Here is a 54,429-nt window from a genome sequence, read left to right on the forward strand (position 1 = left end):
TGTCATCAAGCAAACGTCTAACCACTTGATTTCATTATCGTCCGGCTTGCTGTGCCGCCGTTCGATGCGTTGCATTCTACTGATATGACGTTATGAGTCAACGTTATTTTTTGCATCCCCGGATCGTTTGCTGAAAATTACGGCGAAACGATCACTGATCAAGCAAATCCCCGCGAGCAGCGTTCAAATATTGCAGCATGGACCACAGCGTCAGCACTGCCGCCACCCACAGCAGACCAATTCCCGCCCACTCAACCCAGGCGTTCGGACGCCAGAGCATCCAGACCAGCGCCGCCATCTGCGCCGTCGTTTTGACTTTACCAATCCAGGAGACCGCCACGCTGCTGCGTTTGCCCAGTTCCGCCATCCACTCGCGCAGCGCAGAGATAATGATCTCGCGGCCGATCATGGTGGCCGCGGGCAGCGTCACCCACCAGGTGTGATAGTGCTCGGCCACGAGCACCATGGCGATAGCGACCATCACTTTGTCTGCCACCGGATCGAGGAAGGCACCGAAACGGGTGCTTTGATTCCAGCGACGGGCCAGATAGCCATCAAACCAGTCGGTGACTGCCGCGATCAGAAAGAGCAATGCGCAGGCGAAAGGTGCCCAGACGACCGGCAGATAAAACGCCAGTACAAAGAACGGAATGAGTACAACACGAAAGAGAGTGAGCAACGTAGGGATATTAAATTGCATAATGACGGTAACTGTTTGTTGTCAGTAAAATTTAGCTCTATGTTGCTACAGAGCCCTCAATGTTTCAACGAGTAGTAGATCTTTTCTGCCAGCCCTTGCGAAATACCCGGCACTTTTGCAATTTCCTCCATGCTGGCGTTGAGTAATCCTTGCAATCCGCCCATATATTTCAGCAGCATCTGCCGACGTTTTGGCCCCACGCCTTCGATCGTTTCCAGGCTACTGGTGTTTTTTACCTTCGCCCGTTTTTTGCGGTGACCGCTGATGGCATGGTCGTGTGATTCATCGCGAATATGCTGGATGACGTGCAGCGCCGGGGAGTCCGGCGGCAGGCTGAAGCCCTCACCTTCCGGCTCGAAGAACAGTGTCTCCAGACCAGCCTTACGATCGGCCCCTTTTGCAACACCCAGCAGCAGCGGATGGTTTTTATCCCAGCTGACATCAAGCGACTCAAATACCGCTTTTGCCTGGCCGAGCTGCCCTTTCCCGCCGTCAATCAGGATCACATCCGGGATTTTGCTCTCTTCTATGGCTTTACCATAGCGACGACGCAGCACCTGATTCATGGCCGCATAGTCATCGCCCGGCGTGATCCCGGTGATGTTATAGCGGCGATACTCGGCGCGCAGTGGGCCATTCGCATCAAACACCACGCATGACGCCACCGTCTGTTCCCCCATCGTGTGACTGATGTCGAAACACTCCATCCGCTTCACTTCCGGGAGCTTTAGCAACGTCGCCAGGGCAGATAAGCGCTGGTGCACCGTCGACTGCTGCGACAGCTTAGTGGTGAGCGCCGTTGCCGCGTTGGTCCGCGCCAGCTTCAGATAGCGCGCGCGATCGCCGCGCGGTTTGGTTTGTACATTGACCCGACGGCCCGCCAGTTCAGAGAGCGAATCGGCCAGCAGGGTTTTATCGTCAAGATTAAAATCGAGCAGGATTTCAGAAGGCAGCGTGCGCATCTGGCTGCCCTGCAGATAGAACTGGCCGACAAAGGTTTCCACCACTTCACCCAGTTCAGTACCGCCGGGTACTTTCGGGAAATAGCTGCGGCTGCCGAGCACTTTGCCCTGGCGAATAAACAGCACGTGCACGCAGGCCATTCCGGCGTCAAAGGCCACGCCGATGACATCAAGATCGTCACCGGTATTTGAGACAAACTGTTTCTCAGTCACTCTGCGCACCGCCTGGATTTGGTCGCGGATACGCGCGGCCTCTTCGAACTCGAGTGCGGCGCTGGCTTTTTCCATCCGCGCGATCAGCTGCGTTAACACCTGATCGTCCTTGCCTGCTAAGAACAGGCGCACATACTCCACCTGCTGGGCATACTCTTCTTCACTCACCAGCCCGGCCACGCACGGTCCCAGGCAGCGTCCAATCTGGTACTGCAGGCATGGCCGCGAACGGTTACGGTAAACGCTGTTTTCACACTGGCGGATCGGGAAGATTTTTTGCAGCAGCGCCAGCGTTTCTCGCACGGCATAGCCGTTGGGGAACGGCCCGAAATATTCACCCTTCGCATGTTTTGCACCACGGTGCATGGCGAGGCGCGGATGGGTGTCGCCGCTCAGAAAGATAAACGGGTAGGATTTATCATCCCGCAACAGGACGTTATAGCGCGGCTGGTAGAGCTTAATATAGTTGTGCTCAAGCAGCAGCGCTTCTGTCTCGGTGTGCGTGACGGTGACATCAATATTCTGAATGAGTGAGACCAGCGCTTCGGTCTTACGGGAGGCCAGGTTACTGCGAAAATAGCTGGAGAGGCGTTTTTTAAGATCTTTTGCCTTCCCCACGTAGATAACCGTACCGCCAGCGTCATACATGCGATAGACGCCAGGCTGGCTGGTTACGGTTTTCAGAAATGCTTTTGAATCGAACACATCACTCACTGACTTAACAACGTCTCCGCATTACACAAACCGTGCCGGATGGCCAGGTGCGTCAGTTCGACGTCACCATGAATGTTCAGTTTACTGAACATCCGGTAACGATAGCTGTTCACCGTTTTCGGGCTGAGATTCAGCTGTTCCGAGATCTCATTCACCTTCTGACCTTTGGTGATCATCAGCATAATCTGCAATTCACGCTCGGACAAACTGGCAAACGGTGATTCGGTTTTCTCGGGCTCGATCTGACTCAGCGCCATCTGCTGAGCAATGTCGGATGCAATGTAGCGCTGTCCGGCAAACACGGAACGGATTGCATTGACGACTTCCTGCGGCGCAGCACCTTTACTCAGGTAGCCCGCTGCGCCCGCCTGCATCACTTTCGCGGGCAGTGGGTTTTCGGTATGCACGGTCAGCATGATGACTTTGGTATCAACAAAGGTACGCGCGATTTTGCGTGTTGCTTCAAGACCACCGATACCGGGCATATTCATATCCATTAGTACCACATCGGCCGAGTTTGTGCGGCACCATTTTACCGCATCTTCGCCGCAGCACGCCTCACCGGCAACTTTAATACCTTTAATATCTTCAAGAATGCGTCGTATCCCTGCGCGCACCAGTTCGTGGTCATCAACAAGAAGGACGTTGATCAAAGGAAATGTCTCCAGAATAGGGATAACGCTACTGAGTGATAATTTGGTTTATATTAACGGTTTTCCTCGCAAGATTAAAACGTTAAAAAACCGGCTATTCGATTTTGCTCTCGTTTTTGGAAATTAGGCTGTACAGTCCGTGGAAAGAGAGGCCATGCATTCAGGGCTTTTGCAGCTTTTTTTAAGCATCTGTATTCAAAAAGTTACAAAAAACTTGCAGGCTTTTCCTGCAAAAAAACAGATCTCAAATTTTTGTAACAATAATTAACGGTAAGCGAGCCGGGCATAAACAATTAATAGCCTTTAACGGCGGTTAAGTTTACCGGTACGTTCTGTTTACGCAATTAAACACCCACGTAAAAGTACAAAAAACAAGCACTGCATTTTTTGCTCCAGCTTGTGGTATACTCCGCCGCCTTGACTTTCGTCGTCGCGCTTTAGCGCCGTTTAATAATGAGGAAAATAAATGAGCACACCTGAATTTGCCACTGCGGAGAATAACCAGGAACTGGCACAGGAAGTAAACTGCCTGAAAGCACTGCTGACGCTGATGCTGCAGGCGATGGGCCAGGCTGATGCCGGTCGTGTGATCATTAAAATGGAAAAACAAATCGCGGAGATGGAAGACCAGGCTGAATCTGCGGTATTTGCTAACACCGTTAAGCAAATCAAACAAGCCTACCGCCAGTAACAAAAAACGGCTGGATGCAGTGCATTCAGCCGTTTGTTCGTCTGTCACGCAGAACGTAGTATCCTGTCAGATCAGTCCCGTTGCCGCCGCGTAGCACGCAATCTGGGTTTTGTTGGGCGCGTTGAATTTCTTCTGCATATTTTTCTGATGGAAATTAACGGTATTCTCAGAGATAGAGAGAATGATCGCTATTTCCGCTGACGTCTTCCCTTCCGCAGTCCATTTCAGAATTTCGCGCTCGCGTTTGCTGAATTTCATTTCGGGTGGCATTACCATCCCATCTTCGAAACGCATCAGAGAAGTTAAGGCCATTTGCACCAGCATTTGCAGCCGCAGTTCTATTTCCTCACGGGCAAAAGGCCCTTCCTGTACACTAGTACGAGAAACAGACAGGAAGCCAAGCGCATGATTAGGCAGCATCAGGCACTGCGTTATTCCCGCGCGTAAACCGTGGTCCTGGGCGCTATGCCATAATTCCTGAGCCTCGGCAAATAATGCGTCTGTCCATGGCAAATGACCCTGGATGAAATTTTCCGCTTTTAAAACAGGATCGATAGCGAAATAGTTCGCGGATTGATATTGCGCCATCCACGGCTTTGGATAAGTGGTCTGCAAAGAGATTTTAGGGCGCGTAAAGGGCACGGGATGCCGCACGCAGAGCGCGTAATAATCGAATTCCAGCGCCTGAGTTTGCCGCTCTAACTCCCGATATACCTCATCGGTATTCGTCAATTCCTGAAACCGGAGGGAGCAATCCCGTCGCCAGGTGAAAAAGTCTGAATCCTTCATACTTACTAAATGAAGCCTCTAAAAGATAATCATTATTATGGTGAATATAACCTAACACATAAAACTTTTTTCTAACTACAAAATATCGGCATTAGCACAATTAACTTTACTATTGATAAGGTTTATCCGGGCCGGATGGAATAAAAAAACAAACGACTGCCCCCGAAGGGAGAATAATTTGCTCCAGCCTAACTTTCTGGAGCAAATTAGTGCAAAAATTCTACTGCATAAGGAATTTTTCAAGGAACTGACGGGTTCGGGGCTGTTGAGGGTTAGCGAACAGGCTTTTCGCTGGCCCCTGCTCCACAATCCGCCCCTGATCCATGAAGATGGCTCTGTCAGCAACATCGCGTGCAAAGCTCATTTCATGCGTCACGATCACCATCGTCCGTTTTTCCTGCGCCAGCTGGCGAATGGTGTTCAGCACCTCACCCACCAGTTCCGGATCGAGCGCAGAGGTCGGTTCATCAAACAGAATCACGTCAGGACGCATCGCCAGCGCGCGCGCTATCGCCACGCGCTGCTGTTGGCCGCCCGACAGACGGCGCGGATAGCTGGTCTCTTTCCCCGCCAGCCCGACTTTGGCGAGCAGTTCGCGCGCGCGCGCCGTCGCTTCCTCTTTTGGCTCACCTTTAACGATAACCGGCCCTTCGATAATGTTCTCCAGCACGGTACGGTGCGGGAAGAGATTAAAGTTCTGGAAAACGAAGCCGACATGCTGGCGCAGGCGGCGAATTAACCCTTTCTGCTGGCTAATGGATTTCCCGGTATCAATCGTTATCTCCCCAACCCGAATCGTGCCGCCTTCCGGCTGTTCAAGCAGGTTAATACTACGCAGCAGCGTCGTCTTTCCCGAACCGCTCGGTCCGATAATCGCCACCACTTCACCCTGCTCTACTTCAAGATCGATCCCGTGGAGCACCGTTTGACCGTGGAATTTTTTCACCAGGTTTTTGACGTCGATAGCACTCATTTTGGATCACGCTCCTGGCGGTTAAGCTGGTTTTCGAAGTAGTTTTGCAGGGCAGACAGCACCGTCGCCATCACCCAGTAAATCAGCGAGGCGGCCAGATACATGGTAAAGACTTCAAGCGTGCGCGAAGTAATGAGCTGCGCCTGACGGAACAGTTCCGGAACCTGAATCGTTGCCGCCAGGGAGGTATCTTTCACCAGGCTAATGAAGCTGTTGCTCAGCGGTGGAAGCGCCACGCGTGCCGCCTGCGGCAGAATGGCCCGACGCAGCGTCTGCCATGGCGTCATCCCGATACTGGCTGCTGCCTCCCACTGCCCTTTGTCAATGGAGGAGATCGCCGCTCGCAGGGTTTCTGACGTGTACGCCGCGGTATTGAGCGACAGACCAATCATCGCTGCGGGGATCGGATCCAGCTCGATACCAAACTGCGGCAAGCCGTAGTAGATCATAAAGAGCTGGGCGATAAGCGGCGTGCCGCGAAATACGGAGATATAAAAGCGCGCCAGCCAGCGTACCGGCAGGATGGATGACATGCGCATTAATGCCAGCACAAATCCCAGCACCAGCCCGAAGAACATCCCGCCGATACTGAGCTGTAACGTAAATACCGCACCTTTCAGCAGATACGGCAGAGAATCAATAACCAGTTGAATACTTTCTTGCATTATTATTTTTCGACCTGATTTTTAGACGTGAGGATGGTAGGCAAACAGCGCAGGCGCCCCGCCGGTATGGACAAATAAAATCGGCCCTTCATCCTTAAAGCGTTTCTGCGCAATGCCGTCAATCAGCCCGGCCATCGCTTTGCCGGTATAAACCGGATCGAGCAGTATCCCCTCGAGGCGCGCCAGCAGCTTCACCGCTTCCATGCCCTCTTCGTTAGGCGTACCGTAACCCGGCGCAAAATAGTCGTCCCAGAGCAGAATGTCGGCCCTGGCCTTCAGCTCCAGCTGCGCGGCTACCGCCTGTTGTAAAGTGACCACTTTCGGCTTCTGATCCGCGACGCTGCGGGACACCGTCACGCCAACCAGCTCGACGTCAGGCAGCAGTTGTTCGAGCCCCACCGCCAGCCCGGCATGCGTGCCCGCACTGCCGGACGCGACAACCACTGAGGAGAGGCTCACCGCGCCCTCGCACTGCTGCGCGATTTCCAGCGCACTTTCCACATACCCCAGCGCGCCCAGCGCGTTCGAACCGCCGACGGGGATAACGTAGGGGCGGAACCCCTGCGCTTCCAGACGCGTCGCCAGCTCGTCGAGCTGGGCGGCCGGATCGGTCAACGCATCCACCATTTCGACCTGCACGTTAAACAGGTCCAGCAGCAGACGGTTGCCGTTGGTGAGATAGTTTTCTGCCCGCGTACCAATCGGGTTTTCCAGCAATGCCACGCAGTGGAGCCCGAGCTTTGCCGCCACTGCCGCCGTCTGACGAACGTGGTTGGACTGGATAGCCCCGGCGGTAATGAGCGTATCCGCGCCTTCGCGCAGTGCATCAGCCGCCAGAAACTCCAGCTTGCGCAGCTTATTGCCCCCCATCGCCATCGGCGTCACGTCGTCACGCTTGATAAAAATATCGCGCCCTAAATAATCAGAAAATCGCGGCAGATACTCCAGCGGCGTCGGCGCGCCGATGAACTCCAGGCGGGGAAAGCGCGTTAAATTCTGTAGTGACATGGGTTCTCCGGTAACTCTGACAAAATGTGATATTTTTCATTATGCACGCAGACGCGAAAGAAATAAAAAAGGCGCTTTTAAAAGCGCCTTTTTTTGCGGCAGAAGCTTATTTCGTGACGTCTGCACCGAACCACTTCTCGGAGAGCGCCTTCAGGCTGCCGTCTTTTTGCATGTCGGCAATCGCGGAATCAATCGCTTTGACCAGGTCTTCGTTACCTTTACGAACGGCAACGCCTGATTCCTGACGAGAGAACGCATCACCCGCTACCGCCAGGGTATTGTTGGTTTTCTTCACCAGATCCAGCGCGGCCAGGCGGTCAACCAGAATGGCGTCGATACGGCCCACGCGCAGATCCTGGTATTTCGTAGGGTCATCATCATAAGTGCGGATATCCACGCCCTGCACGTTCTGGCGCAGCCACTCTTCGTAGTTGGTACCCAGACCGACACCGACTTTCTTCCCTTTCAGGTCCGCGGCAGTTTTAATTCCGCCTTCGTTGCCTTTCTTCACCAGCGCCTGAATACCGGACACGGTGTACGGCGTAGAGAAGTCATATTTCTTCTTACGCTCGTCAGAAATGGTCACCTGATTAATCACCACATCAATACGTTTGGAATCCAGCGACGCCAGCATACCGTCCCATTTGGTCGGTTTCAGTGACGCTTTAACGCCAAGGTGCTTCGCCAGCTCTTCAGCAAACTCCACTTCAAAACCGGTCAGCTTACCGTCATCGCCCTGGAAGCTGAACGGAGGATAGGTTCCTTCCAGCCCGACCAGCAGCGTACCGCGCTCTTTTACTTTATTCAGCAGGTTTTCTGCGGCGAACGTTTTCACGCTCATGCCCGCAACCAGCGCAACGGCCATAACACCCATCAGCGCCTGACGACCCAGAAGTGCAAATTTCATAAATACCCCGATATAGTGGAATTTTTACGTAGTGTAGAGAAATCGCCTGCAACGTCAAAGGCGACTGCGCTACATCTTATTCTTTTTTAATATATATCAGAAGTTGTTCCGGCGTGGGCTTTCTGCTTTATGGCACCCGGCATTTGTACCTTATATTGTGCGTACTTGCGCAGCGCAATCCGGTAGTTGTTGGTGCTGGTCGCAGGCAACCACGGCTCCAGGTTCTCGTCGAGATAACCGGTTTTGAGCAGATCGCGGGAAATGTTGTTCACGGTCAGATGCTGCCCGAGGCGGCGCAGGCGAACCACGTATTCGCGAACGGTGCCGTGGCTCATCTCCGTTTGTTCAAACAGGAACTGCTTGAAGCCGATAATGTCGAAGAAGTCGCTTTGCTCTTTGCAATGGAGATCGCCACAGAAACGGCAAAGCGCCACCCACTCTTTTTGCTCTTCGAGCCATGCTGCTTCGTCCATCAACGTGTCGAGGCGCGAAATCGCGATCTTATTGACGATTTCGCCGCGGCGAACCAGCGTGATACGATCGAGTAACTTGTTACAGTGGGCGCAATGCGTCTGGCTGTGTTTAAAGTCTTTCAGGTAGCGGCTTAAAGGCCGTCTTTTAGATTGCTGCACCGTCATGATAACTCCTGGTTGTCAATACGTTGTGCGGCATTTTTAAGGTGAATCAATCACCTATAACTTACCCAGCTTGGTTCGTAAGCGTTTAATGGCCTGGCTGTGCAGCTGGCTCACCCGCGACTCTCCCACCTCCAGAACAGCGCCAATCTCTTTGAGATTAAGCTCTTCCTGGTAATAAAGGGTCAATACCAGCTGTTCGCGTTCAGGCAGAGCTTCAATAGCTTCCATGACGCGCTGGCGTAAATTCCCTTCCATTAAATGGTGTAACGGGTTTTCTTGCTGGTGCTCATCCGTCACCAGCTCGATGCTATCGCCATGCTCTTCTCGCCACTCGTCATAAGAGAAGAGTTGGCTATTATTGGTATCGAGCAACATCTGACGATACTCTTCAACAGCAATGCCAAGACGATCCGCCACTTCGGTTTCCGTTGCGTTGCGTCCCAGTTCCTGTTCCAGCTGCCCCATCGCATGCGCCACTTCGCGTGCGTTGCGGCGAACACTGCGCGGTACCCAGTCACGGCTGCGCAGCTCGTCCAGCATCGCACCACGAATACGCTGAACTGCGTAAGTCGTAAATGCCGTTCCTTGCAGAGCGTCGTATCGGTCAACTGCATTCAATAACCCGATACCGCCCGCCTGTAGCAGATCGTCGAGTTCCACGCTCGCCGGCAAGCGCACCTGGAGGCGCAATGCTTCGTGACGCACCAGCGGGACATAACGCTGCCACAGCGAGTGTTTATCCATTACACCTTCAGCGGTATAGAGTGAATTCACGATAAACAGCCCTGCGTTAGTTGAGTTATCGGCATGATTATCCGATTCTGCAGGGGTTTTAATCGAGTGAATAGTGGGTGAAATCGGGGGTTATTTGGAGGGTTACCTAAACCTAGGTGGATGAAACAGGAATCATCCACCTAGGGATTGTTTAACTTTTTTTAAATGTTCGGGAGTTCACCTATTGAGAAGCTTTCAGGTTGCTTGCCATCACAATATATTTTCCAGCATGTCCGAAACATCTCTTCGACCATGTTACCGATTTGCTGCTTAGTATCACTTTGAATATTCATCCGTGAGCGCAACGACTGCCTTATCTTATTCAATTCTTGTTTATTATCAGCCCATTGGACCGCGATGTTCACATATTCATCTACGTTCTCAGCAACAAATTGTGGAAGACCAAGAGAATACATAATGGCAGCCCCTTGCCGTGATACCAACGTCTCGCCGGCAAAGGACACTGTTGGCACCCCCATCCAGGCAGCATGACTTGTGACGGTACCACCGGTGAAGGGAAAAGTATCCAGCAGGAGATCGACGTCATGGTGGTATTTGAGATAGGTATTCATATCGGCTAATTCACGCAACTCGAAACGACTGGAGTCAATCCCACGCTGGTTAAATTGCGAGGCCACATCTTTCCAGACTACTTTTGGCATATTACACACAATCATTCTGGAATCAGGTACCCGTTTAAGTACTGCCGTCCAGGCATCAAAAACTCGATTATTCAATTTATTTGTACGATTGAAACTACCAAAAGTAAAGTACCTATTGCTAAATGCCGGGAGCGTATTCACATCCACATTTTCACCGGTCTGGTCAAAGTTTTTAGGCAAATACATATAGATCAGCTTTTCGGTGAATTGCGACTCCAAATCGGCTGACTTTTTCACTGGAAAAATAGTTGCATAGTAATCCATAGCCTCAAGTCCAGTTGTGGCATGATAGCCTACCCATGAAATCTGAATGGGTGCAGGTTTGAGTGCAAAGACTGGTAAGCGATGATCACTGGTATAACCAGATAAATCGACCAAAATATCAATTTCATCCAATTTAATCATTTCAGCCATTTCGAGATCACTAATATGTCGTACATTGCGCCAGTGATCGGCGGTGGCCTTAAAGCGTAACGTACCTTCATTCTCATGAGATGCCGGTATATTGCTATATGCGAAAAGCTCACATTTTCCACGATCTAATGAGTGCCAAATGGGAGAGAAAAAGAAGCCTACCGGATGACGGTCTCGGAAATCCCCGGAAACAAACCCAATACGTAATTTTCTTTCTGGATCTTTATCCCTCTCGATATATCCTGAGAAATCTTGGGCATGCGCCCATTTCATGACCTGCTTGCCATAATCGTAATGGATTTCAAGAATATCTTCTAAGCTAGCCTCCGCACTATGCGACAAAATAAATGCAAGACCTGTCATAAGACTATAATCGGTCTCTTTTTTCTTTATTCCTTTGCGAAGGAACGCTATTCCTTCATCTAGTTTGGTTTGTTCACATAGCGCTCCACCAAGTAATGTTGTGATAAGTTTACTTTCAGGCGCTAGGCCAAAAGCCTTACGTGCACAATATTCACTTTGCTCAAACCGTTTAAAATCATAATGAATCGACGCTAACAAATACCATTCTGGGGAGCTCTTTTTATTACAGCGAAGAATTGAACTGGCCAAACGCCAAGCTTGCCAGTGATATTTACATGATACAAATGCAAATGCCAGTTCAGAATAAAGGAACAAACTAGTTGAATGGTATGATAACGCTCTCGAGAGCCTCACCAGTGCGGTATCATAGTCACCTATTCTCTTAGCCAGGCCACACAAGAAATACTCTTTCGCCCCAGTATTAGTACTTCCCTCAAGTAAGGAACACGCCACATCATATGCTTTGCTGTACTGTCCGCGCAGTGTATAGTTGCGAATAACCTGTAGCTGCTCATTTGTCAGTTCAACATCATCTTCAACAAATTCGGCGACGTTCTTTACTTTATCCGCTTTTCTCTGCTCATTCGTCATAAAACCGAAGGCACTCTCATCACTGGAATACAGAAATAAGGCGCTTGCCATTTTTGATATAGCTGTTGGAGGACAACAGCGAATCATCTCTTGCAGAAAATGTTTCCAGCCAACTCCACCAGCATTCAAAAGGCCTTTAAAACAGAGAGAATCGAGTACGGCCCAGCTCTCACTTTCCACCACAATAGGGGTTAACAGTTGACGACGTTCTGCTTCAGTGAGTCTTACGCGCTCACCCCAGCCATTGATTAACCACACAGCCTGAGGATTGGCGGCTAACTGTGCTGTGACCGATGACAGGACATGCACATGTAGGTCTTCGTCTGTGCTGTAAACATCCAGTCCTTTACAGATATGTAGTGTGGGAAGCCGCTTTAGAAATAGAGTCCACAATATATTCTCAATCGCCGACCTGTTATCCTCCGCGTCTTGCGTACCGACAATCTCACAGTGAAAGACGATTTGTTCAAAAGTTACACTTCGAGGCCATGCATCACCAAGTAAATCAAGTACTGCTAGCGTAACTTCATCTGTCGTTGCGACTTTAAGCCCATCGTGTCCAGCAAGAGAAGAGTAGACGTTTCGATCGTCACTCGCGGTACGTCTGAACGATCCCGCAAAACGCATTTTTTGGAACTCACTTCTTAGAGGAAGGAGAGAAACTTTTTCCGCATTTTTTTCACTCGTCAAAATACTGAAACGTCCCGGACGGTAAGTCAGCAGATCCAGGTTTTGCTGAAGCAGCACCTTCTGCTGCTTTTCTCCAAGCGCCGCATGGAGTTCTCCAATTTTCAGCTCATAGCTCTCAGGCAGTTCGCTTGCTGTATCAATGTCACCCACGTAACAGAGCCCAAGATTATTAATTCTTGAGTGAAACTCAACCAGATATTCGCTGTCACGAGAGCTTTCCAAGTAGTGGTGAGCAAAAAGTGTATCCGAAAGTCGTTCGCTTTTATTCAGTTCTTCTCGCATCGCCAATGAATTGCTGGCAAGAGATAAACTCGCAAGCATTAGTTTGGCTCGGGCTAGCTGCATCTCAAGTGAAGTTACCTGACTACTGTATATCTGCAATGCATCTCGCAACGTATCCAAGTGTGCCGCTCCCGGCAGGCTCGCCCATTGGAAGAGAATGACACCATTATTCGCCAACAATCCGCCTAGATGCTGCAAAAGTGCGGAGGATACCTGTCGGTTTAAATAAGAGAAAGTATTATGAATGACCACATAATCCCAACCCTTATCCTCAAGGCCTAAAATTTGCTCTACGGATAAAGCATAGAGTTTTAAGTTGGCTGGAGCATGAACCATCAGCTTTTGCTGCTGTATCTCATTCCCCTCAGTGATGAGATCAATCCCGACTATACTCGCAAACGGATATGCCATTGCGATGCTCAGAAGCTCATCTCCCCCTCCGCATCCCAATACCAGCAAGCGAGAATATTTAACTGTTGGGGAATTAATATTATATAGGCTGCATGCAGCATGAACCTGAGCGGGGGTCCAACTTAATTCAGGTGTGATAGAGAGCTTTGTCGTTAGGGTAAGGTTTTCTGCATCATTCATATTGGAGTGAACTCATGAGGTGCGTTATTGATTGTTTATTGTATCGAACGCAGTTACCAACAATATCGAAAATTAATGAAGAAAGATAAGGTTAATCTGCGCTTAGAACAGGCAAAAAAAAACCAGCCCTTAGGCTGGTTTCATTATGTGTTAAGAGATTAACGCAGCAGAGACAGAACGGTCTGCGGAACCTGGTTAGCCTGAGACAGAACTGAAGTACCAGCCTGCTGCAGAATCTGCGCGCGAGACATGTTTGATACTTCGGTGGCATAATCAGCATCCTGAATACGAGACTGTGCAGCAGACAAGTTAGTGACAGTGTTGTTCAGGTTAGAGATGGTGGACTCGAACCGGTTCTGAATCGCACCTAAGTCAGAACGTTGATTATCAACAGCTTTTAATGCTTTATCAATGGTAGAAAGAACATTCGTTGCCAGAACGTCAACACCAGATTGACTGACTGTACGGTCAGAAGCAGCAACAGCCCCGCCTGCCGCGCCAGCAGCACCCGCAGCCAGAAGGCTCCAGTTAGTTTTGTCGCCGATAGTAATGTCGATTTTTTCTCCGTCGTTAGCACCAACCTGGATGCTAATGGTGCCAGCAGAGTTCAGTACTTTGAGACCGTTGAACTGGGTTTGGCTTGCAACACGATCAATTTCAGACAAGCGCTGGTTTACTTCAGACTGAATGGAGTCAATGTCAGAAGCGGAGTTAGTGCCGTTCTGTGCCTGAACCGCCAGCTCACGAATACGCTGCAGGTTGTTGTTGATTTCGTTGAGTGAACCTTCAGCCGTCTGCGCGATGGAGATCCCGTCATTCGCATTGCGGGAAGCCTGAGTCAGGCCCTTAATATTAGAAGAGAAGCGGTTAGAAATTGCCTGACCAGCCGCATCGTCTTTCGCGCTGTTAATACGCAGACCAGAGGACAGACGCTCGATCGCAGTGCCCAGGGAAGACTGAGATTTGTTCAGGTTGTTCTGAGTAGTCAGGGACAACAGGTTAGTATTGATAACTGCCATATTTTTTTCCTTCAAAAATTGAATTTAGGTTCGGTGCCTAACACTCACGGCGTCTCTCACCGTCAAAAAGGGTATCGACCCAACTTCAAAGGACTTTAGAATTATTCGAATAAAAATTTTATTTTATTGATTTTAAACAAATTAAATTCATACAACTCTTCTCGGTAGCCGTCATGACCACCTTTTAGCCCGACAATTGACTTATTTACCGCCTGTTGCTTGCCCTAATCTGTCGATAATTTTTTCACTGTCTGTGTAAACTTTTCTTCGTTGATGCCGATACAGAGTCAAGTTAAACCAAAGACGCAAGGAATTCTGACATGGCTACTGTTGATTTGAGTAATTTGGGTGTTGGTTCTGGTTTGCCACTCGCTACCCTATATAACAACCTTGAAACTGCTGAAAATACTAAGCTTAGTGCGATTACCAAACAGAAAACGACTTATACAGCTCAGCTCAGCGCCTACGGTAAGTTGCAAAGCGCCCTGACGAATCTGCAAACGGCAACAACTGCGCTGGGTAAAGCCTCAGTATGGAATGCAACCTCCGTCGCTAGTACGAACACAGCGTTTTCAGCCACAACCTCAACGGATGCCACGACAGGGTCTTATACAGTTAATGTAAGTCAGGTTGCTAAAGCTCAGGTGTTGATGTCAGGAAGTATCGACAGCAATACAAAACAGTTGGGCGGCACGACCTCCGGCGGCACTCGAACTTTGACGATTACGCAACCCGGTACTAAAGATCCGCTAAAAATTACACTGTCAGACGCGCAAACATCACTGACCAACATCGCAAGTGAAATCAATAAAGCTGGGGGTAACGTTTCTGCTACCGTCATGAAAGCGGATGATGGGGAATATCGCCTTTTCCTGACCTCAAAATCGACAGGAACCGATGGAGATATGACGGTCACCGTTGATGGTGACGACACGCTACAGCAGTTGATTGGCCACGATATGTCGTCAAGCGCAATGAGCGTACAAACACCATCTCAAAATGCCCGCGTATCAATTAACGGCATTGTGATCGAGCGTTCTAGCAATAAAATTGACGATGCATTAACTGGCGTCACACTCACTTTGAAAGCCAAAAGTTCAGCAGATGAAACTTTGGACGTAACGCGTTCTACAGATGCAACGGCTAAAGCAGTTAACGACTGGGTGACGGCATACAATGCACTTCAGTCGACAATCGCGAGCGTAACCAAATATAGTCCCGTAGAAGCAGGTGCAGACAATCAGTCAACCTCTAACGGCGCACTGATAGGTGACGGCACGGTTCGAAGTGTACAAGCACAATTGCGTAGTCAACTGACGCAGGTGCAGTCAGGTTCGTATGCCATCATGGCACAGTTTGGCATTACCCAAGATCCTAAAGTGGGATCAGATGGTTCTACCGGCAACCTGAAAGTTGACACCGACAAACTAAATGCCGCCTTGACAAAAAACCCTGAAGCAGTTCAGGCCTACTTTATGGGCGATGGTAAAACGACAGGTCTGGCAACAACGATGGGTACCATGCTAACCAAGATGTTGGATACCTCAGCCGGTAGCGAAGGCGTTATTCAAAGTGCTCAGGACGGTATTAATGCCACGATTAAAACTCTAGATAAACGCTATACCGCAACGGAAGCCAGCATAGAAGCCACAATGGCTCGCTATAAAGCGCAATTTACCGCGCTGGATAGCATTGTAACCAAAATGAACAGTACCTCATCGTACCTCACAACTCAGTTTAGTAAGTCCAGTAGTTAAGGATTTAAAATGTATAGCCAAAATGGTGCACTTTCATATCAAAAGGTGGGCATTGAAAGCGCTGTGATGAGCGCTAGCCCCCATCAATTAATTGTCTTGCTTTTTGATGGGGCCATGAGCGCCCTCGTTCGGGCGAGACTTTTTCTGGATCAGGGAGATTTGATATCTAAAGGAGAAGCGCTCTCAAAAGCAATCAGTATCATTGATAACGGTCTCAAGGCTGGACTTGATATGGATGCTGAAGGTGAACTGTCCAACAATTTGGCATCGCTTTACGACTATATGGTACGCCGATTGTTACTTGCTAATATGCACAATGATGTGGAGACCATCATGGAAGTTGAGGGATTACTGAACAACATCGCCGACGCGTGGAAACAAATCGGTGAAGCGCCTTCTAGCCACCAGGATATGCGTTAATGAAAAATACCATCCCATCACTGACTGACTGGCATGCTTTGCATGCGCTCAGCATTTCCATGCTAAATCTCGCCCATTCAGGCAAATGGGATGAATTAATTGAACAAGAAGTCAAATATGTGCAAATTGTTGAAAGTATTGCACAGAATCCTATAAGCTCCAACAATATGCTGCAGATCGAGAGAGCGAAAGAGTTGCTCAAACTGGTGCTGGAAAATGAGGCCGAGCTTAAAGTTTTACTGAACTTGCGTATGAAAGAGTTGCGTGAGCTCATTGATACCACCGGCAAACAGCAATCCATCACGTCTACCTATGGAAAGCTGTCAGGGAATATTCTTTACCCAGAAAGTTTTACCCGCGACACACAACTATGATTTCTTCATCCATACTCCAGAAGTCTGCCAATGGCTTCTGGAGCAAGGACGATGAAAAACCCCACCCTGTTACAATGTTTTCACTGGTACTACCCTGCTGGCGGTGAATTGTGGCGAGAGGTCACGGCGTTAGCCCCCAATCTTAACGAAATCGGCATTAACATGATCTGGCTCCCGCCCGCCTATAAAGGCGCGTCAGGCGGGTATTCTGTCGGCTATGACTCCTATGACCTGTTCGATCTGGGCGAGTTTGACCAGAAAGGCAGTATCGCCACGAAATACGGTGACAAAGCGCAGCTGCTGGAAGCCATCGACGCCCTCAAGCGCAACGACATTGCCGTACTGCTGGACGTGGTGGTGAACCACAAAATGGGTGCCGATGAAAAAGAGCCCGTCCGCGTTCAGCGCGTGAACGAGCAGGATCGCACGCAGATCGACGATGAGGTCATCGAGTGTGAAGCCTGGACCCGCTATACCTTCCCTGCCCGCGCCGGGCAGTATTCCCAGTTCATCTGGGACTACAAATGCTTCAGCGGCGTCGACCATATTGAAAACCCCGATGAAGACGGCATTTTTAAAATCGTCAACGACTACACCGGCGAAGGCTGGAACGATCAGGTTGATGATGAGATGGGTAACTTCGATTATCTGATGGGCGAAAATATCGACTTTCGCAATCACGCCGTCACCGAGGAGATCAAATACTGGGCCCGCTGGGTCATGGAACAGACGCGCTGCGACGGTTTTCGTCTGGACGCCGTCAAGCATATTCCCGCCTGGTTTTACAAAGAGTGGATTGAGCACGTCCAGGAGGTCGCCGACCAGCCGCTGTTTATCGTGGCGGAATACTGGTCCCATGAGGTGGATAAACTTCAGGCCTATATCGACCAGGTCGAAGGCAAAACTATGCTGTTTGATGCCCCCCTGCAGATGAAATTCCACGAGGCGTCACGTCAGGGCCGGGATTACGACATGAGCCAAATCTTCACCGGCACCCTGGTAGAAGCCGATCCGTTTCATGCGGTCACCCTCGTCGCGAACCACGACACCCAGCCTTTGCAGGCGCTTGAAGCGCCGGTCGAAGCCTGGTTTAAGCCGCTGGCCTACGCGCTGATCCTGCTGCGGGAAAATGGCGTGCCGAGCGTCTTTTATCCGGATCTCTTCGGCGCCAGCTATGACGACGCGGGAGGAGACGGTGAAACGTACCATATTGATATGCCGGTGATTGAGCAGCTTCACGAGCTGATCCTCGCGCGCCAGCGATTTGCCCACGGCGTGCAGACGCTCTTTTTCGACCATCCAAACTGCATCGCCTTCAGCCGCAGCGGTACGGAAGACGATCCCGGCTGCGTGGTGGTGATGTCGAACGGGGATGATGGTGAAAAAGTGATTTGTCTTGGGGAAAACTACGGCAACAAAACGTGGCGGGATTTTCTCGGCAATCGCGAAGAAACCATCACCACGGCGGCGGATGGCGAAGGGACGTTTACCTGTAAGGGGGGAAGCGTCAGCGTTTGGGTGATAGAGGATGCGCTGTAGTAATGGCAAAGTGCGGCCTGATGCCCTCACCCCGTCCCTCTCCCACAGGGAGAGGGCGCAAACACCAAAAACGGCAACGAGGTTGCCGTTTTGCGTTTACCCTCAGGGCAGCTTACTCTCGAGCGGATTCTTGCTCAGGTAATCGGCACACTCAACCGTTGGACGATCGACCTTCTGCAGCTCCAGCCCGTCGTACTCCAGCGTTGAGCCATCACGCTCCAGCGGATAGATATCCAGCTTACGGGTCACGTTGTAATAACTGTCTGAACGCAGCATGATTTTACCCGGCACGGCAATCACGCGCTGCCACTGACGGCAGTCCAGCGTATCGCCCTCTTCCGTCACCACCAGCGTGGCAATCGCATTCGGGCTTACCATGTTGCTCTGCGGCCCTTTTGACTGCCAGTATCCCGCCAGATGCGCCGGGACAGGGTGCTTGATCACGTCGTTATAGTTATCGACCTGAACGCACCCGGTCAGTGCCAGCAGCGCGCCAGCAATTGCTATTTTTTTCATCATCTTTCCTGCATTCGAAGAAAAAAATATTGTGGCATTAAAGCGCTGCGGCTGCCAGCGAAGATCGACAGGTCTTAAACCTGCATCCCCATCACTTCCTGATACGCCGACACCAGCTTGTTACGCACCTGGATCCCCATCTGCAGGGAAACCGAGGCTTTTTGCAAATCGGTCATCACATCATTCAGCGCCACGCCCGGCTCACCGAGGGTGAACTTTTCGGCCTGAGTGCGCGCGGCGGTCTGGGTATCACTGATACGGTCAAGAGCGGCATGCAGTTGCCCCGCGAAGCTGATGCTCGGCTGCTGATCTGCCACATTCTGATTACGGGCCGTCATCGCCGTTGCCTGCAACTGACTGATTACCCCTTCAATGCCCTGTATAGCCATGACTCTCCCCTGGATGGTTTTTTACGCGGTCAAGACTAACAGCTTGTCAATAAGATAATGGCGGTAAATAGCATGAAAAAACCAGGTTATTTGACGCATAGAAAATCACGAATCATCAAATAATGGCAGGGCCATCAATATGGAACTTTTGTCGTGTTTGCCGACCCGGGAGTCAGTTTTGTTTCTCTACACGAATAACGTAAACCACCAGGATTTAAGAGGTGCGCAATGAGTGCAACAGCATCGACAGCGCCGCAGAATAAATCACTCGAGTGGATGAACCGCCTTCGCGCGAATCCTAAAATCCCGTTGATCGTGGCAGGCGCTGCCGCAATTGCGATCCTTGTAGCGATGGTCCTGTGGGCGAAAAGCCCTGATTACCGGACGCTCTACAGCAACCTTTCCGATCAGGATGGCGGCGCCATCGTCACCCAGTTGACCCAGATGAACATCCCTTATCGCTTTGCCGATAATGGCGGTGCGCTTGAAGTACCGGCAGATAAGGTGCACGAGCTGCGTCTGCGTCTGGCTCAGCAGGGGCTGCCGAAAGGCGGTGCGGTTGGCTTTGAGCTGCTGGATCAGGAAAAATTCGGTATCAGCCAGTTCAGCGAGCAGGTGAACTACCAGCGTGCGCTGGAAGGTGAACTGGCCCGCACCATTGAAACATTAGGCCCGGTGAAGAGTGCCCGCGTGCACCTGGCGATGCCTAAACCTTCTTTATTTGTCCGCGAACAGAAATCACCTTCAGCGTCCGTTACCGTGAACCTTGAACCCGGCCGCGCGCTGGACGAAGGGCAAATCAGCGCGGTGACGCACCTCGTCTCCAGCGCCGTCGCCGGTCTGCCGCCGGGTAACGTGACGCTGGTCGACCAAAGCGGTCACCTGCTGACGCAGTCCAATACCGCCGGTCGCGATCTGAATGACGCGCAGCTGAAGTATGCCGCCGATGTCGAAAACCGTCTCCAGCGCCGTATTGAAGCGATCCTCGGCCCGGTCGTGGGTAACAGCAACGTGCACGCGCAGGTTACCGCGCAGATCGACTTCGCGAACAAAGAACAAACTGAAGAGCAGTACAGCCCGAACGGCGATCCGGCTCAGGCGGTGATGCGTTCACGCCAGATCAATTCGAACGAGCAGGTCGGCGGTGCCTACCCAGGCGGCGTGCCGGGCGCGCTGTCTAACCAGCCTGCCCCGGCTAACGCGGCACCGATCTCTACGCCGCCGGCCAATCAGCAGAACGGTCAACAAAATAATCAGCAGACCACCTCAACGACCAGTAACGCCGGTCCGCGTACCAGCAGCCGTAACGAAACCACGAACTACGAAGTGGATCGGACGATTCGCCACACTAAACTGAACGTGGGCGATATTCAGCGTCTTTCCGTTGCGGTAGTGGTGAACTACAAAACGCTGGCGGACGGCAAACCGTTGCCGTTGACCGCCGAGCAGATGAAGCAGATTGAAAACCTGACCCGTGAAGCGATGGGTTACTCCGAGAAGCGCGGCGATACCCTCAACGTGGTGAACTCACCGTTCAACTCGGTTGATGAGACCGGCGGTGAACTGCCGTTCTGGCAACAGCAGGCGTTTATCGACCAGCTGATGTCCGCAGGACGCTGGCTGCTGGTGCTGATTGTCGCGTGGCTGCTGTGGCGTAAGGGCGTTCGTCCGCAGCTCCAGCGCCGTGCTGAAGCCGAAAAAGCGGCTCGCGAGCAGATGAATGCGCGCCAGGAAACGGAAGAAGCGGTTGAAGTGCGCCTCAGCAAAGATGAACAGCTGCAGCAGCGTCGTGCTAACCAGCGCATGGGCGCTGAGGTGATGAGCCAGCGCATTCGCGAAATGTCAGATAACGATCCGCGCGTCGTGGCGCTGGTCATCCGCCAGTGGATGGGTAACGAACATGAGTAATACGCTTACGGGCACCGATAAAAGCGTCATCCTGCTGATGACCATTGGCGAAGATCGTGCGGCAGAGGTGTTTAAACACCTCTCCCAGCGAGAAGTGCAAATTCTCAGTGCGGCCATGGCCAACGTGCGTCAGATCTCCAACAAGCAGCTGACCGAAGTGCTGGCAGAGTTTGAACAGGAAGCCGAACAGTTTGCCGCGCTGAACATCAACGCCAACGACTACCTGCGCTCCGTGCTGGTCAAGGCGCTGGGCGAAGAGCGTGCCTCCAGCCTGCTGGAAGACATTCTGGAAACGCGCGATACCGCCAGCGGTATCGAAACGCTCAACTTTATGGAGCCGCAGAGTGCCGCCGACCTTATCCGCGACGAGCACCCGCAGATTATCGCCACCATCCTTGTCCACCTCAAACGTGGTCAGGCGGCAGATATTCTGGCGCTGTTCGAAGAACGCCTGCGTCACGATGTGATGCTGCGTATCGCGACCTTCGGCGGCGTCCAGCCGGCCGCGCTGGCGGAGCTGACCGAAGTACTGAACAACCTGCTCGACGGTCAGAACCTCAAGCGCAGCAAAATGGGCGGCGTGAGAACGGCGGCGGAAATCATCAACCTGATGAAAACGCAGCAGGAAGAGGCCGTCATTACGGCGGTTCGCGAATTCGACGGCGAGCTGGCACAGAAAATCATCGACGAGATGTTCCTGTTCGAAAACCTCGTCGAAGTGGACGACCGCAGCATCCAGCGCCTGCTCCAGGAAGTGGACTCCGAGTCGCTGCTTATCGCCCTCAAAGGCGCCGAGCAGCCGCTGCGCGAGAAGTTCCTGCGCAACATGTCTCAGCGTGCGGCCGATATCCTGCGCGACGACCTTGCCAACCGCGGCCCGGTTCGTCTGTCTCAGGTGGAAAACGAACAGAAAGCCATTCTGCTTATTGTTCGTCGTCTGGCGGAAACCGGCGAGATGGTGATTGGCAGCGGAGACGACACCTATGTCTAATGAGCTGCCCTGGAAGCGCTGGACGCCGGACGATCTGGCGCCTCCCCTCTCCGAGTTCACGCCGGCCGTCATCGCAACCGAAGAGCTTGACCCGGACGTCGAGCAGCCCGAGCTGACCGAAGAGGAGCAGCAGGCCCAGATGCTGGCGCAGCTGCAAATGCAGGCGCACGAGCAGGGCTATAACGCCGGTCTGAACGAAGGCCGCCAGAAAGGCCACGAGCAGGGGTATCAGGAAGGTCTGGCGAAAGGGTTAGAGCACGGTATCGATCAGGCGCGCCAGCAGCAGGCGCCGATCCATGCCCGCATGCAGCAGCTGGTCAGCGAGTTTCAGCACACCCTGGACGCGCTGGACAGCGTGATTGCCTCGCGACTGATGCAGATGGCGCTGGAAGCCGCGCGTCAGGTCATCGGCCAGACGCCCGTGGTGGATAACACCGCGCTGATCAAACAAATTCAGGGTCTGCTTCAGCAGGAGCCGCTGTTCAGCGGGAAACCTCAGCTGCGCGTCCATCCGGACGACCTGCAGCGCGTTGAAGAGAGCCTGGGCGCGACGCTTAACCTGCACGGCTGGCGCCTGCGCGGCGACCCGTCGCTACATCACGGCGGCTGCAAAGTCTCTGCCGATGAAGGTGACCTGGATGCCAGCGTCGCCACCCGCTGGCAGGAACTGTGCCGCCTGGCGGCACCGGGAGTCGTCTGATGACCGCGCGCCTCACCCGCTGGCTCACCACGCTCGACAACTTTGAGACGAAGATGGCGCTACTGCCATCTGTTCGTCGTTATGGGCGACTGACGCGCGCCACCGGTCTGGTTCTCGAAGCCACCGGCCTGCAGCTTCCGCTGGGCGCGACCTGCGTGATTGAGCGTCAGGACGGTCTGGAAACGCGTGAAGTAGAAAGCGAAGTGGTCGGGTTCAACGGCCAGCGCCTGTTCCTGATGCCGCTTGAAGAGGTGGAAGGTATTTTGCCCGGCGCGCGCGTGTATGCCAAAAACACGTCCGGCGATGGGCTGCAAAGCGGGAAACAGCTGCCGCTTGGTCCTGCCCTGCTGGGTCGCGTGCTGGACGGCAGCGGGAAGCCGCTCGACGGGCTGCCCTCCCCGGACACCACCGAAACCGGCGCATTAATTACCCAGCCGTTTAACCCCCTGCAGCGTACCCCTATCGAGCATGTGCTCGACACCGGCGTGCGACCGATTAACGCCCTGCTGACCGTGGGACGCGGGCAACGTATGGGCCTGTTCGCCGGGTCAGGCGTGGGTAAATCCGTCCTGCTCGGCATGATGGCGCGCTATACGCAGGCCGATGTGATCGTCGTGGGCCTGATCGGCGAGCGCGGTCGTGAAGTAAAAGACTTTATTGAAAACATTCTGGGTGCGGAAGGCCGTGCCCGCTCGGTGGTCATTGCCGCACCGGCGGACGTGTCGCCGTTACTGCGTATGCAGGGGGCAGCCTATGCCACCCGCATCGCCGAAGATTTTCGTGACCGCGGCAAGCACGTGCTGCTGATCATGGATTCGCTGACCCGCTACGCGATGGCGCAGCGTGAAATCGCGCTGGCTATCGGTGAGCCACCGGCGACCAAAGGCTACCCGCCTTCGGTCTTCGCCAAACTCCCTGCCCTGGTGGAACGTGCGGGGAACGGCATCAGCGGCGGCGGCTCCATCACCGCGTTCTATACGGTGCTGACCGAAGGCGATGACCAGCAGGATCCGATTGCCGACTCCGCGCGCGCGATCCTTGACGGTCATATCGTGCTGTCGCGTCGTCTGGCCGAAGCCGGACACTATCCGGCGATAGATATTGAAGCCTCTATCAGCCGCGCGATGACCGCGCTGATAACCGAGAAACACTACGCCCGCGTGCGTAACTTTAAACAACTCCTCTCCAGCTTCCAGCGCAACCGCGATCTAGTCAGCGTGGGGGCGTATGCCAAAGGCAGCGACCCGATGCTCGACAAAGCGATTACCCTGTGGCCGCAGCTGGAGGCATTTTTGCAACAAGGCATTTTTGAACGCGCCGACTGGGAAGATTCAATTCAGGCTCTGGAGCTGATTTTCCCGCAGGTGTAACACAGGTGGAGGGCGAAGGTCATGGCGCAAAACAGCGCGTTATCAACGCTGAAAGATCTGGCTGAAAAAGAAGTTGATGATGCCGCATTGCAGCTTGGCGCAATGCGACGCGGGTGCCAGCAGGCTGAAGAACAGTTGAAGATGTTAATCGACTATCAGCATGAATATCGCACCAACCTCAATACCGATATGACACAGGGCATTGGAAGCCAGCGCTGGATTAACTATCAGCAGTTTATCCAGACGCTGGAGAAGGCGATAGATCAGCATCGCCAGCAGCTTCACCAGTGGACCCAGAAAGTCGATACCGCGCTGAATTTCTGGCGCGAGAAGAAGCAGCGACTGCAGGCCTGGCAGACCTTACAGGACCGACAGATCGCGGCAACGACCCTGGCGGAAAACCGCCTGGATCAGAAAAAAATGGATGAGTTTGCCCAGCGCGCATCAATGAGGAAACCGGAATGATCACACTGCAACAACTGCTGATGAGCGACAGCGACCTGTCAGGCGGCACGCAAACGGGGAAAGGCGCCGACGGTGCACAGGACTTTCTCTCTCTGCTGGCGGGCGCCCTCTCGGACGCAACGGGCAAGGGCAAAGATGCGCCGCTGACCCTGGCTGACCTGAAAGCCGCCGGCAGTAAACTGTCAAAAGTGGCTCAGGACGCCAAAGGGGATACCACCCTGCAGGCCAAAATTGCCGACCTGCTCTCGCGTCAAACTGCGCTGAATGGCGATGAAACGTCGCCCGTTACGTCGCTTGATACGCTGGTTACCGGGCTGGTGCCGCTGTCAAAGGGTGATGCCCTGAAAACGCTTAATGCGGTCAACAGCAAAGATGACGGCAAAAGCGAGCTGAGCGAAGAGGAGCTGGCCGGGTTAAGCGCGCTGATGGCCATGCTGCCGCACCAGCAGACCAGCACCTCACGTGCGGCAGGCAGTGACGGTGTGTCCGCCACCGCAACGCTGAGTTCAGCGGCGCTGACGCAAAACGGCGCGGGCCAGCCGTCCCTGAACGCGCTTCCGGGAAGCCATGATAAAGCCCAGAGTGCTGCGCCTTATCAGAGCCAGGCGAAAAACAGCGACCCGGCCCTGTCGGGTAACGCGCCGGCCACGCCGGCCGTGGCCGCAACGGCAGAGAAGCAGGAGCTTGCCAGTTCCTCCTCCTCAGCCTCACCGACGGCGACCCTGGCACCGATTATGTCCAGCCATGCGACCAGTCAGACGGCCGCCACCGTCGCCACCGCACCGGTGTTAAGCCAGCCTCTGGGTACGCATGAATGGCAGCAGTCCCTGAGCCAACACATCACCCTGTTCACTAAACAGGGCCAGCAGACGGCCGAGCTGCGTCTGCACCCGGAAGATCTGGGTCAGGTGCAAATTTCGCTTAAGCTGGATGATAACCAGGCGCAGCTGCAGATGGTTTCTGCGCACAGCCATGTCCGTGCGGCGCTGGAAGCCGCGCTGCCGGTCCTGCGAACCTCACTGGCGGAGAACGGCATTCAGCTTGCGCAAAGCAGCGTCAGCAGCGAGAGCTTTGCCGGGCAGCAGCAGTCCTCATCCCAGCAGCAGCACCAGGCTTCGCGTTCCGGCAACACCGGCGGCTTTAATGACGAGAGCGATGAGTTACTGCCTGTCCCTGCCGCTCTGCAATCCGCCGCGCGCGGTAACAGTGCCGTAGACATCTTCGCCTAAACGCCAGAGGTAGCGTGATTATCCCCGTCTTTTCCACGCTTTGACGACAGCAGGACACGGGATAATCACCTTATTAAGCTGTACCGAAACAGGAAGCTCGTATCAGATGACTGACTCCGCTATCACCAAAAAAAGTAAGCGTTCCATCTGGATCCCGCTGCTGGTGTTGATCACGCTCGCCGCCTGCGCTACCGCGGGCTATAGTTACTGGCGTATGCAGCAGGAACCTTCGACCGCTGCGGCCAAAGCCGAACCTGCACCACCGCCGGCGCCGGTATTTTTCCCTCTGGACACCTTCACCGTGAACCTCGGTGACGCGGATCGTGTGCTGTATGTCGGTATTACGCTGCGCCTGAAGGATGAAGCCACGCGCGCGCGTCTGAATGATTATCTTCCGGAAGTGCGTAGCCGCCTTCTGCTGCTGTTCTCTCGTCAGGACGCTTCGGCGCTGGCTACCGATGTGGGTAAGCAAAAGCTGGTCGACGCCATTAAACAAACGCTGGCGACCCCGCTGGTAAACGGCCAACCTAAGCAGGAAGTCACTGACGTTCTGTATACAGCCTTCATTCTGCGGTAACGACATGGGCGACAGTATTCTTTCTCAGGCAGAAATCGATGCGCTGCTCAACGGCGACAGCGATAAAAGTGATGATCCGCAACCGGGTATTGGCGGCGATAGCGATATTCGTCCCTATGACCCGAATACACAGCGTCGCGTGGTACGTGAACGTCTGCAGGCGCTGGAGATCATTAACGAACGTTTTGCACGTCAGTTCCGTATGGGGCTGTTTAACCTGCTGCGTCGTAGCCCGGATATTACGGTCGGTGCGATCCGCATTCAGCCGTATCACGAGTTTGCCCGCAACCTGCCGGTGCCAACCAACCTTAACCTGATTCATCTGAAGCCGCTGCGCGGCACCGGTCTGGTGGTGTTTTCGCCAAGCCTGGTGTTCATCGCGGTGGATAACCTGTTCGGCGGCGACGGGCGTTTCCCGACCAAAGTAGAAGGTCGCGAATTCACCCACACCGAACAGCGCGTCATTAACCGCATGCTGAAGCTGGCGCTGGAGTCCTACAGCGACGCGTGGAAAGCGATTAACCCGCTGGAAGTGGAGTACGTCCGTTCTGAGATGCAGGTGAAATTTACCAATATCACCACCTCCCCGAACGATATCGTCGTGAATACGCCGTTCCACGTGGAGATCGGTAACCTGACCGGCGAGTTCAACATCTGCCTGCCGTTCAGCATGATCGAACCGCTGCGCGAGCTGCTGGTTAACCCGCCGCTGGAGAACTCGCGCAACGAAGACCAGAACTGGCGTGAAAATCTGGTCCGTCAGGTACAGCATTCGCAGCTTGAGCTGGTGGCGAGCTTCGCCGATATCCCGCTGCGGTTATCTCAGATCCTGAAATTACAACCCGGTGATGTTTTGCCGATAGAAAAACCCGACCGCATTATTGCCCATGTGGATGGTGTCCCCGTGCTGACAAGCCAGTACGGCACGATTAACGGTCAGTATGCGTTACGCGTTGAGCACTTGATCAACCCGATTTTGAATTCGCTGAATGAGGAACAGCCCAAATGAGTGACATGAACAATCCGTCCGATGAAAACAGCGGAGCACTGGACGATCTGTGGGCTGACGCGTTAAACGAGCAAAAAGCGACCCCGGCCAAAAGCGCAGCGGATGCCGTATTCCAGCAGCTCGGCGGCGGTGATGTCAGCGGCACGCTGCAGGATATCGACCTGATTATGGATATCCCGGTTAAGCTGACCGTTGAGCTGGGACGCACCCGCATGACCATTAAAGAGCTGCTGCGCCTGACGCAGGGTTCCGTGGTGGCCCTTGACGGTCTGGCCGGCGAGCCGCTGGATATCCTGATCAACGGCTATCTGATTGCTCAGGGTGAAGTGGTGGTGGTGGCCGATAAATACGGCGTACGCATCACCGACATCATTACCCCGTCTGAACGTATGCGTCGTCTGAGCCGTTAAGCATGAAAACCCAGGCAACAGTATCGCAACCTTCTGCCGTTCCCGGCTCGCCTCTGCTCCAGGTGAGCGGGGCGTTGTTCGGTATTATTGCCTTTATTCTTATCGCCGCCTGGCTGGCGAAGCGCTTTGGCCTGGCGGGGAAAACCGCCGGTGCCCGCGGGCTGAAGGTCAGCGCCAGCACCACGCTGGGTCCACGCGAGCGCGTGGTCATCGTCGAGGTGGACGATGCGCGCCTGGTCCTGGGCGTCACGGCGTCAAACATCAGCGTGTTACATAAACTGCCGCCCGCCCCTGCTGTGGTGGACGAGCGTGCAGAGGCCCCTGCGGATTTCCAGTCCGTGATGAAGAGTTTGCTTAAGCGTTCCGGGAGATCCTGATGCGCCGTTTGTTATCCCTGACGCTTGCGGGCGTTGGCCTGTTTGCTCCCGCGGTCTATGCGCAACTGCCCGGTCTGGTTTCTACCCCGCTCGCGGGCGGCGGCCAAAGCTGGTCGCTTCCGGTTCAGACGCTGGTGTTCATCACCTCGCTGACGTTTATTCCGGCCATCCTGCTGATGATGACCAGCTTCACCCGCATCATCATCGTTTTTGGTCTGCTGCGAAACGCGCTCGGCACCCCTTCCGCTCCGCCAAACCAGGTTCTGCTCGGGCTGGCGCTGTTTTTGACCTTTTTCATTATGTCGCCGGTGATCGATAAGATTTACACCGACGCCTACCAGCCGTTCAGCGAAGATAAAATCTCCATGCAGGAAGCGCTGGATAAAGGCGCGCAGCCGCTGCGGGAATTTATGCTGCGCCAGACGCGTGAAGCGGATCTGGCCCTCTTTGCCCGCCTGTCCAACACCGGCGAGCTGCAGGGACCGGAAGCGGTACCCATGCGTATTCTGCTGCCCGCCTATGTGACCAGCGAGCTGAAAACCGCATTCCAGATTGGCTTTACCATCTTTATTCCGTTCCTGATTATCGACCTGGTGATCGCCAGCGTCCTGATGGCGCTCGGGATGATGATGGTGCCGCCCGCGACCATCGCCCTGCCCTTTAAGATCATGCTCTTTGTGCTGGTCGACGGCTGGCAGCTGCTGGTCAGCTCGCTGGCGCAGAGTTTCTACAGTTAAGGAACGGCAATGACACCCGAATCGGTCATGATGATGGGCACGGAAGCGATGAAAATCGCGATTGCCGTTGCCGCGCCGCTGCTGCTTGTCGCGCTGGTTACCGGTCTGATTATCAGTATCCTACAGGCCGCCACGCAGATTAACGAAATGACGCTGTCGTTCATCCCGAAAATCATCGCCGTGTTCGTGGCGATTATCGTGGCCGGGCCGTGGATGCTGAACCTGTTGCTGGACTATATGCGCAACCTGTTTACCAATCTGCCGTACATCATCGGCTGACCTGACGATGCTGCACTTCACCAGCGACCAGTGGGTTCAGTGGCTCGGCGTCTATTTCTGGCCGATGCTGCGCATCATGGCGCTGATATCCACCGCCCCGATTCTCAGTGAGAAATCGATACCCAAGCGCGTCAAGGTGGGGCTGGGCATTATCATCTCCATTATCGTCGCACCCTCTCTTCCCCCCGTGGATATTCCGATCTTCTCGGCGAACGCGGTGTGGGTGGCCCTGCAGCAGGTGATGATTGGCGTCGCCGTCGGCTTTACCATGCAGCTCGCCTTTGCCGCGGTGCGTACCGCAGGGGAACTGATCGGCCTGCAGATGGGGCTATCGTTCGCCACGTTTGTTGATCCCGGTAGTCATCTCAACATGCCCGTGCTGGCGCGCATTATCGATCTACTCGCCATGCTGCTGTTCCTGTCGTTCAACGGCCATCTCTGGCTTATCTCCATGCTGGTGGATACGTTCCATACGCTGCCGATTGGCGAAAATCCGGTGAACAGCAACGCTTTCCTCGCGCTTACCCGCGCTGCGGGGCTAATTTTCCTGAACGGGCTGATGCTGGCACTGCCGATCATCACCCTGCTGCTGACCGTCAACCTGGCGTTAGGTTTACTCAACCGAATGGCACCGCAGCTTTCAGTATTTGTCATTGGTTTTCCGCTGACGCTGACGGTTGGGATTTTATTAATGTCATTACTAATGCCACTTATCGCTCCCTTCTGTGAACATTTATTCGGCGAGATATTCAACCTGTTAGCGGATATTGTCAGCGAGCTGCCACGTAAATAATAACCCTCACTGTTGCTATTGTCTTTCTGAGGATATTCCTAAAATAAAACGCGTAAAACATCTTCCAGGATATATCTGACGCGGTTTAATTGTTTCTAACCATCTCACAATACTTAATATTTACTTTACTTTAAGAAGATTCCTGGCAAATTATACGTAACTTTACGGGATAGTGAGTCCGCCTGAAAGTCTTTGTCATGCTCACAGGTTTATTATTTTTTCCATCCCGTATGGCTGTTTTGAGCTCTCAGGCAGATGGTGAATTATCGTTACGCATTGAGTGAGGGTATGCCATGTCAACGATCATTATGGATTTATGCAGCTACACCCGGCTAGGGTTAACCGGGTACCTGGCAAGCAGAGGGGTAAGAAAGAGAGACATCAACGATGCACACACCGTTGACGAACTCGCAGCCGCTTGTGACGAACTAAAACCAGGCGTGGTGTTTATTAATGAGGACTGTTTCATTCACGATCCAGCCAACAGTCAGCACATTAAGCAAATCATTAATCAGCATCCAAAAACCCTGTTTATTGTTTTTATGGCGATCGCGAATATCCATTTCGATGAGTATTTGTTGGTCCGTAAAAATTTATTGATCAGTTCTAAATCGATTAAACCCGAGTCGCTGGATGACATTCTGGGTGATTATTTGAATAAAGAAGTTAAAAATGTAGGAGCGGTTAACTTACCCACCCTATCATTAAGCAGGACTGAATCAAGTATGCTGCGAATGTGGATGGCGGGACAAGGAACTATTCAGATCTCTGACCAGATGAATATTAAAGCGAAAACCGTTTCGTCACACAAAGGAAATATTAAAAGGAAAATTAAAACGCATAATAAGCAAGTGATCTACCACGTGGTACGCCTGACCGATAATGTGACGAACGGGATTTTCGTCAACATGCGTTAGTCGCTTAAGACCTGTGCACCCTACCTTTGATCTCTGGCCTGGCCAGAGATTTTTGCTTCTGGAGAGGTTGTTGGGCACGCGATGTGCTACCCGACGCCGTGCTACTCCGCCTTCTCGACAAAAATACCGTCCGGATGCCCCAGTTCGTTAAAAAACCAGATGCCGAGCGGGTAGTCTTCAAGCGATACCAGGTACATTGTGCCTTCGCTAAACTCTTCAATTGCCAGCACCACACCCGGGCGGCGCGGCCCACCGTCCGTTTTAACGGTTACCCGATCGTTGACCTTCATACATTCCTCCTCTGGTTTTGAGCCAGTGTAGAACAAAACGCAAAAACGCACATCGCCGCCCGGTGTGAATGGCGTTTTTATGCACAGTCTATACTTACCGTTGGACACGGTTGAATGAGGAACCCCGTAATGAAGACCGATAAAGAGTACAGCGACACCATCAAGCGCGAAGTCGAGGTGGATGTCGATGCCCTGCTGGCCGCCATCAATGAGATCAGTGAGTCAGAAGTCCGCCGGTCGGACGACAATTCGGACCGCGTCATCGTCAACGGAAGGGATTATCACACCTATCGCGAGCTGGCGGAGGCCTTCGAGCTTGATATTCACGACTTTAGCGTGTCTGAAGCCAATCGGTAGGGCGAAAAAAATCCCGGTCATGGGGATGACCGGGATCAAAACTTGCTTATGCAAGAAGCACTTGAAAATTCGTTACACCAGGAAATCTGATGTACATGCCACACTATCCCCAACGAATTTGGCTGACAAGCATATATTCTTACGATGAATATAATATTTTTAACATAATGCTTTTTGTTATGAGCAATAACACACGCCGAATGCGGGTTTGCCAGGGGCACCCCTCTTACCTCCGGTTTTCGCCTCAATCATTTTTTAGGAATTTTCTTAGGTCGAAACGCATCTGTTACCAGGAGTCGCTATGCCTTCACTGCGGGATACATTGCTGATTTTCTCTGACCTGGATGGTTCACTGCTGGATATTCACACCTATGAGTGGCAACCCGCCATGTCCTGGCTGGACAGGCTGATGGATAATCAGGTTCCGGTCATTCTTTGCAGCAGCAAGACCGCGGCAGAGATGCTGGATCTCCAGCTGGATCTGGGGCTTGAAGGCTTGCCTTTTATTGCCGAGAACGGCGCGGTGATTCAGCCTGACGTACGCTGGGATAAGATTCAGCGCCAGATCAGGGGGATGACGCACCGGGATATTCGCCCGCGAATCGAGCAAATACGCCTGCAGACGGGCTATAAATTCACTACCTTTGACGACGTGGATGAGCATGTTATCAGCGAGTGGACCGGACTGTCGCGCTACCGTTCGGCGCTTGCCCGCAAGCATGAAGCGTCCGTCACGCTCATCTGGCGCGATACCGACGAGAAAATGGTTCAGTTTGAAGAGGAGCTGGCGAATGCCGGCCTGAAATGCCTGCAGGGCGCGCGCTTCTGGCATGTGCTGGACGCCCGCTGCGGCAAAGACGTTGCGGTGAACTGGCTGATTGAGCAATACCGCGAGCTGGAAGAGATTGAACCCACCACGCTGGGACTCGGCGACGGTCCCAATGATGCGCCGCTGCTCGACAGCGTTGACTTCGCGGTAGTGATTAAGGGCATTAACCGTGAGGGCATCACGCTACGGGACGATAACCCCGCCCGGGTTTATCACACCCGACAGCCCGGCCCGGCAGGCTGGCAGGAGGGGCTGGATCACTTCTTCTCTTAATCCCGCCAGACGACCCGGTTACGCCCGCTCTGTTTGGCCTGATACAGCCGGACGTCCGCCACGGACTGGAGCTGTTCAAACTCGTAGTTTCCCGCTTCATCCGCGCTGCTGACCCCCAGCGACGCGCTGACGCGCAGGGTCGTGCTCTTCTTCACCAGGATCTCCTTACTGTTGATGCGGCAGCGAATACGGTCCGCAACGCTTCTCGCCTCCTCCAGGCCGATCCCCGGCAGGACGACGCAAAACTCTTCCCCGCCTACGCGCCCTGCCACATCATTCTTGCGTAACGCGCTGGCAATCAACCCTGCCGTGTGGGAGAGCACCTTATCCCCGGCCTGATGGCCGAAGCGGTCGTTGATGTTTTTAAAATGGTCGAGATCGATCTGAATCACCGAGAACGGCAGCGACTGCTGGCGACAGGTTTCCGCCAGCAATTTTGCGCGGTCGAACAGCGCGCCGCGATTATTCAGCCGGGTAAGCGGGTCATGCCAGGCCTGCCACTGGAGCGAGTGCTGAAGCGTGTACATGTTACTCACCATGCGGCGGATCACCAGCCACGAGATCAACAGCATGGCGGTAAAGAGCGCCCACATCAGCGCCAGCACGATACTGATGCTGCCGAAGTCGTCCTGTACCCCTTCGTGCAGGGTGTGGATCCGCAGGACAACGCCGTCGAAGTGATCGAGCCGCTCCCAGCTCACAAAACGGCTTCCGAGGCGGATCCCGCCGCCGGTAGCGTGCTCAATCGCCTGCGCAATCTGCGCCGTTTCGCGTTCGTCAAAATGGTTAACCGCGTTTTCCGTATGGGCAGAGGTGGCAATCATATTGAGCCGGGTATCGTACAGCTGATACTCCCCTTCCGTTCGGTCTTCCGTCGCATCGGCCAGCAGACGCTGCATGGTGCCCAACGTAAAATCCATCGCCACGACGCCATACCAGTAATGGTCGAAATAGATGGGGACGCTGGCGGTGATCATTCGTTCATCATTGGTCCTGGATGAGGGGGTGGAGATGAACCAGCGCACCGCGCGAGCGCGATTGTTCCGCTCTGACTGCTGGGTAAACCAGGACTGCGTGACAAGATGGTAATAGCGGGAAGTAATGTCGCCCGCCTGGTCCGGCGTATCCGTGGAAACGAAAAATCCCGCGCGGGAGACGTAGATCACGCGCGCTTCCGTTTGTGCTCTCGACGACGCCAGCCTGAGCAGATACCCCACTTCGAGCGTGGCAGAAATCTCGTGGCTGAGGCGTTCAGCGTCACGATTCAGAAACGTGGTTTTCTCGACGAATGCATCCGAGACACCGTTAATGGGAAGGGTGCGTTTTTTATCAACGGCAAGCTGCCAGGTAGGTAGCATGCGGACAGTATCGAAGCGTGATACCGCGTTCTGGAGTACATCAAATGCCAGCGGCGTCTGGATTGCATCGCGCATGCCCTGACGAAACAGCAGCATCCTGTCCACGCTGTTCTGCAGCTGCCTGTCCAGCGAACTGGCCACCGTATCCAGATGGTTACGCTGGCTGGAGATGTACGCTTCTTCCAGTACCACCACCTCGCGCCAGGTCAGTAGAGTCGAAAATACCAGAACGACCAGAAAACAGAGATTAACAATCAACCCCGGATTGCTACGCTTATGCAGCCATTGCAAATAGGATTCTCTTACAACAAAGGTATCGCGCTGCACACACACTCCATGATCGCTGCCTTACACCCGGTACTGGAGATAAAAACGCCCGGCAAAGCCGGGCGTTATGTGATTAAGCCTTGTCCCGCTGGTGCTGCCCGTCCCCCGGCTGAAGCTCATCTTCACGAAATGCTTCCCGCTTGATGCCATAGCCATCGTGCCACCGACATTCCACCATTCCGCTGGAATACCCGGTCACAATCATACGTGGGCCGCCCTTCTTAGGCTTAACTTCATCACTGACCAAAAAGACCATACCTGCCTCCTGTATCAGGGTGAAACTGTTTCAATTTAGACGAGGAATGGTCTTTTTGCACCCCACAAGGGGTAACAATTAGTGCGACGTGCCGCGTATTTTTTCAACCAGCTTCACTGCCGCAACCACGATAGCGCCAATGATAAAGCCCAGCACCAGATTCAGCAGCGTGGGCAGAATTGCCGCGACAACGGCCCCCTGCGCCGAGGAAAAATGTTCGATAGCATGGTGCAGAGGCGCGATACCGTGAACCACGATCCCGCCGCCAACGAGGAACATCGCCAGCGTGCCTACCACCGACAAACTCTTCATCAGCCACGGGGCCAGCACCAGCAGGCTTTTGCCGATGCCTCTTGCCACCGCGCTCGATTTCTCTTCCAGCCAGTAGCCGATATCGTCCAGCTTGACGATCAGTCCCACCAGGCCGTAGACGCCGACGGTGACCAGAATGGCGATGCCGGAGAGGATCAGAACCTGATTCAGGAGCGGCGCGTCAGACACGATGCCCAGCGTAATGGCGACAATCTCTGCGGACAGGATAAAGTCGGTCCGAATAGCGCCTTTGACCTTATCGCGCTCAAAGGTTTTCGGATCCTGAGCGGCCAGCGCTTCAAGACGCTGCTGGCGCATCTCCGGCGTATCGCTCTGCTTGCGCGCGCTGAAGGAGTGCAGGACCTTCTCTACGCCCTCGAAGCAGAGAAATGCACCGCCAATCATCAGCAGCGGCGTGATGGCCCAGGGAATAAACGCGCTGATCAGCAGCGCCAGCGGCACCAGAATCACCTTATTCAGGAAGGAGCCTTTTGCCACGCCCCACACCACCGGCAGTTCACGGTTAGCTCTTACCCCACTCACCTGCTGGGCGTTAAGCGATAAATCATCTCCCAGCACGCCTGCGGTTTTTTTCGCCGCCAGTTTCCCCATCACTGAAATGTCATCCAGTAAGGTCGCAATATCATCCAGCAATGTTAACAAGCTACTTCCTGCCAAAATCTTAATCCTTCATTTTTTGGTAATTAGGTGAATAGTATGGAGCAAAAGCGCAAACCCGGAAACACCCACCTCGCGTCAACAAAAAATTCACATCAGCTACACAATTAAAGGGCTCGCCAGCGCGATAGTTTTCGCGTTTACTATCAGCGACCTTTTTATTTCGTCGTGAGGGATTATGCGTTTCCGGCAATTGCTACCGCTCATTGGGGCACTCTTTTCGCTGTACATCATTTGGGGCTCAACCTACTTTGTCATTCGCATCGGCGTGGAAAGCTGGCCGCCACTGATGATGGCGGGCATCCGCTTTCTCTCGGCTGGCGTGCTGCTGCTGGCCTTCCTGCTGCTGCGCGGGCATAAGCTTCCCCCGCTGCGCCCGATGATGAATGCCGCCCTGATCGGCCTGCTGCTGCTTGCGGTGGGAAATGGGTTTGTAACGATTGCCGAGCACCAGAACGTACCGTCCGGGATCGCCGCCGTGGTCGTTGCCACCGTACCGCTGTTTACCCTCTGCTTTAGCCGCCTTTTCGGTATCCGCACCCGCAAGCTGGAATGGCTGGGGATTGGTATTGGCCTTGCCGGCATCATTCTGCTGAACAGCGGCGGTAACCTGAGCGGGAATCCGTGGGGCGCAATCATCATTCTGATTGGCTCGATGAGCTGGGCGTTTGGTTCCGTCTACGGTTCGCGTATCGAACTGCCGACCGGCATGATGGCGGGCGCGATAGAGATGCTCGCCGCCGGAATTGTGCTGCTGCTCGCCTCCACGCTGACGGGAGAAAAGCTGACGACCCTGCCGCCGCTGTCGGGCTTGCTGGCGGTAGGCTACCTGGCGCTGTTTGGTTCCATCATCGCCATTAACGCCTATATGTTCCTGATCCGCAATGTCTCCCCTGCTGTCGCGACCAGCTATGCCTACGTCAACCCGGTCGTGGCCGTGCTGCTCGGAACGGGATTGGGGGGAGAAACGCTCTCACCTGTGGAATGGATCGCTTTAGGGATCATCGTGTTTGCCGTCGTGCTGGTCACCCTGGGCAAATATTTACTGCCCGCAAAACCGGTGGTCACGCCTTGCGAGGTGGAGAAACCTTAAGCAGGTGAATCCCCTGCGTGTCGATCTGCGCGGTCTGGCCGCCGCCGCAGATCCACTCTTCCAGCCGCTCGGTCAGATCGGTATCGTTCAGTTTTAATCTGCCTCTCAGCGCACACTCCCAGACGATCATTACCCGCCAGCCCTGCGCAATCAGCGCGCTGAGATCCCGGCTGTCGCGCTCGACGTTCTTGCCAATTTTATCCAGCCAGAAATCGGTGCGCGTCGCGGGGACCTTAAACAGGTAGCAGTCGTGGTGATGCCAGAAACAGCCGTGGGTAAAGATGATGCACTGCCAGGCGTCGATGACGAAATCGGGGCGACCCGCAAGCGCGGGATCCTGCACGCGGAAATCAAACCCCGCCTGCGTCAGCAGTCCGGCCAGGCGCTTTTCGATGGCGGTGTCACGCGTGCCGATGGCACGCATATTTTTGCTGCGCGTGGCCTTATCGTGAACATCCGTCATTGACGGCCTCACCCTGACGGAGTGCCACCGCCTGTCTGATGCGCGAGGCCAGCAGTTTTGCCACGGCTGCGAATGCGGGAACCACCACCGAATTACCAAACTGGCGGTACGCCTGGGTATCCGAAACCGGAATGCGGAAGCGGTAGCCCTGCGGGGTCTCAAATCCCATCAACCGGGCGCATTCCCGCGGCGTTAAGCGTCGCGGACGGTGACGCTGGTTGTGCGGATCGTCGAAATCTTTTTCACCCAGCGCCTTGTCCCAGCCTCTGTCGATCAGGATCTCTGCCCCATCCTTATAGTAGCGAGCGGACAACGTACGGGTCACGCTGTGCGGATCGTTGGGGTTTACCATCCCAAAACCGAAGCCGTTGCCCTTCGCCTGATGCTTCTTGGCATAGCGGTAGAGGTATTTCCACAGCACCGGGGTAAGAATAAATTTCGCGTCAACGACAGGTTCCAGCAGGTCGGCCACGGTAGGACGACGCTCTGGATACAAAGACGGGATATCACGAAGGGTGAAATCCCCCTTGAGATTGAGATCGCGGCGGAAACCCACCAGCACGATACGTTCGCGATGCTGGGGCAGGAAATGTTTCCCATCAATGATTTTGGGATCGTCCGCGCCCATGTCCTGCGAGTCGGCCACGTCATAACCCAGCTCATCCAGGGTCTGCATAATAATGCGGAAGGTTTTTCCGCCGTCGTGGCTCTTTAAATTTTTAACGTTTTCCAGCACAAAGATGGCCGGGCGACGGGCATCGATGATGCGCGCCACATCAAAAAACAGCGTTCCCTGGGTATCGCAGGCAAAGCCGTGGGCGCGTCCAAGGGCATTCTTTTTGGAGACACCGGCCAGCGAGAAGGGCTGACACGGGAAGCCGGCCAGCAGCACGTCATGCGCCGGGATCGTCTGGCGAATGTGCTCGGCGGCCTGTTCATCGCTCACGCCGCTTTTATGGCTCAGGGTGACATCGCGGATATCCGCGTTGAACTGGTGCTCGTGCGGATCGCAGTACCAGTTGGCCTTGTAGGTCCGGACGGCATGCTTGTTCCACTCGCTGGTAAACACGCACTGTCCGCCGATAGCTTCAAAACCGTGTCGTATACCGCCGATACCGGCAAACAGATCGATAAAGCGGAAGGCATAGTTCGGATGCGCGGCAGGAGGACGCGGAAGCAGGTTTTGCAGATAACGAAACTCGCCTTCACTCAGGCGACGCCCTGCGCGTTCGCTGGTCAGCAGGCGCTTAAGGATCGCCGGGCTCCAGTGGCTCTCGCCGTGCGCCACCAGCATATTGGCCAGCGTTTTAGCATCATAGATATCCAACAGCTGGTGCAGCAACGCCTGCACCGTTGCCGTTGATTTCTCAGCCTGCTCGGGCGCGGGCTCTGTCACTGATAGATTTTCCTGCATTCTTTTAACCGGAGAGTAAAGACTGGGAACAGATTACCACAGTTCAGTTGCGCAAACTGCGACGGAAGCGGCTCAACACCTGGCTATCCAGCCCGATGCAGTCGCCGTGTAATTCGGCACTGAGTTTCGCCATAAACTGGATCAGGAAATCGGCATTGTGACGTGCCAGCTCGCGGCCCATTTCCGTTTGCATTGTATCAGGCAATCGCAGCAGCTTGGTCTGAAAATGGTCTAGGGCAAACGCACGATCGTCAAGGATACGCGCATCGGCAAAGGGATCGTCAGCATCAAAAAGCGGCACGCTCAGCGCGCCCGAGACGGCAAAGACGCGCGCCAGACCGATAGCGCCTAACGCTTCCAGTCGGTCTGCGTCCTGCACAATTTTGGCTTCCATGCTCTGCGGCGCAATCCCGGCGCTGAAGCTGTGCGCCTCAATCGCGTGCCCGACGGCGGCAATATGCTCTGGCGGAAATTCCGGGAAGTCGTGGCGCAGAATGTCGCTCGTCTTAAGCGCCGCGAGCCGTGACGACCGGCTGCGTTCAGGATGGTTTTTCGGCAGGCTGACAATATCGTGAAAATAGCATGCGGTCAGAATCACCAGCGGCTCGACCATGTGGTGAACCATGATTTTTTGCGCCGTCATCCAGACCCGACGAAAATGCGAAATATCATGTGCGGTATCGTCGGTGCTGTGATTCTCCTCGAGCCAGTGCTCAAATCGTTGCTGCCACCGGGCAAGTTCCATCGTCATGTCCTGTCGTCTAAAAGAGAAAGAATTATAACACAGGCAAATTAAACCAATTAAAAAATAGGAATTCGAAATACTTAATAATAATTACACCATATAAATTCAAGCAACTAATTCACAAGAAAAATAAAGAGATCAATTGAAATATTTAGTAATATTTAAAAGGTTTTAGTTACATTTGTTTTTAGAACTAAATAACACATCCTGGAATAGTATCCATCCTGTAATTTCGGAGAGTGATTACATATATTCATATAAATTATCTTTCAAGGGAATATATAATGAAAAGAAAAGTTTTGGCAATTATTGCACCTGCATTATTAATTGCAGGCATAGCAAATGCGGCTGAAGTTTACAACAGCAATGGCAATAAACTCGACCTGTACGGTAAAGTAGATGGTCTGCATTATTTCTCTGACGACACGGGTTCAGATGGCGACGTAAGCTACGTTCGTCTGGGCTTCAAAGGCGAAACGCAGATCAACGACCTGCTGAGCGGCTATGGCCAGTGGGAATATAATATTCAGGCTAACAAAACAGAGAACTCAGGCAATCAGTCATGGACACGCCTTGGCTTCGCTGGTCTGAAATTTGGTGAATACGGTTCATTCGACTACGGTCGTAACTACGGCGTGGTGTACGATGTTGAAGGCTGGACCGATATGCTGCCTGAGTTCGGCGGAGATTCCTATACCTATACCGATAACTTTATGACCGGCCGTACAAACGGTGTTGCAACCTACCGTAATAATGATTTCTTTGGTCTGGCTCAGGGCCTGAATTTCGCGGTTCAGTATCAGGGCAATAATGAAAGTGCCTCTAACGATCAGGAAGGGACCAACAATAGCCGTAATATCCGCAAAGAAAACGGTGATGGTTGGGGTATTTCAACCTCCTACGATTTCGGTATGGGATTCAACGCCGCTGCGGCATATGCCTCATCTGACCGTACCAACGATCAGGTTACCAAAACAACGGCTGGTGGTGACAAGGCTGACGTCTGGACCGTTGGCCTGAAATACGACGCCAACAATATCTATCTCGCAGCCATGTATGCGGAAACCCGCAATATGACGCCTTACGGCAATAAGGAATATGCTGTCGCTAATAAAACACAGAACGTCGAAGCCACCGCGCAGTATCAGTTTGAGTTTGGCCTGCGTCCTGCGGTCTCTTTCCTGATGTCTAAAGGTAAGGATCTGAATTCCTACTACGGAAGTGGTAAAGATCTGGTGAAATATGCGGATGTGGGTGCGACCTATTATTTCAACAAAAATATGTCCACCTATGTTGACTACAAAATCAACCTGCTGGATGAAGGTGACGATTTCTACAAGGCGAATGGCATCAGCACCGATGACATCATAGCAGCAGGTCTTGTTTACCAGTTCTAATCCCCAAAATACTAAAGGCCGCAATGGCGGCCTTTTTATTTCTTCGCTGTCATTACGGCGCTTCCTGCAGCGCCACGCGGATAAACCCGTTATTCTGCGCCAGCAGCTCATGGGCTTTCCATGCATCCAGCCCTGTCAGCACCATCAATACCGCCGTTTTACAGTTATGGTTACAGCTCGCCAGCGCGGCTTTTGCCTCAGCCCGGGAGCATCCCCCCGCTTCCATCACAATGGCGATTTGCCTTTCAGCCCATTTGGTCGCGCTTGCCTCAAGATCCACGCGCAGGTTGCTGTAAACCCGTCCGGTGCGGACGGCCAGCCCGGTGGCGATCATCGAGAGGATCATTTTTTGCGCGATCCCCGCTTTAGTGTTGATATAGCCTGCGACGACATCGGCCCCCAGCTCCGGAGCGATAACCATGCTTGCCAGCTGCGCGGCTTCGCTTTGCGCATCACCGGTAACAATGGCGACCGGTGAACCCAGCGACCACGCATGGCGCATTGCACCCCAGACCCACGGCGTTTTTCCGCTGACGGTCACGGCCAGCATCATATCGTGTTCACCAAACTTGATGGCCTGCAAATCGGCAACGCCGCGCTCGTAGCACCCTTCCCCTTCTTGTGCCGTAACGGCCATTACAGGGGTTTTGCCCGGCGCATATTCATCGGCAACCTGTTGCGCTACGCGCCCTGACGGCCCCGCGCCAACGACGATCAGGCGACCACCGTGGCTGAGCGTCGCGGCGGCATTGTCCACCACGCGGGCAATAGTATTTAAACAGGGGGTAATAGCAGCAGAAATGAGTGCATCATCCTGGTGAATGACTTTCAGCATGTCCAGCGTGGACAATCTATCAATATTCATCGTGCTGGCGTGCCGTCTTTCCTTGACCAAACCGGTAAGCATAACGCTCATAAACAGCCTCCTTATTATGAGTACCCACACACTATAAAGTGTTTTATATAGACGACCTGCGAGGAGGGTCACGAAAAGGGGAGCAAATCCACGCCTTTACATGGCTTTAAGAAAAGCGCGTCATCGGCGATAATTACCCCTTTCCTAATTATCGCGGAGTGTTAATGAGCGATTTGCAGCCTTTCCTTACGACGCGCAAGCGCCCCATGAAGCTGAACACCCTGGTCACGCTGATGGTGTGCGCGATTATTGCCTCTGTGCTGCTGGTGGTCTTTGCGCTCTACTCCGTACAAATCACCCGGGCGACCCGCGATGATGTTAAAGATACGGCTCTGGGTATCGCCAGAACGCTGGCCAACAGCCCGGAGATCCAACGCGGCCTGATGCAGCCACCCCAGGCGGATATCATTCAGCCCATCGCCAAAGCCGTCACCCAACGCAACGATCTGCTGCTCACCGTGGTGACCGACATGCGGGGGATTCGCTATTCGCACCCGAACGAAGCCCTCATCGGCCTGCACTTTATTGGCAACGACCTGGAGCCTGCACTGGAAGGTAAAGAGAATGTCTCCGTAAACCGTGGTGCCCTCGCGGAAGCGCTTCGCGTCTTCACCCCCGTTTACGACAGCCAGCACGACCAGATCGGCGTGGTGGTGGTCGGTATCTCCCTCAAAAAAGTGGAAGATCAGATTGCCCGCGGACGGCTAAACGCCGTCTGGACCATTTTGTTCAGTATTTTTATGAGTTCCATGGCGATTTGGGGTCTGGTGCGGGTACTGAAACGCATCCTGTTCGGGCTCGAACCTTACGAAATTTCCGCCTTGTTCGAACAGCGTCAGGCGATGCTGCAGTCGCTTCGCGAGGGGGTGCTGGCCGTCGATATTCACGGGCGCGTGACGATGATCAACCAGACCGCCAGAGAAATATTGCTTCTCCCCTCCGGCAAGCAGACCGAAAACGCCAGCGCGCCCCTTCTGGCCAGCCTGCGCGAAGTTTCAAAGACGGGCGTCGCGCGCCAGGATCAGGAGATCAGCTGTAACGGTCGTCTATTGCTCTGCAACATGGTGCCTGTTAAAAGCCAGGACCGGGTGATCGGCGCCATCACCACCTTCCGTGATAAAACGGAAATCAGCCAGCTGATGCAGCGTATTGATGGCATGGTTAACTACGTCGATGCCCTGCGCAGCCATACGCACGAGTTTATGAATAAACTGCATGTGATCCTGGGCCTGCTGCACATGAAGCGCTACGACAAGCTGGAAGAGTACATCATCCAGACGGCTCATAATTACCAGACGGATATCGGTACGATACAGAGCAAGGTAAAATCCCCGGTTATTGCCGGGTTCCTGCTGGGTAAAATCAATCGGGCGAAAGAAGCGGGCGTCACCCTGACGCTGGCGGATGAATGCCAGATACCGGATACCGCGAGCGAAGAGCAGGTCGCGGTGCTGATCACCGTGCTGGGTAACCTCATTGAAAACGCGCTCGACGCGATGGAAGGACAGCAGGAAGGTGAGATCGGCCTGCTGCTGCATTATCAGAACGGCTGGCTCAGCTGCGAAGTGAGCGACGATGGCCCCGGCATTGATCCCGCTCAGCTGGAGGCTATTTTTACAAAGGGCTTCTCAACAAAAGGTGAAAACCGCGGCGTTGGGCTGTTCCTTGCTCGCCAGCAAATCCAGAACCTCGGCGGCGATATCACCGTCGAGTCTGAGCCAGGCGTATTTACCCAATTTTTTGTTCACATCCCCTGGGATAGCGAGAGGAATATCGCGTGATAAATGTATTAATTGTCGATGATGACGCCATGGTAGCCGACCTCAACCGTCTGTATGTCAACCGTGTTGAAGGTTTTAGCTGCTGCGGCGTCGCCTCCACGCTAAACCAGGCCGAGGCCATCATTAATAACCCCGGGCATCCTGTCGATCTGGTGCTGCTGGATGTCTATATGCAGCAGGATAACGGGCTGGATCTGCTGCCCGTTATTCGCGCATCCGGGCGCCCAATCGATGTGATTATGATCTCATCGGCTGCTGACGCCGCCACGATCCAGACCTCTATCCATTACGGCGTGGTGGATTATCTGATTAAGCCGTTCCAGTTCCCGCGCTTTGAAGAGGCGCTGAACGGCTGGAAGGCAAAGCACAGCCTGATGGGTTCGCACCAGTATTATGAGCAGGCCGACGTCGACCGGCTGATCCACGGTGGGGCGCCGGAACTGGCGGACAGTAAAAAGCTGCCGAAGGGGTTAACGCCGCAAACGCTGCGCACGATTTGCCAGTGGATTGACGCTCACCCGGAGACGGAATTTTCTACCGATGACCTGGCTAACGCCGTCAATATCTCCCGCGTATCCTGCCGTAAATACCTGATTTGGCTCGCGCAAATCAACATTCTGTTCACCAGCATTCACTACGGTGCCACCGGGCGTCCGGTGTATCGCTATCGTCTCCAGCCGGAGCAGACCGGCCTGCTCAAGCAATACTGTCAGTAACGCGGTAGTCGTTATCCAGCAAGGTAAAACGGAAGTGGTGCATCGATGAGATCACCACTTCTTTTGTTTTGGTCACAAAAATCGCTTCGATATCAGGACGAGAGCGCAGCACAGCGCAGCCCTTCTCTACCCCCATGCCGTACATCAGCGTGGTCCAGATATCGCCGTCGATAGAGTCTTTCGAAACAATCGTCACGCTGTCCAGCTCGTTGTCCAGCGGATACCCGGTGCGCGGATCGAGAATATGGTGATAGCGCCTGCCGTTTTGCTCAAAGTAGCGCTCGTAGGTTCCAGACGTCACGACGGACAGGTTCTCTACGGTCATCGTGCCGATCAGCGCATCCCCCGCGAACGGTTTTTTCAGCCCCACGCTCCAGCCCCCTTCCGGCGAGCCTAACGTCTGAATGTTTCCACCGAGGTTGATCAGCCCCAGCTCAGCGCCCTCTTTATGCAGGTAATCACGCACCCTGTCGGCGATATAGCCTTTGGCAATGGCCCCCAGATCGATCTCCATCCCCGCTCTGGTCAGAAACACGCTGCTGCTGGCCTCATCAAGAAGGACATCTTCAGGACGGGTTATCGCCAGCAGCGACGCAATTTCCTCCGCAGGCGGAACGCTGTCCCCCTGAAAGCCAATTTTCCAGCGCTTCACCAGCGGACCTATCGCCAGGTTAAAGGCGCTGTCCCTGAACAGGCTTGCCGCTTTTGCACAGCGGATCAGCTCAAACACCGGCCGGCTGACGGTAACCGGATGCTGGCCAGCCGCATGGTTAATGTCCATCACCTGCGAGTGCGCGCGGTTGACGGTGAGCAGATCTTCGTACTGTTTGATCAGGCGAAACACGCGGGACGCGAGGGCTTCGTCGTGGGAGAAGAGTTTCAGGAGAATGGGTGAGCCCATCAGGACGGCGGAATAACTGTAAACGCGATGGTCATCAGGCATGACTGGAGTCCTCAGATGTAGCCCCGGCAGGCACCGCGCCGCCGGGGAAAATGCCGGATAGCGCTGGGCGTATCCGGCCTACAACACAGGGGTCTTACTGCTTTTTCGAACGCATAGCCGCCTGATGTCCTGCAAGCGTACCAAAAATAATGATATCTGCCACTGCGTTACCGCCGATACGGTTACCGCCGTGGATCCCGCCGACCACTTCACCGGCCGCAAACGCGCCTGGCAGCACGTTGTGGTTGCTGTCCAGCACGCAGGTTTCGGTGTTGATGGTCACGCCGCCCATGGTGTGGTGCACGCCCGGTGCAATCTGAATGGCGTAGAACGGTCCTTCGTTGATAGGCGCGCGCAGCGCGGTGGTACGACCAAAATCGTCATCGTGCTGTTTCTCAACGAAACCGTTGTAGCGTTCCAGAGTCGCAAGGAAAGCATGGTGATCCATCCCCAGCGCTTCAGCCAGGGCTTTTGGCGAGCTGGCGCTGGTTACGAAACCTTTCGCGATGTACTCATCCGCGGCTTTGTTTTTGGCACGTACGTGCTCGTCAAAGACGATGTATGCGTATTTCTCCGGCAGCGCGATGATTGACGCCGAAACCTTATCGCGGGTCGACATTTCGTTGTAGAAGCGTTCCCCTTTCTGATTGACCAGAATCGCCCCGCCGCCGCGAATGGATTCGGAAATCAGGTACGAGGTGTTTTGCTCAACGGTTGGGTGAATCTGAATTTCGCCCATATCCACGGTACCCGCCCCGATGCGCTCCAGCAGCGCGATGCCGCCGCCGGTTGCCCCTTTGTGGTTGGTGGTGACGAACCCTTCCAGATCCGGACGGTATTTCACCACCATCTGGCTGTTGGCGCTGAAACCACCGGTGGCGACAATCACGCTTTTGGTTGCCACGGTGACGGTTTCGTTCTCTTCGGTGGTCAGACTTACGCCGGTCACTTCGCCGTTCTCGAAGATGATGTCGCTGACGGAGGTATCCAGCATTACCTCGATGTTGCGTTTGTTGACGTTACGCACCAGGCCGCTGATCAGGTAGCCGCCTACCGCTGAACCGTCTTTTGGACGGTGAGTACGGTCGATGCTCATCCCGCCGGTAGTGGTGATGTCGTTCAGCATGATGCCGCGCGTTGCCAGCCACTCAATTGCCTGCGGCGCGTTTTCGACGAAGCGACGCAGCAGTTCCGGGTTGTTCTTGTTGCCGCCGCCTTTCAGGCTTTCCTGATAGAACAGCTCTTTGCTATCCTGAATGCCCTTCACGCGCTGGAAGCGGGTTTCGGCGGCGTTCATACCGGCAGAGGCTTTAATGGTGTTCCCGCCGATGGTCGGCATTTTCTCGACAATCAGCACGCTCGCGCCTTCGTCGTGAGCCTGGATCGCCGCCGCCAGACCGGCGCCGCCGCTGCCGACAACGACCACGTCCACGCTGCGGGTTTCGTTCAGGTCAACGCCCTCTTCCGCGGCCAGCGCTTTGCTGGATTTCAGCATCGCTTTAGAGACCGCTTTCTTCACCGCCTCGCTCTGGCTGGTTGCGCCGGTGATGGCATCCACGTGCGGGGTGTTGGCATCCAGAATGCGGGTACGGATCTCTTCAAAGCTGGTCACAAACTCAACGTCTTCGCTCGGGCCGGAGGCCAGTTCGATGTCCGCAATGCGGTCGGTTTCCAGACTGACGTTAATCACCAGTTCGTTAGCGTCATCCTGCACTTTCTCAGCAAAGGTACCCGGTTTGAATTTGGATTCGCCCATGCTCATGTCGCGGATCATCGCTTCTACCAGCGAGAAGCGCCACAGCGGTTCAGGAATGCTGAGCTCTTCGCGTTTGGTGCTGTCCATAAACAGCTCCAGGCTTTCCCCGGCCGCAATGCGGTCTGTCCAGTCCGGATAAGCGATGGTGGCGCGGCCAACGGCAATCAGGTCGTAACCGTGGTCCAGCGCTTCATTCACATCGGAAGCATTCACCACGCCGCCCACGCCCATGACCGGAACCTGCGCCAGCGTTTCAGAACGCATCGCGCAGTATTTTTCGATAAGCGGGGTTGGATCCTGAGTGTCGACAATGGAAGGACGCAGGGTCGCGCCGACGGAGAAGTGCAGATAGTCCACGCCGCGCGCCGCCAGTTTTTCCAGCAGGTACATGGTGTCGTCAAAGCGGATGCCCGGGACTTCCATCTCTTCAGGGGAGAAGCGGTAGCCAACAATAAACGCGTCGTCCGCGTACTGGCGCACCATTTTGTGGGTAATGTCCAGCACGGCCAGCGGGAACTTCGCGCGGTTATCGCGGCTGCCGCCCCACTCGTCATCGCGCTGGTTTGAATTCGGTGAGTAGAACTGCTGAATCAGATAGGTGTTTGCTCCGTGGATTTCCACGCCGTCGAAACCGGCCTGGATGGCGCGACGCACCGCCTCACCAAACTTGCCGATCATGCCTTCCACTTCTTCTGCAGTCAGAGCAACCGGCGTTGCGGCACCTTCACGCGGCGCGGCTACGGCGCTCGGGCCAACCGGGGTGCGGCCACCGATCAGTTTCGGGTCAACCATGCGGCCGCCGTGGTAGATCTGCAGTAGCGCCTTAGATCCTTTGGATTTAATGGCTTCTGCGATTTTCGCCAGCCCGGCGATTTTCTCGTCATTATCAATACCGATGGCACCCGGGAAGGCGAGACCGAGATCGTCGACGAAGCAGCATTCCACAATGATGGTGCCAATGCTGCCGGAACGGGCACGATAGTACTCCACCAGCTCGCTGGTGACGGTGCCGTCAAAATAGCCGGTACAGGTTGTCATAGGGGCCATTAACAAACGGTTTTTCAGTTCAGTACCATTCGGTAATGTGAAAGGGCTAAGAATGCGTTCGTTAGTGCTCATAATAGAAACTCCAAACTTTTAAAAATTAAGAATTCGTTATCGGATTGATTTTTTATTTCGTCGTTATTTGCCGATGTCATGATATTAATATAATGATTTTTTTAGTTTCTAAAGTTATTACGTTAGTTAAAAAACTATTTAATCCCTTCGATAACACAAATAACACATTGGTGTTAGCGATTGTAATTCACCCATTCACAATAATTTAAAATTCGTTAAATGATTAATGGTAAAACCAATTGACCAAAACAAACTTAAGATTAATAAAAACAATGCGATAAAAACACACCACAATCTTGCCTGTTAAAAAAATGATAAAAAATATGCCAAAAACAGGCAATAACCACATACGCCAGAGTGGTTATTAATAAAAGCATAAAAATAACGCTGCAATTCTATTTTTTTGATCGCGATCAATAGTTATGGCATTCAAAAGCGCAATATAAAAACATCATCATTTTTTAATTTAGCGCACACGAAAACGCGTTAAATCGCTATTACTGAAAATACAAGAAAGCACCTTTAATAACTAAAAAAAGCAAAGAAACTAAATAAAGTGCTTTTTCATTGTGACCGAATTTTTGACAACTTAAGACGTGAAACTATGAATACAAAAACTGCTGTAACGCCCCCTGTGGCGAACCAGGCATCAAATGGAAACGCAAAACGATTGCTGATGATGGCGCTACCCGTCATCGTCGCCGTACTGCTGCTGTTTGTTCCCGTTCCTGAAGGCTTGCCGCCTTACGCATGGCACTACTTCGCCATCTTTGTCGGCGTGATCGTCGGTCTGATCTTCGAACCGCTGCCGGGTGCGGTGATCGGCCTGACCGGCGTGGTCGCCATCGCCCTGTGCAGCCAGTGGGTGCTGTTCAGCCCCGATCAGCTGGCTGACCCGAAATTCAAGCTGGCGGGCGCCTCCTTTAAATGGGCGGTGAGCGGGTTTGGTAACTCTACCGTCTGGCTGATTTTCGGTGCCTTTATGTTCGCCGCAGGCTATGACAAAACCCGCTTCGGCCGCCGTCTGGCGCTGATTCTGGTGAAGTACCTCGGCCGTCGCAGCCTGACGCTCGGTTACGCCATCACGTTTGCTGACCTGCTGCTGGCACCGTTCACCCCGTCCAACACAGCGCGCAGCGGCGGGACCATCTACCCGATTATCGCTAACCTGCCGCCGCTGTACGGTTCAAAACCTAACGACCCAAGCGCGCGTAAGATTGGTTCATACCTGATGTGGGTGGCGATCACCGCGGCCTGCATCACCAGCTCAATGTTCCTCTCCGCCCTCGCGCCAAACCTGCTGGCCCTGGCGCTGGTGAAAAGTACGGTTGGGATTGATATCTCCTGGGGCACCTGGTTCCTCGCCTTCCTGCCGCTGGGTATCTTGCTGATTCTGACCATGCCGCTGCTGGCCTACTGGTTCTACCCACCTGAAGTCAAAGTGAATAACGAAGTGCCGCTGTGGGCGACTCGCGAGCTGGAAAAACTCGGCAAACTGTCCCGCAATGAAATTCTGCTGCTGGTGTTCGTGTGCTGTGCTCTGCTGATGTGGATCTTCGCCGCCGCGTGGATTGAACCTGCCATGGCAGCCCTGCTCATCGTCGTTCTGATGCTGTGGACCGGCGTGCTGGAGTGGAACGATATCACCGGTAACAAGGCCGCATGGAACACCTTCGTCTGGTTCGCCACCCTGGTGGCACTGGCGGATGGCCTCTCCTCTACCGGCTTTATCAGCTGGTTAGGTAAAGAAGGCGGTCTGTTGATGAGCGGTATCTCTCCGGGCGTGGCGACCGTCGTCCTGCTGCTGGCGTTCTACCTGCTGCACTACCTGTTTGCCAGCACCACCGCTCACACCACGGCGCTGCTGCCAGCGATGCTGACCATCGCCTCCACCATCCCCGGCATGAATATGGAAGTGTTCGTTCTGCTGATGGTGACTTCGCTGGGCGTGATGGGGATCATCACCCCGTACGGTACTGGACCAAGCCCGATTTATTACGGTAGCGGCTACCTGCCAACCAAAGACTACTGGCGCCTCGGCACCATCTTCGGTGCCATCTTCCTGGCGGCCCTGCTGCTGATTGGTTATCCGTGGATGTCCATGATGTTCTGATTCCTGACCGCCGGACGTTTCCTCCGGCGGTTTTATTTTTGTGGAGCAATACTATGTCGAATAAACCGTTTTTTTATCAGAACCCCTTCCCTCTTTCCCATGACGACACCGAATACTACCTGCTGACCAAAGAGCACGTCTCCGTTGCCGAATTCGACGGTCAGGAAGTGCTGAAAGTGGAGCCGGAAGCCCTGACCCTGCTGGCGCAGCAGGCCTTCCACGATGCCGCGTTTATGCTGCGTCCTTCCCATCAGAAGCAGGTTGCCGCCATTCTCAACGACCCGGAAGCCAGCCAGAACGACAAATACGTTGCCCTGCAGTTCCTGCGTAACTCTGAAATTGCCGCAAAAGGCGTGCTGCCAACCTGCCAGGATACCGGCACTGCTATCATCATGGGCAAAAAAGGCCAGCGCGTCTGGACCGGCGGCGGTGACGAAGCGGCGCTGAGCCAGGGCGTGTATAACACCTACATTGAAGATAACCTGCGCTACTCGCAGAATGCGGCGCTGGACATGTATAAAGAGGTGAATACCGGCACCAACCTGCCCGCGCAGATCGATCTCTACAGCGTGGACGGGGACGAATACAAATTCCTGTGCATGGCAAAAGGCGGCGGTTCTGCCAACAAAACCTACCTCTATCAGGAAACCAAAGCGCTGATCACCCCGGCGAAGCTGAAAAACTACCTGGTTGAGAAGATGCGCACCCTGGGCACTGCGGCCTGCCCGCCTTACCATATCGCGTTTGTGATTGGCGGTACGTCAGCGGAAGCCACGCTGAAAACCGTGAAGCTCGCTTCCACGCGCTACTACGACGCGCTGCCGACGGAGGGTAATGAACACGGCCAGGCGTTCCGCGACGTTCAGCTCGAAAAGGAACTGCTCCAGGAAGCGCAGAACCTCGGCCTCGGCGCGCAGTTCGGCGGTAAATACTTCGCCCACGATATCCGCGTGATCCGCCTGCCGCGCCACGGCGCCTCCTGCCCGATCGGCATGGGCGTCTCCTGCTCCGCAGACCGCAACATCAAAGCGAAGATCAACCGCGACGGGATCTGGATTGAGAAGCTGGAGCACAACCCGGGCCAGTATATTCCTGAATCACTGCGTCAGCAGGGCGAAGGCGACGTGGTGAGCATCAATCTGGACAAGCCGATGAATGAGATCCTGGCGCAGCTTTCCGCGCACCCGGTTTCTACCCGCCTGTCGCTGAACGGTACCATCATCGTGGCGCGCGATATTGCCCACGCGAAGCTGAAAGAGCTGCTCGACAACGGTGAAGAACTGCCGCAGTACGTTAAAGACCATCCGATCTACTACGCAGGCCCAGCCAAAACGCCGGAAGGCTACGCGTCCGGCTCACTCGGCCCGACCACGGCTGGCCGTATGGACTCGTATGTGGACTTACTGCAATCCCACGGCGCGAGCATGATCATGCTGGCGAAAGGCAACCGCAGCCAGCAGGTAACCGACGCCTGTCATAAACACGGCGGCTTCTACCTGGGCAGCATTGGCGGCCCGGCGGCGGTGCTGGCGCAAAACAGCATTAAGAGCCTGGAATGCGTCGCATATCCGGAGCTGGGAATGGAAGCCATCTGGAAAATTGAAGTCGAGAACTTCCCGGCGTTTATCCTGGTGGATGACAAAGGCAACGATTTCTTCCAGCAGATCCAGAACAAACAGTGCGCAGGTTGTTCACAGCGCTAGGTTGAGACAGGCCGGGTGGCGCAACGCTGCCCGGCAGTCGCAGAAAGACATGCGTCTGCGTCATGTCACAAAACCGTGATATCAGCCACTTAGCAAAAGGTGGTGAATAAAAAATCAATAAATTGTTAAGTTATTGTTGTCATTAATTGTATTTATCCCGCGAAGGCTATTCATGCAAAAAGTGCATCAGCCGATGCGGCATTTGCGCTTATCTATTTCCTCATCCTGATCCAGTTTTCAAAAACAGACGCGTAAAACGTCAACAATAAACTGGAGATAACCATGTTTTCCTCAACCTCACCTGCAACCGTACGCTCGAAAGCGGGCGCCATACTTCGCGTGACGTCCGGCAACTTTCTTGAGCAGTTCGATTTCTTTCTTTTCGGCTTCTATGCCACCTACATCGCCCACACGTTCTTCCCGGCAAGCAGTGAATTTGCGTCGCTGATGATGACCTTCGCCGTCTTCGGCGCGGGCTTTTTGATGCGTCCAATAGGCGCCATCGTGCTTGGCGCATATATCGACAAGGTGGGACGCAGAAAGGGGCTAATCGTCACGCTTTCCATCATGGCGGCGGGGACGTTCCTGATCGTGCTTATCCCCTCTTATCAAAGCATCGGTCTGTGGGCGCCGCTGCTGGTGCTGACGGGCCGTCTGCTGCAGGGCTTTTCCGCCGGTGCGGAGCTTGGAGGCGTCTCGGTTTATCTGGCTGAAATCGCCACGCCGGGCCGCAAAGGGTTTTACACCAGCTGGCAGTCCGGCAGCCAGCAGGTCGCCATTATGGTCGCTGCGGCGATGGGCTTTGCCCTGAATGCCCTGATGGAGGAGAGCGCCATTCGCGAATGGGGCTGGCGTATCCCGTTCCTGTTCGGCTGCTTAATCGTGCCGTTTATCTTTTTCCTGCGCCGCAAGCTGGAGGAGACGGAAGAGTTCAGCGCGCGCCGCCAGCATCTGGAGATGCGTCAGGTCTTTAAAACGCTGCTCGGCAACTGGCAGGTGGTGGTCGCAGGCATGCTGATGGTGGCGATGACCACCACCGCGTTCTACCTGATCACCGTCTACGCCCCCACTTTTGGCAAAAAGGTGCTGATGCTCAGCGCCTCGGACAGCCTGCTGGTCACGCTGCTGGTGGCGATTTCTAACTTCATCTGGCTGCCGGTCGGCGGCGCGCTGTCGGATCGCTTCGGGCGCAAGCCGGTGCTGATTGCCATGGCCCTGCTTGCGCTGGCGACCAGCTACCCTGCCCTGACGCTTCTGGCGAGCGCGCCCAGCTTCTCCATGATGCTGATCGTGCTGCTGTGGCTCTCCTTCCTCTACGGCCTGTACAACGGCGCGATGATCCCGGCCCTGACGGAGATTATGCCTGCTGAAGTGCGCGTGGCGGGGTTCTCTCTGGCTTACAGCCTGGCAACGGCGGTCTTTGGCGGCTTTACCCCGGTCATGTCCACCGCGCTGATTGAATACACCGGTGACAAAGCCTCGCCTGGCTACTGGATGAGTTTCGCCGCCGTGTGTGCCCTGCTGGCCACGCTCTACCTCTACCGCCGCCGCGCGGTATCGCTGCAAAACACCGTCAAGTCACAGGGGGCAGTATGAAACGCACCTATCGCTTTACCGCCAGCGCGCTGGTGCTGGCGCTTCTGAGCGTTAATGCCTGTGCCCAGGACGTGAAGGTCATGATTTCAGGCGGCTTCAAGGCCGCCCTGGAAAAGCTGGCCCCGGACTATGAACGCCGGACCGGGGATAAAATCGTGATTATCCCCGGACCCTCAATGGGCGCTACGCCGCAGGCGATCCCAAACCGACTGGCGCGCGGCGAGAAAGCCGACGTGGTGATTATGGTGGGCGATGCGCTGGAGAAGCTCGAAAAAGCCGGCCAGACCCGGACGGGTTCGCGAACCGAACTCGCGGACTCCCCCGTTGGCATGGTGGTGAAAAAAGGGGCGGATGTCCCTGATATCAGCAGCGAGGCGGCTCTACGTAAAACGCTGCTGCAGGCCAGCTCCATCGCCTACTCTGACAGCGCCAGCGGCAGGTACGTCAGCCAGACGTTGTTCAAAAAGCTGGGGATTGAAAAGGAAGTGGCGGATAAAGCGACAATGGTCGAGCGTATCCCGGTCGCCTCAGAAGTGGCGAAAGGAAAATACGCCGTCGGTTTCCAGCAGGTGAGCGAGCTGCTGCCGGTTCAGGGCGTCACCTTTATCGGGAAAATCCCGGATAATCTGCAGTACATCACGCGCTTCGCGGGTGCGGTCACCCGTCACGCAGAATATCCCGCGGAGGGGAAAGCGCTGCTAACCTATCTCGCCTCACCGCCCTCCAGGGACGTCATCCAGAAGACGGGAATGATCCCCGTTACGTCCGGCGATACTGCTCGGTGATCTGTTTTTCCAGTTCAGCCGCAATGTAGGACTGGATGCGCCCCCGGCGCCGGATAAGCCCCACGGTGCGTTTCACTTCCGGCGCCACCAGCGGCAGATGCGTCAGCAGCGTGTGCTCTGACGTCGGCATCGACATGGCGGGGACGGCAGCAA

52 protein-coding genes and 2 pseudogenes are annotated in these 54,429 nt (G+C 54.2%); 29 read left to right on the top strand and 25 right to left on the bottom strand.

Annotated features, from left to right (window positions below):
- Positions 1–151: 151 nt before the first annotated feature.
- Genes pgsA through uvrY form a run of 3 tightly spaced genes read right to left on the bottom strand, consistent with a single transcriptional unit; the run spans position 152 to position 3,242 of the window.
- Positions 152–700 carry a CDP-diacylglycerol--glycerol-3-phosphate 3-phosphatidyltransferase gene (gene pgsA, locus DEO48_RS11300; RefSeq protein ID WP_023312285.1) on the bottom strand — a complete coding sequence of 183 codons (549 nt, stop codon included), beginning with the start codon at positions 698–700 and terminating at the stop codon, positions 152–154.
- A 56-nt stretch (positions 701–756) separates the two neighbouring features.
- Positions 757–2,589: an excinuclease ABC subunit UvrC gene (gene uvrC, locus DEO48_RS11305; RefSeq protein ID WP_109845210.1), complete on the bottom strand. Its 1,833-nt coding sequence runs from the start codon at positions 2,587–2,589 to the stop codon at positions 757–759.
- Complete coding sequence (uvrY, locus tag DEO48_RS11310; RefSeq protein WP_013096026.1) at positions 2,586–3,242, bottom strand: UvrY/SirA/GacA family response regulator transcription factor; 657 nt, start codon at positions 3,240–3,242, stop codon at positions 2,586–2,588. Before uvrY ends, uvrC begins: the two co-directional genes overlap by 4 nt.
- A 466-nt stretch (positions 3,243–3,708) precedes the next feature.
- Between uvrY and DEO48_RS11315 the strand changes: the two genes are divergently transcribed.
- The gene (locus DEO48_RS11315; protein WP_008500345.1) at positions 3,709–3,933 is read left to right on the top strand and encodes a DUF2594 family protein; all 225 of its coding nucleotides are present in this window, start codon (positions 3,709–3,711) and stop codon (positions 3,931–3,933) included.
- 66 nt (positions 3,934–3,999) lie between these two features.
- Here DEO48_RS11315 and sdiA read toward each other — a convergent pair whose 3' ends face one another.
- The 9 genes from sdiA to DEO48_RS11360 all read right to left on the bottom strand — a co-directional run bounded on the left by sdiA (position 4,000) and on the right by DEO48_RS11360 (position 14,299).
- Complete coding sequence (sdiA, locus tag DEO48_RS11320; RefSeq protein WP_045356857.1) at positions 4,000–4,722, bottom strand: transcriptional regulator SdiA; 723 nt, start codon at positions 4,720–4,722, stop codon at positions 4,000–4,002.
- A 220-nt stretch (positions 4,723–4,942) separates the two neighbouring features.
- Positions 4,943–5,695 (bottom strand): L-cystine ABC transporter ATP-binding protein TcyN, encoded by a 753-nt coding sequence (gene tcyN / locus DEO48_RS11325; RefSeq protein WP_008500343.1) that lies wholly within the window; start codon positions 5,693–5,695, stop codon positions 4,943–4,945.
- Positions 5,692–6,360 (bottom strand): cystine ABC transporter permease, encoded by a 669-nt coding sequence (gene tcyL, locus DEO48_RS11330; protein WP_023312289.1) that lies wholly within the window; start codon positions 6,358–6,360, stop codon positions 5,692–5,694. The genes tcyN and tcyL overlap by 4 nt, the downstream gene beginning before the upstream one ends.
- 21 nt (positions 6,361–6,381) lie before the next feature.
- Positions 6,382–7,368 carry a D-cysteine desulfhydrase gene (dcyD, locus tag DEO48_RS11335; RefSeq protein WP_109845211.1) on the bottom strand — a complete coding sequence of 329 codons (987 nt, stop codon included), beginning with the start codon at positions 7,366–7,368 and terminating at the stop codon, positions 6,382–6,384.
- A 106-nt stretch (positions 7,369–7,474) separates the two neighbouring features.
- Entirely contained in the window at positions 7,475–8,275 is an 801-nt protein-coding gene (gene tcyJ, locus DEO48_RS11340; protein WP_023336163.1) for a cystine ABC transporter substrate-binding protein, read from the bottom strand.
- Between the two features lie 86 nt (positions 8,276–8,361).
- Positions 8,362–8,913 carry a flagella biosynthesis regulatory protein FliZ gene (fliZ, locus tag DEO48_RS11345; protein WP_008500339.1) on the bottom strand — a complete coding sequence of 184 codons (552 nt, stop codon included), beginning with the start codon at positions 8,911–8,913 and terminating at the stop codon, positions 8,362–8,364.
- Positions 8,914–8,967: 54 nt separating this feature from the next.
- Positions 8,968–9,687, bottom strand: coding sequence for an RNA polymerase sigma factor FliA (locus DEO48_RS11350; RefSeq protein ID WP_008500338.1), 720 nt, complete (start codon positions 9,685–9,687; stop codon positions 8,968–8,970).
- A 161-nt stretch (positions 9,688–9,848) separates the two neighbouring features.
- The gene (locus DEO48_RS11355; protein WP_109845212.1) at positions 9,849–13,280 is read right to left on the bottom strand and encodes a methyltransferase; all 3,432 of its coding nucleotides are present in this window, start codon (positions 13,278–13,280) and stop codon (positions 9,849–9,851) included.
- 158 nt (positions 13,281–13,438) lie between these two features.
- Complete coding sequence (locus tag DEO48_RS11360) at positions 13,439–14,299, bottom strand: flagellin domain-containing protein (RefSeq protein ID WP_087855437.1); 861 nt, start codon at positions 14,297–14,299, stop codon at positions 13,439–13,441.
- Positions 14,300–14,619: 320 nt separating this feature from the next.
- Here DEO48_RS11360 and fliD point away from each other — a divergent pair, with 320 nt between their 5' ends.
- From fliD to amyA, 4 genes are read left to right on the top strand one after another with little or no spacing between them, the layout of a single operon-like run.
- Positions 14,620–16,056: a flagellar filament capping protein FliD gene (fliD, locus tag DEO48_RS11365; RefSeq protein WP_087855438.1), complete on the top strand. Its 1,437-nt coding sequence runs from the start codon at positions 14,620–14,622 to the stop codon at positions 16,054–16,056.
- 9 nt (positions 16,057–16,065) lie between these two features.
- Positions 16,066–16,476, top strand: a complete 411-nt coding sequence (fliS, locus tag DEO48_RS11370; RefSeq protein WP_087855439.1) for a flagellar export chaperone FliS — start codon at positions 16,066–16,068, stop codon at positions 16,474–16,476.
- The gene (gene fliT, locus DEO48_RS11375) at positions 16,476–16,850 is read left to right on the top strand and encodes a flagella biosynthesis regulatory protein FliT (protein ID WP_109845213.1); all 375 of its coding nucleotides are present in this window, start codon (positions 16,476–16,478) and stop codon (positions 16,848–16,850) included. Before fliS ends, fliT begins: the two co-directional genes overlap by 1 nt.
- A gap of 51 nt (positions 16,851–16,901) precedes the next feature.
- The gene (gene amyA / locus DEO48_RS11380; RefSeq protein ID WP_109845214.1) at positions 16,902–18,389 is read left to right on the top strand and encodes an alpha-amylase; all 1,488 of its coding nucleotides are present in this window, start codon (positions 16,902–16,904) and stop codon (positions 18,387–18,389) included.
- Positions 18,390–18,491: 102 nt separating this feature from the next.
- Here the strand turns inward: amyA and yedD are convergent, their stop codons facing one another.
- Together yedD and fliE are read right to left on the bottom strand one after the other, a co-directional pair.
- Entirely contained in the window at positions 18,492–18,905 is a 414-nt protein-coding gene (gene yedD / locus DEO48_RS11385; RefSeq protein WP_109845215.1) for a lipoprotein YedD, read from the bottom strand.
- 74 nt (positions 18,906–18,979) lie between these two features.
- The gene (fliE, locus tag DEO48_RS11390) at positions 18,980–19,294 is read right to left on the bottom strand and encodes a flagellar hook-basal body complex protein FliE (protein WP_008500329.1); all 315 of its coding nucleotides are present in this window, start codon (positions 19,292–19,294) and stop codon (positions 18,980–18,982) included.
- 228 nt (positions 19,295–19,522) lie between these two features.
- On the opposite strand from fliE, the gene fliF reads away from it, so the two are divergent.
- From fliF to rcsA, 14 genes and pseudogenes are all read left to right on the top strand, one after another.
- Complete coding sequence (gene fliF, locus DEO48_RS11395) at positions 19,523–21,202, top strand: flagellar basal-body MS-ring/collar protein FliF (RefSeq protein WP_045356656.1); 1,680 nt, start codon at positions 19,523–19,525, stop codon at positions 21,200–21,202.
- Complete coding sequence (gene fliG / locus DEO48_RS11400) at positions 21,195–22,193, top strand: flagellar motor switch protein FliG (protein WP_023312301.1); 999 nt, start codon at positions 21,195–21,197, stop codon at positions 22,191–22,193. The genes fliF and fliG overlap by 8 nt, the downstream gene beginning before the upstream one ends.
- Positions 22,186–22,893: a flagellar assembly protein FliH gene (gene fliH / locus DEO48_RS11405; RefSeq protein WP_023312302.1), complete on the top strand. Its 708-nt coding sequence runs from the start codon at positions 22,186–22,188 to the stop codon at positions 22,891–22,893. Before fliG ends, fliH begins: the two co-directional genes overlap by 8 nt.
- Positions 22,893–24,263 (top strand): flagellar protein export ATPase FliI, encoded by a 1,371-nt coding sequence (gene fliI / locus DEO48_RS11410; protein ID WP_109845216.1) that lies wholly within the window; start codon positions 22,893–22,895, stop codon positions 24,261–24,263. The genes fliH and fliI overlap by 1 nt, the downstream gene beginning before the upstream one ends.
- A gap of 21 nt (positions 24,264–24,284) precedes the next feature.
- Positions 24,285–24,728 (top strand): flagellar export protein FliJ, encoded by a 444-nt coding sequence (gene fliJ / locus DEO48_RS11415; protein ID WP_021241386.1) that lies wholly within the window; start codon positions 24,285–24,287, stop codon positions 24,726–24,728.
- Positions 24,725–25,957: a flagellar hook length control protein FliK gene (gene fliK / locus DEO48_RS11420; RefSeq protein ID WP_109845217.1), complete on the top strand. Its 1,233-nt coding sequence runs from the start codon at positions 24,725–24,727 to the stop codon at positions 25,955–25,957. The genes fliJ and fliK overlap by 4 nt, the downstream gene beginning before the upstream one ends.
- 106 nt (positions 25,958–26,063) lie before the next feature.
- Positions 26,064–26,534 (top strand): flagellar basal body-associated protein FliL, encoded by a 471-nt coding sequence (gene fliL / locus DEO48_RS11425; RefSeq protein ID WP_021241388.1) that lies wholly within the window; start codon positions 26,064–26,066, stop codon positions 26,532–26,534.
- A gap of 4 nt (positions 26,535–26,538) precedes the next feature.
- Positions 26,539–27,543 (top strand): flagellar motor switch protein FliM, encoded by a 1,005-nt coding sequence (fliM, locus tag DEO48_RS11430; RefSeq protein ID WP_008500320.1) that lies wholly within the window; start codon positions 26,539–26,541, stop codon positions 27,541–27,543.
- Positions 27,540–27,953 carry a flagellar motor switch protein FliN gene (gene fliN / locus DEO48_RS11435; RefSeq protein WP_008500318.1) on the top strand — a complete coding sequence of 138 codons (414 nt, stop codon included), beginning with the start codon at positions 27,540–27,542 and terminating at the stop codon, positions 27,951–27,953. Before fliM ends, fliN begins: the two co-directional genes overlap by 4 nt.
- Positions 27,954–27,955: 2 nt before the next feature.
- The gene (fliO, locus tag DEO48_RS11440; RefSeq protein WP_021241389.1) at positions 27,956–28,330 is read left to right on the top strand and encodes a flagellar biosynthetic protein FliO; all 375 of its coding nucleotides are present in this window, start codon (positions 27,956–27,958) and stop codon (positions 28,328–28,330) included.
- On the top strand, positions 28,330–29,067 hold the full coding sequence (gene fliP, locus DEO48_RS11445; RefSeq protein WP_008500316.1) for a flagellar type III secretion system pore protein FliP: 738 nt from the start codon (positions 28,330–28,332) through the stop codon (positions 29,065–29,067). Before fliO ends, fliP begins: the two co-directional genes overlap by 1 nt.
- 9 nt (positions 29,068–29,076) lie before the next feature.
- Entirely contained in the window at positions 29,077–29,346 is a 270-nt protein-coding gene (gene fliQ, locus DEO48_RS11450) for a flagellar biosynthesis protein FliQ (RefSeq protein WP_008500315.1), read from the top strand.
- Between the two features lie 7 nt (positions 29,347–29,353).
- Positions 29,354–30,146, top strand: a pseudogene (gene fliR / locus DEO48_RS11455) (flagellar biosynthetic protein FliR); the annotation flags it as partial.
- A gap of 286 nt (positions 30,147–30,432) precedes the next feature.
- Positions 30,433–31,056, top strand: a complete 624-nt coding sequence (gene rcsA / locus DEO48_RS11460; RefSeq protein ID WP_008500313.1) for a transcriptional regulator RcsA — start codon at positions 30,433–30,435, stop codon at positions 31,054–31,056.
- Positions 31,057–31,157: 101 nt separating this feature from the next.
- Here rcsA and dsrB read toward each other — a convergent pair whose 3' ends face one another.
- A complete protein-coding gene (gene dsrB / locus DEO48_RS26775) occupies positions 31,158–31,346 on the bottom strand; it encodes a protein DsrB (RefSeq protein ID WP_013097741.1) in 189 nt (62 codons plus the stop codon).
- 129 nt (positions 31,347–31,475) lie between these two features.
- Here dsrB and yodD point away from each other — a divergent pair, with 129 nt between their 5' ends.
- Entirely contained in the window at positions 31,476–31,703 is a 228-nt protein-coding gene (gene yodD / locus DEO48_RS11470) for a YodD family peroxide/acid resistance protein (RefSeq protein WP_008500310.1), read from the top strand.
- Positions 31,704–32,004: 301 nt separating this feature from the next.
- Entirely contained in the window at positions 32,005–32,805 is an 801-nt protein-coding gene (locus DEO48_RS11475) for a mannosyl-3-phosphoglycerate phosphatase-related protein (protein WP_109845218.1), read from the top strand.
- On the opposite strand, the gene dgcQ is transcribed toward DEO48_RS11475, so the two are convergent.
- From dgcQ to DEO48_RS11490, 3 genes are all read right to left on the bottom strand, one after another.
- Positions 32,802–34,490: a cellulose biosynthesis regulator diguanylate cyclase DgcQ gene (gene dgcQ / locus DEO48_RS11480; protein ID WP_109845219.1), complete on the bottom strand. Its 1,689-nt coding sequence runs from the start codon at positions 34,488–34,490 to the stop codon at positions 32,802–32,804. The two genes, DEO48_RS11475 and dgcQ, sit on opposite strands and share 4 nt — an antisense overlap.
- A gap of 73 nt (positions 34,491–34,563) precedes the next feature.
- Positions 34,564–34,746 (bottom strand): YodC family protein, encoded by a 183-nt coding sequence (locus tag DEO48_RS11485; RefSeq protein WP_023312315.1) that lies wholly within the window; start codon positions 34,744–34,746, stop codon positions 34,564–34,566.
- Positions 34,747–34,824: 78 nt separating this feature from the next.
- Entirely contained in the window at positions 34,825–35,736 is a 912-nt protein-coding gene (locus DEO48_RS11490) for a DUF808 domain-containing protein (protein WP_032658668.1), read from the bottom strand.
- A gap of 178 nt (positions 35,737–35,914) precedes the next feature.
- On the opposite strand from DEO48_RS11490, the gene yedA reads away from it, so the two are divergent.
- A complete protein-coding gene (gene yedA / locus DEO48_RS11495; RefSeq protein ID WP_109845220.1) occupies positions 35,915–36,829 on the top strand; it encodes a drug/metabolite exporter YedA in 915 nt (304 codons plus the stop codon).
- Here yedA and DEO48_RS11500 read toward each other — a convergent pair.
- The 3 genes from DEO48_RS11500 to DEO48_RS11510 all read right to left on the bottom strand — a co-directional run bounded on the left by DEO48_RS11500 (position 36,801) and on the right by DEO48_RS11510 (position 39,451).
- On the bottom strand, positions 36,801–37,292 hold the full coding sequence (locus tag DEO48_RS11500) for a very short patch repair endonuclease (RefSeq protein ID WP_109845221.1): 492 nt from the start codon (positions 37,290–37,292) through the stop codon (positions 36,801–36,803). The two genes, yedA and DEO48_RS11500, sit on opposite strands and share 29 nt — an antisense overlap.
- Entirely contained in the window at positions 37,273–38,688 is a 1,416-nt protein-coding gene (locus DEO48_RS11505) for a DNA cytosine methyltransferase (RefSeq protein ID WP_109845222.1), read from the bottom strand. The genes DEO48_RS11500 and DEO48_RS11505 overlap by 20 nt, the downstream gene beginning before the upstream one ends.
- 61 nt (positions 38,689–38,749) lie before the next feature.
- Complete coding sequence (locus DEO48_RS11510; protein WP_109845223.1) at positions 38,750–39,451, bottom strand: phosphohydrolase; 702 nt, start codon at positions 39,449–39,451, stop codon at positions 38,750–38,752.
- A 284-nt stretch (positions 39,452–39,735) separates the two neighbouring features.
- Here DEO48_RS11510 and ompC point away from each other — a divergent pair, with 284 nt between their 5' ends.
- Entirely contained in the window at positions 39,736–40,848 is a 1,113-nt protein-coding gene (gene ompC / locus DEO48_RS11515; RefSeq protein WP_109845224.1) for a porin OmpC, read from the top strand.
- Between the two features lie 52 nt (positions 40,849–40,900).
- Here the strand turns inward: ompC and DEO48_RS11520 are convergent, their stop codons facing one another.
- Positions 40,901–41,764, bottom strand: coding sequence for an N-acetylmuramic acid 6-phosphate etherase (locus DEO48_RS11520; protein ID WP_109845225.1), 864 nt, complete (start codon positions 41,762–41,764; stop codon positions 40,901–40,903).
- A gap of 164 nt (positions 41,765–41,928) precedes the next feature.
- On the opposite strand from DEO48_RS11520, the gene DEO48_RS11525 reads away from it, so the two are divergent.
- The gene (locus DEO48_RS11525; RefSeq protein ID WP_029742130.1) at positions 41,929–43,545 is read left to right on the top strand and encodes a sensor histidine kinase; all 1,617 of its coding nucleotides are present in this window, start codon (positions 41,929–41,931) and stop codon (positions 43,543–43,545) included.
- On the top strand, positions 43,542–44,261 hold the full coding sequence (gene dcuR / locus DEO48_RS11530) for a two-component system response regulator DcuR (RefSeq protein WP_023312324.1): 720 nt from the start codon (positions 43,542–43,544) through the stop codon (positions 44,259–44,261). The genes DEO48_RS11525 and dcuR overlap by 4 nt, the downstream gene beginning before the upstream one ends.
- Here the strand turns inward: dcuR and DEO48_RS11535 are convergent.
- Together DEO48_RS11535 and DEO48_RS11540 are read right to left on the bottom strand one after the other, a co-directional pair.
- Positions 44,242–45,204, bottom strand: a complete 963-nt coding sequence (locus DEO48_RS11535) for an FAD:protein FMN transferase (RefSeq protein WP_109845226.1) — start codon at positions 45,202–45,204, stop codon at positions 44,242–44,244. The two genes, dcuR and DEO48_RS11535, sit on opposite strands and share 20 nt — an antisense overlap.
- 94 nt (positions 45,205–45,298) lie before the next feature.
- On the bottom strand, positions 45,299–48,079 hold the full coding sequence (locus DEO48_RS11540; RefSeq protein WP_109845227.1) for a flavocytochrome c: 2,781 nt from the start codon (positions 48,077–48,079) through the stop codon (positions 45,299–45,301).
- Positions 48,080–48,683: 604 nt separating this feature from the next.
- On the opposite strand from DEO48_RS11540, the gene DEO48_RS11545 reads away from it, so the two are divergent.
- From DEO48_RS11545 to DEO48_RS11560, 4 genes are all read left to right on the top strand, one after another.
- Positions 48,684–50,192: an anion permease gene (locus DEO48_RS11545; RefSeq protein WP_219933008.1), complete on the top strand. Its 1,509-nt coding sequence runs from the start codon at positions 48,684–48,686 to the stop codon at positions 50,190–50,192.
- 53 nt (positions 50,193–50,245) lie between these two features.
- Positions 50,246–51,895: a class I fumarate hydratase FumA gene (gene fumA / locus DEO48_RS11550; protein ID WP_109845229.1), complete on the top strand. Its 1,650-nt coding sequence runs from the start codon at positions 50,246–50,248 to the stop codon at positions 51,893–51,895.
- 282 nt (positions 51,896–52,177) lie between these two features.
- On the top strand, positions 52,178–53,491 hold the full coding sequence (locus DEO48_RS11555; protein WP_045356692.1) for an MFS transporter: 1,314 nt from the start codon (positions 52,178–52,180) through the stop codon (positions 53,489–53,491).
- Positions 53,488–54,276 (top strand): substrate-binding domain-containing protein, encoded by a 789-nt coding sequence (locus DEO48_RS11560; protein WP_059445037.1) that lies wholly within the window; start codon positions 53,488–53,490, stop codon positions 54,274–54,276. Before DEO48_RS11555 ends, DEO48_RS11560 begins: the two co-directional genes overlap by 4 nt.
- On the opposite strand, the pseudogene DEO48_RS11565 reads toward DEO48_RS11560, so the two are convergent.
- A pseudogene (locus tag DEO48_RS11565) lies at positions 54,251–54,429 on the bottom strand (LysR family transcriptional regulator); the annotation flags it as partial. The gene DEO48_RS11560 and the pseudogene DEO48_RS11565 sit on opposite strands and share 26 nt — an antisense overlap.

The sequence above is a fragment of the Enterobacter sp. CGMCC 5087 genome, from assembly GCF_003144775.1.
Classification (GTDB): Bacteria; Pseudomonadota; Gammaproteobacteria; order Enterobacterales; family Enterobacteriaceae; genus Enterobacter; species Enterobacter cloacae_M.

Excerpts from the sequence above, each read along its gene's own strand:
- pgsA (WP_023312285.1), bottom strand. The coding sequence starts at position 700 with ATGCAATTTAATATCCCTACGTTGCTCACTCTCTTTCGTGTTGTACTC.
- DEO48_RS11315 (WP_008500345.1), top strand. The coding sequence starts at position 3,709 with ATGAGCACACCTGAATTTGCCACTGCGGAGAATAACCAGGAACTGGCA.
- sdiA (WP_045356857.1), bottom strand. The coding sequence starts at position 4,722 with ATGAAGGATTCAGACTTTTTCACCTGGCGACGGGATTGCTCCCTCCGG.
- tcyN (WP_008500343.1), bottom strand. The coding sequence starts at position 5,695 with ATGAGTGCTATCGACGTCAAAAACCTGGTGAAAAAATTCCACGGTCAA.
- tcyL (WP_023312289.1), bottom strand. The coding sequence starts at position 6,360 with ATGCAAGAAAGTATTCAACTGGTTATTGATTCTCTGCCGTATCTGCTG.
- dcyD (WP_109845211.1), bottom strand. The coding sequence starts at position 7,368 with ATGTCACTACAGAATTTAACGCGCTTTCCCCGCCTGGAGTTCATCGGC.
- tcyJ (WP_023336163.1), bottom strand. The coding sequence starts at position 8,275 with ATGAAATTTGCACTTCTGGGTCGTCAGGCGCTGATGGGTGTTATGGCC.
- fliZ (WP_008500339.1), bottom strand. The coding sequence starts at position 8,913 with ATGACGGTGCAGCAATCTAAAAGACGGCCTTTAAGCCGCTACCTGAAA.
- DEO48_RS11355 (WP_109845212.1), bottom strand. The coding sequence starts at position 13,280 with ATGAATGATGCAGAAAACCTTACCCTAACGACAAAGCTCTCTATCACA.
- DEO48_RS11360 (WP_087855437.1), bottom strand. The coding sequence starts at position 14,299 with ATGGCAGTTATCAATACTAACCTGTTGTCCCTGACTACTCAGAACAAC.
- fliD (WP_087855438.1), top strand. The coding sequence starts at position 14,620 with ATGGCTACTGTTGATTTGAGTAATTTGGGTGTTGGTTCTGGTTTGCCA.
- fliS (WP_087855439.1), top strand. The coding sequence starts at position 16,066 with ATGTATAGCCAAAATGGTGCACTTTCATATCAAAAGGTGGGCATTGAA.
- fliT (WP_109845213.1), top strand. The coding sequence starts at position 16,476 with ATGAAAAATACCATCCCATCACTGACTGACTGGCATGCTTTGCATGCG.
- amyA (WP_109845214.1), top strand. The coding sequence starts at position 16,902 with ATGAAAAACCCCACCCTGTTACAATGTTTTCACTGGTACTACCCTGCT.
- yedD (WP_109845215.1), bottom strand. The coding sequence starts at position 18,905 with ATGAAAAAAATAGCAATTGCTGGCGCGCTGCTGGCACTGACCGGGTGC.
- fliE (WP_008500329.1), bottom strand. The coding sequence starts at position 19,294 with ATGGCTATACAGGGCATTGAAGGGGTAATCAGTCAGTTGCAGGCAACG.
- fliF (WP_045356656.1), top strand. The coding sequence starts at position 19,523 with ATGAGTGCAACAGCATCGACAGCGCCGCAGAATAAATCACTCGAGTGG.
- fliG (WP_023312301.1), top strand. The coding sequence starts at position 21,195 with ATGAGTAATACGCTTACGGGCACCGATAAAAGCGTCATCCTGCTGATG.
- fliH (WP_023312302.1), top strand. The coding sequence starts at position 22,186 with ATGTCTAATGAGCTGCCCTGGAAGCGCTGGACGCCGGACGATCTGGCG.
- fliI (WP_109845216.1), top strand. The coding sequence starts at position 22,893 with ATGACCGCGCGCCTCACCCGCTGGCTCACCACGCTCGACAACTTTGAG.
- fliJ (WP_021241386.1), top strand. The coding sequence starts at position 24,285 with ATGGCGCAAAACAGCGCGTTATCAACGCTGAAAGATCTGGCTGAAAAA.
- fliK (WP_109845217.1), top strand. The coding sequence starts at position 24,725 with ATGATCACACTGCAACAACTGCTGATGAGCGACAGCGACCTGTCAGGC.
- fliL (WP_021241388.1), top strand. The coding sequence starts at position 26,064 with ATGACTGACTCCGCTATCACCAAAAAAAGTAAGCGTTCCATCTGGATC.
- fliM (WP_008500320.1), top strand. The coding sequence starts at position 26,539 with ATGGGCGACAGTATTCTTTCTCAGGCAGAAATCGATGCGCTGCTCAAC.
- fliN (WP_008500318.1), top strand. The coding sequence starts at position 27,540 with ATGAGTGACATGAACAATCCGTCCGATGAAAACAGCGGAGCACTGGAC.
- fliO (WP_021241389.1), top strand. The coding sequence starts at position 27,956 with ATGAAAACCCAGGCAACAGTATCGCAACCTTCTGCCGTTCCCGGCTCG.
- fliP (WP_008500316.1), top strand. The coding sequence starts at position 28,330 with ATGCGCCGTTTGTTATCCCTGACGCTTGCGGGCGTTGGCCTGTTTGCT.
- fliQ (WP_008500315.1), top strand. The coding sequence starts at position 29,077 with ATGACACCCGAATCGGTCATGATGATGGGCACGGAAGCGATGAAAATC.
- rcsA (WP_008500313.1), top strand. The coding sequence starts at position 30,433 with ATGTCAACGATCATTATGGATTTATGCAGCTACACCCGGCTAGGGTTA.
- dsrB (WP_013097741.1), bottom strand. The coding sequence starts at position 31,346 with ATGAAGGTCAACGATCGGGTAACCGTTAAAACGGACGGTGGGCCGCGC.
- yodD (WP_008500310.1), top strand. The coding sequence starts at position 31,476 with ATGAAGACCGATAAAGAGTACAGCGACACCATCAAGCGCGAAGTCGAG.
- DEO48_RS11475 (WP_109845218.1), top strand. The coding sequence starts at position 32,005 with ATGCCTTCACTGCGGGATACATTGCTGATTTTCTCTGACCTGGATGGT.
- DEO48_RS11485 (WP_023312315.1), bottom strand. The coding sequence starts at position 34,746 with ATGGTCTTTTTGGTCAGTGATGAAGTTAAGCCTAAGAAGGGCGGCCCA.
- yedA (WP_109845220.1), top strand. The coding sequence starts at position 35,915 with ATGCGTTTCCGGCAATTGCTACCGCTCATTGGGGCACTCTTTTCGCTG.
- DEO48_RS11500 (WP_109845221.1), bottom strand. The coding sequence starts at position 37,292 with ATGACGGATGTTCACGATAAGGCCACGCGCAGCAAAAATATGCGTGCC.
- DEO48_RS11510 (WP_109845223.1), bottom strand. The coding sequence starts at position 39,451 with ATGGAACTTGCCCGGTGGCAGCAACGATTTGAGCACTGGCTCGAGGAG.
- ompC (WP_109845224.1), top strand. The coding sequence starts at position 39,736 with ATGAAAAGAAAAGTTTTGGCAATTATTGCACCTGCATTATTAATTGCA.
- DEO48_RS11520 (WP_109845225.1), bottom strand. The coding sequence starts at position 41,764 with ATGAGCGTTATGCTTACCGGTTTGGTCAAGGAAAGACGGCACGCCAGC.
- DEO48_RS11525 (WP_029742130.1), top strand. The coding sequence starts at position 41,929 with ATGAGCGATTTGCAGCCTTTCCTTACGACGCGCAAGCGCCCCATGAAG.
- DEO48_RS11535 (WP_109845226.1), bottom strand. The coding sequence starts at position 45,204 with ATGCCTGATGACCATCGCGTTTACAGTTATTCCGCCGTCCTGATGGGC.
- DEO48_RS11540 (WP_109845227.1), bottom strand. The coding sequence starts at position 48,079 with ATGAGCACTAACGAACGCATTCTTAGCCCTTTCACATTACCGAATGGT.
- DEO48_RS11545 (WP_219933008.1), top strand. The coding sequence starts at position 48,684 with ATGAATACAAAAACTGCTGTAACGCCCCCTGTGGCGAACCAGGCATCA.
- fumA (WP_109845229.1), top strand. The coding sequence starts at position 50,246 with ATGTCGAATAAACCGTTTTTTTATCAGAACCCCTTCCCTCTTTCCCAT.
- DEO48_RS11555 (WP_045356692.1), top strand. The coding sequence starts at position 52,178 with ATGTTTTCCTCAACCTCACCTGCAACCGTACGCTCGAAAGCGGGCGCC.
- DEO48_RS11560 (WP_059445037.1), top strand. The coding sequence starts at position 53,488 with ATGAAACGCACCTATCGCTTTACCGCCAGCGCGCTGGTGCTGGCGCTT.